Origin of the sequence: Rhizobium atlanticum (genome assembly GCF_030182485.1) — a bacterium.
Taxonomy (GTDB): Bacteria; Pseudomonadota; Alphaproteobacteria; order Rhizobiales; family Rhizobiaceae; genus Rhizobium.
The window spans coordinates 1-57,671 of sequence record NZ_JAQJCJ010000025.1 but is presented as its reverse complement, the minus strand read 5'-3'; the positions used below and the strand labels follow the sequence as shown (position 1 = coordinate 57,671).

Here is a 57,671-nt window from a genome sequence, read left to right as displayed (position 1 = left end):
TTGATGTTAGCTATTATTTGTCGTCGAAGCCGGAGATCACTCATCGCTACGAGACTATCTACGACAAGGTAGTAGCTTACGAGGGATTGATCGGCGGTGCCGCGAGATCTTTGGACCGAACGGCTAACGCCAGGACGCATGCCCGCGGGTTGATCTCAAATGACGACAGTCCATTCGCAATTCCTGACTCTGCCTCGGCCCGATACCGTATAGGCGCGGTAAACCGAAAGCTTATGGGACGGGTCGCCATCATAGGCCTTGGCGGGACCGGGTCCTACCTGCTCGACCTTCTTGCCAAGACATGGGTCACGGAGATCCACCTGTATGACGGGGATCAGCTTCTTAATCACAATTTGTTCCGGTCGCCTGGCTCGCCTGAAAGGGAATTGCTCAAGGAGTTCCCTTTCAAGGTGAACTACTACACGCAGGTTTACGCGCGTATTCACAAGGGCATCGTTTCCCACCCGGTCCGCGTTACATATGGCAATGTTGACGAGCTCTCGGGCTTCGACTTCGTCTTTGTCTGCATCGATAAGGGCTCGTCGCGGCGCGAAATCGCTGAGGGACTGGTCCGGTTGGCGATCCCGTTTATCGACACCGGGATCGGCGTTGGCCTGGAGGATGGCAGGCTGGACGGATGCGCGAGGGCGACGTTCATCCGCCCAGGCACCGACTGGAGCGAGGTCGAGAGGCTGCTTCCCTTCGGCGATGACGTAGAAGATGACGATGTCTACCGAACGGATATCCAGATCGCGGCCATCAACTCGCTAAACGCAATCATGGCCATCATGCGCTGGCAGCGGTGGGCGGACTATTTTCGTGATGAGCGTAATGAGATGAATTCGGTTTACATGATCGAGGGGAACAATATCTCGAACAGGGCTGCGATATGACGCGGATTAAAAGGCTGAGAACAGTCTTCACAGCGGAGATACCTGAAACTCTCGACGACGGGGTTTTGTATGTTTCGCGGGAGTGTCGCGTCGCACTCCACAATTGCGCGTGCGGGTGCGGTGAGGAAGTATCGACGCCTCTGGTCGCGACCGAATACAAGTTAACTATGCACGGCGACAACGCATCGCTCTGGCCATCGATCGGCAATCACGACTTTGCCTGTGCTTCGCACTACGTCATCGATCAAGGGATGATAGTTTGGGCCAACAAGATGTCACGGGCTGCAATCGAGGCCGGCCGAGAGAAGGATCGGCTTCTTAAGCGACCGCCCGCGCCTTCCCCTATTGCAGAAACGATGGGACCAACAGCCGGAGGTCTATTTGGCTGGTTCAAGTCCATCTTCCGAAAGTTCTTCAACTGACAGGCGGCGGACGCAGGCGAACAAAGACCTGCGTCCTTCTGACATTTAGTGGCTTGCGGTGACGGGAAGGCGGAAAGTTCTCGCTCGGGCTACCCAATCGGTCCACCGTCGGGCTCCAGTGATAATGACTCGCGTCGAGAGCCGGCATAGTGCAATCTGGGGTAGGGGGAATCAGGGGTAGGACATGCATCTCATCTTCGGCTTGGCAGCAGATGGTCGAGTTTATCCCGACGCGCACGACGCATCCGGAAGTTTGGATGAGGATGTCGTTGGACCCTTGGGTCTGGTTCAGACGCTTGAAACCCAGCTAGGAATGCTTGCACCGAGCGTTTCGAAGGCGGTGCGCATTTCGACTTATCTCGCAAAGCTCCGTGCTTGCGGTGGCGATCGTTTCTGGGCCTCGTCATTTTCGAGGGATCCCTGGTCTACGGCCGCCACCCTCCTTGAGTGGCGCGATACGCTGGTGGGCGGTGGCTGGCACGGTACCGCGACCGGTAGCAATCGCCTAGACGATCTCGCTGCCGCAGAGGCAGTCGAGCCAACATTGCCGGCGGGCTTGGAAGATCGCGCCATAGCTTTGCTCGACGTCCTTAAGACAAGGCCTGGCCTAAGAATTCACCAACTCGGTTTGGCAGACCGGCGGGATCTTTTGCCGCCACTGTGGGCACGCATTGTTAAGGCTCTCGAATCCGTCGGGGTCACGATCTTCCAACACGAGCAGCCCGACCTGGCGGCAGAGGGCTCTGACCTGCGCATAGTGCAGAGGGTTCTATCAGGGGAGCCCGTCCAGCCACTGGCAGGCGACGGCACTCTTACAATGGTGGAAGCCGATACGGAGCTCATGGCTGCTGAAACGATCGCCGACTGGTTAGCAGCCTTGCCGTCGGAGGACCTGCGCGGAAGCGTCATTCTCGCTTCCGACGGCGATACGGCGCTCCTGGACCATGCTTTGCGGGCGAGGGGCATTCCAGCCCTCGGGCTCTCCGCCTCATCACCCTGGCGTGGAGCACTGCAGGTTCTTCCTCTGGCTTTCGCCGCCGCGTGGCAGCCGTTCGATCCCCGCGCGCTATTAAACCTCTTTCTCCTTCCCAGGCCACCTGTTGCGGCCTGGGCCGCGCGTCGGCTCGCACGCGCGCTCAGCGAAGAGCCGGGGGTCGGTGGCCGCGTCTGGCGCGAAGCATGGGTCCAAATCGAGGATCGCCTGCTCGAAATCAATACGCGATCCGACGCGGATACAGCGCGCCGTAAAACCGACACGACGCTTGCGGAATGGCGCGCATGGACGGAGGTCGGGCGCTTTGCGAGAGGCGAGGGGATGCCACTGTCGGAGGCGTTGGCGATCTGCGGGAGAGTGGCCGCTTGGGCGATGCGTTCGGACGGTGGCGATGGCGACCGCTTGCTGATGGCAGTTTCGAATGCTGCGGCTGCTGTGTCTGACGCCCTGAGCCGCCTGGAGCTTTCGGTCATTCCCGCCCTCCTTCTCGAGCGGGTTGTCTTGCAAGTCCTGTCGGAGGGCGTTCCCAATCCGGACCATTTTGCGGAAGCTGGTGCTGTTCGTGCCATCAAGGCGCCAGGAGCATTGTGGTCCTCGGCCCTGCGTGTCATCTGGTGGAACTTTGTCGGTCCTGGCGAAAAGATTGCCATCACACCATGGGACAATGCCGAGCGTGAAGCGCTCATTGCCAATGGAGTGGAGATCGATGCTTCACCAGCGATTGCGCGTCGGATCGAGGCCGCCCATAGCAGTGTCATCCGGCGTTGCCACGGAAACCTCATTCTCGTGCGCCCAGCGCTTGCGCGCGACGCGCAGACGACCCTTCATCCAATGGCGCATCGTTTGCGGCCTCTGCTGAAAGAAAGCGGGGCGGCGATCACCTTCAAGGCGGAACGGCTGCTGCGTGAACCCGATGCCATGCTCGCCGGCAGGATACTTCCTCGCCAGCTTGTTGGACGGCAAGTGCAGCCGCCAGCAGGGGTTCCAGTCTGGACAATACCGCCGGGAACGACACGCCTTACCGACACCCGTCGTGAGAGCGCGACTTCGCTGACACGGATGTTGAACTGTCAATTGAGCTGGTTCGCCCAGGATATTCTCAATCTTCGGCCGGGTCGTTTTGCAGAAATCCCAGGCACCGACCAGCTCTTCGGAAATCTCGCCCACGAGATCGCCCGCCGGCTGCTCCTTCCGGGCGCACCACCGGCCGAAGCCGGTATCAGGACGGAAGCAATCAGGCATTTCGAAAGCCTGCTTCCCGAGATCGCAGCTCCGCTCCTCCAGCCCGAACATGCCGGAGAACTCGCGGCCGCTCGCGAAATGGTGCCACGTGCCTTGGAGGCGCTTGTTCGCCTGCTCCATGCTCAAGGTCTGGAGATCGTCGGGTCGGAGCTCGATCGGGAAGGTATCCAGGGGCAGCTCCTGCTTCAGGGCAGACTCGACCTCCTGGTTCGTCGCGGCGACCGGATCGCAGTTCTGGACCTCAAATGGACCCGCTCCGAACGGCGATATAGGGAGGAAGTCGCGTCCGGGCGTGCCATCCAGCTAGCCATCTATCGCGGGCTTTCGGCCAGCGACGGGACGGGTGCTCCGGGAGGCTATTTTCTGCTGCGCCAGCGACGCATAGTAGCGGGTCCGGGCTCCATTCTGACCGGCAATCCTATTGAAGCGGATATAGATGACCTCGCTACGCTTGGCCATGTGAAAAACGATTGGCGTCTCTGGCACGATCTCACCACGAAGGGGACTCTGATTGCGGCCGGCTTCCCCGATACAGGTGATCTGCGACCTGCTGGGCTTGCGATTGATGCAGCGAAAGAACCCTGCCGCTTCTGCAATTTGCGCGGCCTCTGTCGCGTCTACGAGGAGCTTGTTTGATGTCGCGACTGACGACCATTACCGCCGCCGCTGGCGCCGGAAAGACGACGAGGATCGTCAATGACATCGCCGACGAGGTTCTGGTGCGTACGCCCGAACAGATCCTTGCGACGACGTTCACCATCAAGGCGGCGGATGAACTTGTCGAACGCGCCCGTGCCAAACTATTTGAGCAAGGCAAGGCGGACGCAGCTGCCCAGTTGCTCGGTGCGCGCTTCGGCACTGTCAACGCCGTTTGCAGCCAAATCGTCAGCGAATTTGTCATCGACCTGGGGCGCTCGCCGTCGACCGCTGTCATCGGTGAATCCAACATGTCGCTGGTGTTCAGCGTGGCCGCGGACGGTGCAATCGCCGCACGTGCCGAGGTCCTGAACGAACTCGCGGACCACTTCGGCTACAATGATCCTCGTGCGCCGGGGACGGGAGAACCGCCTGACTGGCGCCGGACTGTGCGCAGTATCGCGACCCTCGCGCGGGCAAATGGAATTGAGGCTGACCAGTTAGCCTCGTCGGCGCAGCGATCAATTGAGGCCTTTCTGGCATGCTTTCCACCTCCCGCGGCAGACGCCGCGGACCTCGACGCAGCACTGGCCAACGCGTTGAAGGATGCCTTCGAAATGCGCCCGGCCATCGTGAGCAGCACGGGAGCGGATTCGGTCGAGACGATCAGGGCGGCGCATGAACGCATTTTACGCGGCGAAACGCTCAGTTGGTCGACTTGGGCGCGTTTGACCAAGGTGAAATGCGCGCCCACCAAGGACGGACAGCCTTATAATCAGGCGTTGATCCATCTTATCGCCGCGGCGGGGCGGCACAGCGAGCATCCGCGGCTCCGGTTCGAATGCGAGCAGTTCATCACGGAGACGTTTCATTGCGCCGCCGAGGCGTTGACCGCTTACCAGGATTAGAAGGCCGAGCGTGGGCTATTGGATTTTACGGATCAGGAAGCTCTCGCGCTAGAGATCCTCAAAACACCTCACCTGGCCGCAAGGCTCAAGGAACGTGTCAGCCGTGTCTTCGTCGATGAGTTCCAGGATTCGAGTCCCTTGCAGCTTGCCGTGTTCACACTTCTTGGGGAGCTGGTCGACGAGAGCACCTGGGTTGGTGATCCGAAGCAGGCCATCTACGGCTTTCGCGGCGCCGACACCGAGCTGACCCAGGCTGCGTTTCTCGGCGCTGGGGGGAAGCCCGAGGACAATCCGGTCCTGTCCAAATCATGGCGAAGCCGCAAAAGCCTGGTCGATCTCTTCAATGCCATGTTTACGCCGGTCTTCGAACGGATGGGACTGCCGGCGGCGAAGCACGCGTTTTCGGATGCGGCGCGATCCGACGCTGGCTTTGACAAGCCTTCAGCAGGATGGTGGTGGCTGATGGGCAAAGTCGACGAGCAGGCACAAGCCCTCGCGGAGGGAATCCGGCAATGTCTGGCCGAAGCCGACAACTGGCTTGTCGAAGACGACAAGCACGATCACAGGCCAATCACGCCAGGTGACATCGCCATTCTCTGCCGTTCCAATACCGATGTCGGACGTTTTGCCCTCGCCCTTAGCCGTGCTGGACTTCCGGTGGCAGTTGAACGATCGGGACTTGCGCGTACACCCCATGTGGAATTCGTGCTCGCCGCTTGTCGGCGCGTGGCTGACGCGACGGATCGCCTTGCCCTCGCGGAGCTCGCCCGCTTCTTCGCTGATGATGCCGGTTCCAATGCATGGCTGCAGGCTGCTACCTCTGATGATGCCGACGCAGCGCTCCGGGCAGCCGTGCCGATATCGGATGCGCTTGATAGGCTCGCAGGTCAATTGCTCAATTTCACGCCGGCCGAACTGGTCGACGCCGTACTCGCGTTGCCAGCACTGTTGAGCCATATCGAGAGCTGGGGCGATACCGCGATGCGCTTCGACGACCTCGAGGCGTTGCGCGGTTTCTCACGCGCCTATGAGGAAGAGTGCGCTGCATCCGGCTCGCCTGCGACCCTGCAGGGGCTGCTGCTTGCGCTCGACGGAGCGGAGCCGAAGCGCCCCCCAAGCCTTGCCAGTGATGCGATCCAGGTCATGACCTATCACGGATCGAAAGGCCTTGAATGGCCAATGACGATCTTGACCGGACTTGCCTGGGAATCGAAGGCGCGGCTGTTCGAGCCGGTCGCCGAGACGACCGGCGAGCTTGATTGGCGCAACCCTCTGGCGGAGCGGTGGATTCGCTTCTGGCCGTGGCCGTATGGTCAGAGTGGAAAAGGCGGCACGATCGATGTTGAGGTAGCGAACTCAGAGACGGGGCGGCGTGCTTTGCAACGCGCTGTCGAGGAAGACACCAGGCTTCTCTATGTTGGCGCCACGCGAGCCCGCGACTATCTGATCTTTGCTCCGCCGGCGAAAGGCCCGCTCAATTGGCTGAGCCTGCTCAATGCGCCGGAGGCCGCAGCGCATGTCGTTCCTCCCCAGAACGACGATAACCAGCTTGGGGTTGGGAACCAGAATTTCACAGTCAATGTGAAGGCGCTTGCGACGAGTGGCGAATTGACGGAGCGTGGCAGGCTGCCCACCTACGTGCGAGCGCGAACGACCGAGCCGCAGGTCCGTCCGCCCTTGTTTCTGAAACCAAGCGAGGCGGTAGGTGGAAGCTGGAAGGTCGTCGAAAGGGTTGACCTTGGCGGAAGGCTCCCGATACACGGGATCGCCGACATTGCAGCGCTAGGCGAAGCGCTCCATTCCATCATCGGCTATGATGATCCAGACCGCGACCGAAGTCAGCGCCTTGCCGACGCGTCGTCTATCCTGACGCGTTGGAACGTGATTGGCTTCAAAGCAGATGATGCGCTTATCGCCAGTGACCGACTAGCAACCTGGCGCCGCGGCCGATGGCCGGTGACCAGGTGCATTGCTGAAGTGCCCGTCACGTCACCCGCAGCCGATCAGCTTCTCAAGGGCCGTATTGATATGCTGGTCGAAACCGGGATTGATTTCGCTATTATCGACCACAAGAGCTTTCCCGGCCGTTTCGAGCTTTGGGAAGAACGAGCCGTTGGCCACGCGCCGCAACTTGCTGCCTATGCAGGTGCGGTGGAATCAATCACCGGACGGCGTTGCTCTGAACTCTGGATCCATATGCCCGTAGTTGGCACAATGTTCCGATTGGCTCCAGTGACGCGCGATCCCTGAAACATAAGCCATGGCCGCCGGCGCAACGCCGGCCAATCTCCTCGAAAGTGTTGAGGTTAAGGTGCAGCAACTTAACGACGTTTTTTGTCAGGCTACGGCTTCCATCGGAGGCCTCTACTTTCATCTACCAGTCCATGGAAGCGATCCCAAATTTCGCGAACGCGTATATTGCTATGAATTATATCACCAACTTCGGCAGATCTGGCCGTCGGACACTGCGTTCGTGTTGAACGGTGAAGTAGACAAACAAGGACACGCTCTGATCAAGGCAACCGGCGCCCGTCTCGCGTCGCCGGATCTGCTTGTTCACATCCCCGGATCGATGGACAACAATCATGCCATCATTGAGGTGAAACCTGGTTCTGCGCGGCTTGGCGGCATATGTAAGGATATTCTAACGCTATCTGAATACTGTCGCCTCGTAGGCTACCATCGCGCTATTTACCTGTTCTATGGCGAACTTCCAGAACGTCTGATCACCCAAGCGATCGAGATTGTCACAAAAGTCAACGGGCCGATCACTCCCATAGAGTTGTGGTTCCACCCTCAACCCGGAACACCGGCCGAGCTAGTCGGCACATTGATTCACGGTGACTCTGCGTCCAAGGGCTTTTGAAATGCCTGGGCGCGCTAACGCGTAGGGGAGTTGACTAATCTTGTCCTGAAAGGGAACAAGCAGATTATCACACGGGGCTTTATGCATGAACAAACAGATCGATCCGCAAGACCGAAACATTAAATCTCTTTTCCAAGACTTTTACCGCGTTCCCGATTATCAGCGGGAGTACGTTTGGGGTGAGACGGACCCTCGCGGTGAGGGTGGCGAAGAGGTCGAACAATTTCTGAGCGACATCTACAGCGAGTACCAGAATGCCAGTAAGAACGACGCGCCTGAGTATTTCATCGGGACCGTTGTTGTTTGTCGCGAGGCCGGCGATGTTTTCGACCTCATCGACGGTCAGCAGCGAACTACAACCGCCTATCTCACATTATGCGCGCTCCGCGATAAGCTGGTCGCTTTAAAGGCAGATGTTCCAGAGGAACTTCCCGGACAGATAATTTACAGCTCCACCAACTGGCAGGGCGAGACAACGCAAAGTCTAAGGCTCGACCTTCAATACGAAGATGCGGGCGACGTCCTAAGAAGGTATGCGGAAGGTGCAGGCACCGACGCCCCCAGCGATGGAACGAGGTCAATCCGAAATCTCTACAATGCATATCTGACAATCAAGGAATTTATTGAGACCACGCTTAAAAACGATCCAGCCGAAGTACGCCGTTTCTACGGCTACTTCACCAACAAGGTGAAGATCATCCGGATCGAAACTCCGACCGTAGCCGTGGCGTTGAAAATATTTGAGACGATCAATGATCGTGGCGTCGGCCTCGACGCCATGGACTTGCTCAAGAACCTCCTTTTCATGAACGCAAAAGGTGAGGAGTTTAGCAAGCTGAAAGCTGTGTGGAAACAGCTCACCGATGCTATCTATCAGGCGAACGAAAAGCCGCTACGGTTCTTGAGGTACTATCTGCTTGCGGCGCATGACGTAGACGGAAGGCTTCGTGAAGACGCGATCTACGATTGGTTTCGGAAGAACGCGGAGCAAACCAATCACGAAAAAAAACCGCTCGCTTTTGCCGGAAAGCTGCTTGACGCTGCCAAGGCGTATGCTCACTTCGCGAAGGGACAGAACGTCGCTGGCGAAGAAGAGGCAGGAATCATCAACACCCGTCTGCTCGGAGGAAAGTCCATAAAGCAGCACTTTATTCTCCTGCTTGCTGGTCGCTCCCTGTCCCCTGCGAATTTCAGCAAACTTGCCGACGATCTGGAGAAAACCATGTTCGTTTGGCTACTGACCGGCACGTCAGGTAAAGAGTATGAGAGACGTATTATCGAAGCTGCGCATCAGCTCAACAAAATCTCTGATGCGCAGCTTGAACTGTTTTTGGAGAAAACCTTGCGTGCCGAGCGTCAAACGCTGGCCCTTGAATTCCGGAGGACGTTGCTTGGTTTGAAGACCTGGCAGCTCCGCGGCTTCCGTCTCCGCTATCTACTGGCAAAGCTCACGCAGTATATCGACCTGCAGGCATACGGCTCGAGTGCATCGCGCGACCGCCTGTCCGACTACACGGCCGGCGGCAACGACATTGAGCACATCTTGGCATCGAATGCTTCTTTCGAGGCTATGGAAGAGTTTGGCGAGGGTGCCGCCGATATTCATATTCGCCAGTGTCTCGGCAACCTGTTACTCATCGAGAAAGCGATCAACAGGGCGCTTCAGAACGGCCGGTATTCCGGAAAAATCGTAGCGTATGAGCAGTCGAAATTTCTGCTAACGAAGTGTCAGGCGGATGCTGCAGCGCACGAGGTGGGCAAGGACGACAGGATTACGGCAACCGTGCGCAAGCTTGAAAGCTGGCAAACTTGGAATGCGGTAGCTGTCACAGAGCGTCAGGAGTTTCTGAGTAAACTGGCGGAGGTCGTCTGGGATATCCCAATGCCTTCAGCATCAAGCAACTGACAAGGAGTACCAGCGGCTGCACGAAGGGTTATGCGCGGACTACCTGACACGACTAAGGTGCTGAGCCAGCGCAGGTAACCACATGCGATAAAGCGCTTCGAGCCCCACCTGCAGTGCGGGCCGGCCCGTCAAAAACGTCCGGGTTGAATATCGCTCCGTGGGACTCTGTATGGAAATCGTTAGGGCTGCTTGATTACAGGCCGCATCTCTATCGAGATCTGCAGATCTCGACCGTCACGCCAAGACCGGTTGGTCCGTCTCCGGGCCCAAAGGGTGCCTGGTCTCCAATTCCAAGATCAGCCGTTCGTTTCAGTAATCTCTGTCTGTTTCTATAGGTTCATTACGCCCGTATGCTTCCGTCAGTGAATGGCAGTTTGTTCAGCCAGATGGAACCCTTGAGGTCCCGCCTAGTCATTGGTCTCCATTGCGCACTCATTCGAGTCACCCAGCGTGGATGTTGGTTTGATTCCTCGTCCCGAAATAGCGCCTGCTTAGGCTAAATCGATTGGATGCGCGGTAATCAAAATAGGTGGTAGGCCGTCTCCGTGATCATTCCAAACCGTCCTAATGCAATAACTGCGGCCATTCGGCATCCCGACAAAGCAGTCAACGACTAGCTTCATTCCGAAGGCATGTTTCTCTACTGAAGCGACAGGATTGCAAGCAGCGTGCTCTCGCATCGTTTCCTTAAATGACTCAATGTCTTCACGTTTGTGGCCAACGCCTTCAAAAAATTTGGCCTTCGCTGCTCCTATTGAATGGTTGTTGTTGAGAAGGTAGTCAGCGACCTTATTGTCGGCAATGCGAAGGTCTTGGGGGTTCTCAATCCACGATTGCTCGCCCAATGGCTGCCAAGGCGGGGTGTCATGCATCGATCGGCTCCAGATCACTCCCGAAGACCGTTACTGTCAAAGCCGGGGCAAGCGAAACCTCAACCTCGTATGCATCTCGCGACGGATAGCTATCGACGATGACTCCTTCTGTGCCTGCGGGAATATCGATTCTCGCGGCCGTGAAAGCACGCCGCAGCCTGACTAGGGAATGTGCGGCAAACCGATGGCCCGCTGTCCTACGGATAATGTCCTCAATCTGATGGGGCGCGAACGCTACGTCCCAATCCCAGCGACCGAAGCCACCTGAAGCATTGATTGCCCCGATCCACTCGTCGAGCGCGAGCCTTTTTGCCTTGTCCTGAGGGCTGTCAGTGCCCTTGACTTCCAGCGCCAGCATCGTCCCACCTGTGAGGCGCACAAGGAAGTCCGGAACATAGCGTCGCCGCGAACCCGCCCACATGTAGTAGATCTGGAAGCCGAGATGATCGTTCTTGGCATAAGCGATGACGTCGTCGCGCTTCTCGAAGATGTTCGCTGCATGTCCCTCCCAGGATGAATCCCCAACCAGGTGGCTGATATGCGACTTGGTTGTCGGAAAGCACGGCTTGGTGGTGTACCAGGTCCGCATCTGGCCGGTGGCGCCGATCGGGTTTTCCTCGTCGAACACCGGCGTCAGACGTTCCGTGTTCTGCTCTGTCACGTTGCTCAGCACATGCTGAACGACGAGGTCGATGTTGAGTGCGATCAGAATCCGCCGCCGAAGCGGGTCGGAGTGGAACAGCGACGGGATGTCGAGGCGGTCGGAGTTGAGGAACGCCTCAACGATCTTGACCAGCTGCGCTGCGAGATACTCGTAGTTACCCGAAAAACCGTGGCTGAGTTCGGCGAAGGCCTTCCGTGCTGCCTGAAAGACGAGACGTTGCAGACGAAAGCCGTCAGGCAGTTTCTCGAGGTCGATGGCTGTCACCTTGCCCATGTCGGTCGCGCCGCCGAGCGCGGGGGCCAATTCCGCGCTGATTGGCGTGCTGGCAGGGTCGAGCACGAGCGGTGTTACCTTGCCCCAGTCCATGGCAAGTTGTGGTCTCACGACCGTTTCAACCCGCAGCACGTTCGGCCAGCGAAGTTCCAGGTGGGCCCGCTCGGGCAGGACTTCGATCTGAGTGGTCGGTTTCGGAGGCGGTGGAGCTTCCCCGCCTTCGCCTGTTTCCGAAATGGAAAGCGGCACACCGAAAACGTTGACGTATTCGGGCAGGAACAGGCCATTCTCGTCCGTGTCATAGGACACCCGACGCAATCCGCGCCCGACGACCTGTTCGCAGAGCAGCTGCGAGGTGAAGGCCCGGAGACCCATGATGTGCGTGACGTTCTTGGCGTCCCATCCCTCCGACAGCATCGCAACCGATATGACGTTCTGCAGATCCTGTCCGGCCCCATCCCGCTTTCCGACGTTGTCCACGATCTCACGCAGCAGTTCTTCCTTCTTCAGGGCGCGGAACTGCTGGCGGCGGGTCTCGGGGATGGTCGCAGCGTCGATGATTGCCTTCAGCCGCGCCTCGTAATCCTTGTCGGAGGTCGCGGTCTCGCCGATCTCAGCCTTCTCCAGCACCTTGGAATCGACCCGGAGCGTTCGGGTCGGTGCGTGCAATTCCGGCCAGTGCGCATCGCCCTTGTTGAAATAGGTCTCGATGCGGGCTGCGGTTTCGGTGCGGTTGCAGACCGTCAGCATGACCGGCGGGGAATGATGCCCGGCCTCCTGCCATTGCGCCCGAGTTTCCCGCCAGTCGGCGCCGAGCAGCGTATAGGCGTCCTGGACCAGCTTCGGCAGCGCTTCATGCGCTTCGGCCTTGCGGTTCAGATCTTCGGAAACGGTCGGGTCGCGGTAAATGTGGTAGAGTTTCGAGCGCAGCGTCTTAGCATCCGGAACCGCATCGTCCCTGACCACCACGCGCGGGGTCTTCACCAGCCCGGCCTCGATCGCGTCGTTTAGGCCGAAATCCGAGATGATCCAGTCGAACAGCGCAGTATCGGTGCTCTTCTTACCCGTCGGCGCGAAGGGCGTTGCCGACAGGTCGAAGCAGCGCTGGATGCGCCGGGTCTTGTGGATGCGGTCGAGCCCCTCGATCCAGCGCGTTGCCTCGTCGAGGTCGATGCCATGCTCCTCGGCATGCTTCTTGCTGATCTTCACCTCGGGCGGCTTGCGATAGGCGTGGTGTGCCTCGTCGTTGATGACGATGATGTCCTTGTGCGCCGCCAGCTTGCCCAGCACGCGCCGTGTGAAGGCTTCGTCGGATTCGCGCCCCTTCTTCACCACCGAGCGGTCCGCTTCCTTCAGCGGCATTAGCGTGTGCCAGTTCTCGATCATCACCTCCGCCTGGTTCAGTTTCTGGCGCAGGGCCTCGGACGGGCACAGGTTGAACTCGTCGTAATAGCTGCCCTCGCTGGGCAATAGCACCTGCAGCCGTTCCTTCACGGTTAGGCCGGGCGCCACGATGAACACCGCACGGCTGAAATCCTTGTTCCGCTTCGGATAGGTCAGCGCGTTCAGCACCTGCCAGGTGATGATCATCGCCATCACCGTGGTCTTTCCCGCGCCCGTCGCCATCTTGTTGCAGAGACGCTCCCATACTCCGCCATCGCCGGGGATCGCGATGCCCTGCTTGTAGCCTGCCGCACCCTCGACCCACCAGATCAGCGTCTCGATGGCCTCAAGCTGGCAGAAATAGAACGGATGCTGTCGCGCTTCGTGGTCGTGCCAGTGCTCCAACAGCTTGCGGGTGACGATGGTCACGCCGGGCCAGCCGTCTTCGCGCCACTGATCCACGCGGATGCGGATCGTGTTCACCAGATCCAGCACCTCTGTGCGTTTGGTGTTGTTGCGCGCGTCAAAGACCTCGTAGCTTGCCGGCCGCCGCTCGGGCTTGATCTCCAGCTTGCCGCCCTTGGCCTCGACCCAATGCTGCGCCGGGCAAACGAAGGGCGAATTGATGATGAGGGACATGGGCTTATCCCTCCAGCGACATGATCTTGAGCGACTCGATCCCGCGGTCGTCCACGATCTTGACCGCGATGCGTCGGTTCTCGCCCGCTTCGAAGGGCAGCGAGACGGTGCCGTGGAACTGCTCCAGCAGGTCTTCGTCCAGCTCTGCCCTCACGGTTTTGCGCAGGCGGTTCCAGCCGCCCTTCGCATCCGCTATCGGGAAGAACACCTGATGCGGCATCAAGGATCGGTTGTCGTAATCCACGTCAAGCGACCACATGGCGATCTGCTTGGTGCCGCCCGAGACCAGATCGCCCTTGCGCGGATCGAAATAGTCGAAACCGTTGACCTGAACCTCCCACAGCCCGTCCTTGCGCTTGCGCAGGTCCACATCGGGCTGGCCCATCAGCCAGAAGGACTGGTTGGAACTGCGGCCCTTCTTCAAGTCTTCGGTCAAAAGGTCGGTGTTCATCTGCGCCTTGAGCAGCGTTACGCCCGGCCAGTTCACCTCGGCGATGTCTTTCGCAGCCTCAGGGTCAAAGGTGAAGGCGCAGAATAGGATGAATTTCGGCGACGGGCGCAGGGTCTCGGCTTCGGTCAGCGCCAGTTCCACCTGCCGCTGCTCCAGCGCCGCGTGCTCGGGGCCGAAGCTGACGACGACGCGTTCGCCCGTCTCGGCCAGCAATCCGCTGGCGTGTATGTGTTTCAGCCCCGGCAGCGTCTCGAATTCGGCGAAGCGGAGCATGGCGCCGCCCTTGCCACGCACGCCGGTCTTCAGCAGTTCGTCGCGCCAGAGCGCTTGGCGCGACGTCTCGCCGGAGCGGGCGACGGTTTCGTCGGCCTCTTGTGGGGGCAAGCTGTCGTCCAGCGACAGGACGGTAGGCGCCGGCACCGCCTCGACTGAGAATGGCCCGCAGATGCGCAATTTGGATTTGTCGATGCGCGGCTTGTCGTAAAGCGTTTCCTGCTCGGCGTGGTCACTTATGCTCTGGTCCATGCGGCGCAGCATCGCCTGCCGGGCTTTGTGGAAGCTTTCGAAGGGCGCACGGGCTGTATCGGGCCATGCGTCGGGCCAGTCTAACGGCACTTCCCATTCGTGCAGGGTGTCACCTTTGGCGAAGTCTACTGGCTCACCCTTGCGCACGCCTTGGCTGGGCTTGAGTGGCTTTGGTGGAGTGGCGGCCAGCGCACTGATCAGATCGGCCAGCGCCGCGGCGATTTTGGGATGGTCTTCATCAAATATCTTGTCGATATCCGTATTGCTGCCAATCGACCCCAGGCTAATGCGCTTTGCAGTTTCATGATCAAATCCGCCCTTCAATCCTTCGTGCGGGTATTTTAGAATGTAGTAGTCAAAGCTGGCAGTCATCAGCCGCTGCTTTGCGAGCGTGATGGCAATACGTGAGGTATCGCAAGTGATCCAGCGGCGCCCCCATTTTTCAGCTGTAAACGCCGTAGTTCCGGAGCCGCAGGTAATATCTAACACTAGATCACCTGGATCTGTCGTCATCAATATGCAGCGCTCTACAATGCGGGTGTTGGTTTCGACGACGTATTGCATGTTGGATGCGCCACCAAACCCAAGCCAAACTGAGTGAAACACCTTGTATTCGAAATCAGTCGCAAATTTCTTCAAACGAAGCGACGTAGTTTTCGGAACTATCCGCCCAGCTTTAGCCGCGCGATCAAGTCCTTCGATCGGCACCTTCCAATGTTCATTCGCGCCGCACGGCCAGCTCTTTCCCATGAAATTGTATGGGCAGGTGGTCGTACTTCTGAAGCCATCCGATTTCAGCGGGTCTTCAGAATAGTCGCCATCCATATCCGGCTTTTTTTCATAGAGAGTTCGGTACTTCAGGCGATCTTTGTTCTTCGCGTAAAACAACAGGATGTCGCAAACCTTTCCGAGGTGGCTGCCAGTCACAGATCCTGTTTTCGAGAATGATATCTGCGAGACAAAATTTGTAACGCCGAATATTTCGTCAAGCACTCCCCTGACCAAATGTACATTCTCATCAGATATCTGCACGAAGACTGCTCCACTATCGTTCAGCAGCTCTCTTGCCAATATTAAGCGGTCACGCAAATAGGTGAGGTATGAATGGATGCCGAGTTCCCACGTGTCCCGAAAGGCCTTGATCATCTCGGGTTCTTGGTTGAGGTCCTCATCTTTATCCGAGTCTGACAGCTTTCTTTTGTTCGTGAAGGGCTGGAAGTTTGATCCGTATTTGATGCCATAGGGCGGATCGATGTAGATCATCTGCACCTTGCCGCGCATGCTCTCCTTGGCCAGAAGCGAGTTCATGACCAGAAGGCTGTCGCCCGCCACCAGCCGGTTCGACCAGCCCTTTTCATGGTGATAGAAATCCAGTGCTTGGCGCAGCGGCAGGTTCTCGAACGGTGCGGCGAACAGGTCCGGCTGCCGCCACTGGGTCGGCGCATCCTTGCCCTTCAGCCGCTTCGCCGCATTGGCGAGGATCGTCGCCGGGTCCACCCGTTCATGGACATGGAGCGAGACGGTATCGACCTCGAAGCTCAATCGCTCTGCCTTGCCAGTCCAGTTCAAATAGGGCGCCTGCAGCCGCTTCAGTTCCCGCAGCGCGTCCTCCATCCGCTCGGGATCTTCGCTGGCCAGCGCGTCGTCGATCAGCTTCTCGATTCCCGCGCGCGCAGAGTCAAAATTCAGCACCGGGTCGAGATGCGGGTCATAGGCCCAGACCGTCTTGTCGCCATCTGGATCTGTACCGGCATGGACCATCCCGACCTCGGGGTTGTTCACCCGCGTCTCGCCGTGGCGGTAGGACAGCACCTCCACGAGCCCGTCCGCCCTGCGCGCGACCTTCTTCCCGGCCTTGGCCCTTCGCTGACGCGAGGCGGCCTCTTCGGTGTGGATCAGTTCGAACTGGTCGTCCTCGTCACTCTCATCCTCGTCTAGGTCGTCTTTATCATCGTCCGGTTCATCCGTGACACGGAAGATCGACCCGCCACGTCCCTGGCCACTCCCCAGCACGCCCTCATCGATCAGCGCATCGCGCGCGGCGATGTAGTCGTCTTCGGCAAGGTCCGGCATGTGCTCGCGCAGCAGCGCAAGCATCGCCCCGTTGCCAATGGTGGAGCCATCTTCGGGTGTCAGGGACAGGATTAGATTGGAAATATCGGACATGGGGCCAGGAACTCATAAACGGTCTTGTTCTTCATTACCTATCGCGCCGGTTGTCCGTTTGCACCTAGGAATTCTATTTCCTGATGCCCGACTGAAGATCATAAAGCGAGCAAGTATGCGAATGGTCGCTTCGGCGAAGCTCTAGCGCAGCATCGAGGGTTGTCGCAAATGGCCCCTGAGGAGCGTGAGCGAGCCGCTCTCAACGCGGAACGTTTGCTTTACCCGCTGCACTCCAACAAACGGCCTGACAGGTTGCGGTCCCCTTCCGGACAGCCCATAGCAGACCAGATGCTTGATCTGGCTGATTTATTTACCGCCTTGCATCCGAAATTCTGGCGGGTCGTTGGTTCATATCCCTTCAAGGCGTCTATCTTGAACCTCATCCAATTCATTTCGTGGACATGGGTTTGGGTTTTGGTTGGTACAGGCGCCGTTTGACGAGCGCAAAGCGTTGCGGAGATCCTTGTCCACCACCGCAAGATCGAGCCATTCCGGATCGAAGTAGCCGCCGCACCACCGGATAGTTTCAGTATATTCCGGATCTTCCTTGTCGGCGATGATCTCCAGGAAGCGCTCATAGCCGGAAACGCCGCCAACATCTTCGGGTGGCCGCGCCCTTTCGCCAGCAATGCAGCTTCCCTGTTTTGGCGAAGGCGCGAGTGTCAGGAATTCCTCGACCGCAACGGTGTGCCGCCAGCCATCCCCGAAATCATAGTTATAGCTGAAGACAGAACCTTCTTCAAAGTCCAGCAAGCGAACCTCTGTCTGATCGAAGACGCGAGGATCGTCGTCGGTCGCGTCCTCTGTGAGGACCTCGATATCACCATAGCGTAGACCACCAATCCGAAACTCGTAGAGATGATAGTTCCACCAGTTGAAGGCAGCCTGAATTCCGAGATGCAGGTGCTGAAGATTCCAGTCGATGGGCAGGACTAACCGACGCCAGACTTGCGGCTGGATCTCGTCGATGGAAACTTTGATCTGCACGGCGTTTGCGGGCTTGAACATGACAGGAATGAACAAGGTCGCAAGGAGATCGTCAAGAAGGTCGCTCGACGATATGGCTGGGATCGGCACGCTCCTGGCAGCAACCTGCCGGCTTGTGCAGGCGTCGATGCTCACTATCTCTGGTATGGGCCTGAATTGGAGCATCGCCATGGATCAAAGCGCGGCCGATATGGTGTCGAAGGTGTGCATCGAAATTCTTCCGCCGGAACGGGAAGACACCTGCACTCCGGACGCAGCAATCTGTCCCTGCTGTCGAAAGTTGCGCCCGGCATCGAGCATGGATGACGATGGCTGTGGGATTTGTGACGAATGCCTGGCGCCCTGACCTCCAGCAAAGAAGCGTCTGCTGTTTCTGCCTCATTTGAAGCCGCGCTTGCCAGACTATCTGACGGCTATATTCACGGGAATTTCGGTGGTCGAGCATGGGGCGTGACCGTCAAGCGGTCGGAGGACGGAAAGCGGACTTGGCTCTATGGCGAGGAGCTTGGCGGAACAGATATCATCAGCTTCAACTTCTATCGATTGGCTGCATCAGGCTCGCTGCTGAAGCCGTGCGAAATGTCATCCACCAAGGTGATCGAGTTCGTTCTCGGCTTTGAGCCGAGTACGCAGAAAGCTGTGCCTTCATCATAGTGGCCGAAAAATAAGCAAAAGATTTATGTTGCAATGCAGCATACGCATGGCTGCATTGCGATCTGAATGCTGGCGATCAAAGAAGCCTCTGGTATCCTCAGGGCATCGAAGCAATGCACCTCCTCCCGCAGGGCTTCGTGTTTCAGGCGACCCACCCCTCCTCCCAAGGGACGTCTGACGGAACAGCGGCACTCCTCCTCCCAGCCGTTGTTCAATTCTTTCGAAAAGCCTGCCGCACCTCCTCCCGCTGCAGGCTTTTTCGTTTTACGACAGATTCGTGGTCTGAGATCAGGCGTCAAAGCAGACTACCCTGTTCCACCGGCTCTCCGGATTTCGACACGATCGTAGATCCGTATGGTTCGCGTGAAGAAATGATGAGCGCATCATTCTGTAGTGGTCGAGCGAGGTGCTTTGCCTCGTCCCAAGGCGCCCGCATCCAGATGTCGGTTTCTTCCTTTGTCAGCAACAGTACCGGCATGGCCTTCTCGTGGATGGGCTTGACGAGATCGTTGGGATCCGTGGTGAGAAACCCATAGAGGTCGTCAGTGGTCAGGCCGTCCCTGACCTTCCGCACGCTTTTCCACTGCGGCACATGAATGCCCGCAAAGAACATCAGCGATTTCGCCTCATCGCGGGCAAACCAGGTATTGGGTACCTTGCCGCCGGTTTCCTGGCTTGCCGGATCCGGTTCGGCAAAGCTTGTGACCGGGACCAGGCATCGATGCTCGATGCCAAACCATCGTGTCCAGTGGGGAAGGTTAAGCTTGCGGACATTGGTCACGCCCCGGTCCGGTTCCATGCGGATGAGCTCGTCCATTTCGACTGCCTGACCCTTGGCTCTCAGTTTCTCCGCCCGAGCTTCCGCAGCCTTCTTTTGCACGAAAATCGGCGATGGCAGGCCCCAGCGCGCATGCACGAGCTGCTTTCTTCCGTCAGCCGTGTTGCGGACGACCGGCCCCATCTGGTCGGGGTTCATCTGATAGGCCGGCATCAGATTGATCAGGCTTTCGGCATCCTGGGCCCACTTCGCGACCCAGTCCTTGTCTTCCATCCGGTAGAGATTGCACATCCAACGCCATCCACGTTCGCAAGGTCGTGGAAGACAATCTAACGGACGATACCGATTTCGCTAGTCGAGCGTGAAGACGTCGGCATTGTCCTGACGTTCCCGCAAGCCCTTGTAGGATGGATGCCGCAGTTTGCCGTCTCCGGTCCAGGCCCGAAACTCGATCTCGGCGATCAAGGTCGGCGCGACCCAGACGATGTCAGCTTTCCCGGCGAAGGACACAGGTGGCTGCTTTTGCTTCCAGCGCAGATTGTCGAGCGTCTTGCGCAGCCTATCCATCTCGGCTTGCTTGAAGCCCGTGCCGACGCTCCCAACATGAACAAGATCATGGTCGCGGTAGGCGGCAAGCACGAGAGACCCGAAGCCGCCAAGCGACGCCGTGGATGGCTCATAGCCGACGATCATGAAGGCTTCGCTCTCAACGCATTTGACCTTCACCCAGTCGCCGGTGCGGCCGGAGCGATAGGGCTGATCGAGGTTCTTGCCGACGATGCCTTCGAGACCAAGGCGGCAAACGTTCTCAAGCAGGACAGCGGGATCCGCGTCGAACGTCTCCGAAAGACGGATGGCGCCATCTTTCTCGGTGAGCGTATCCTCAAGAAGATGCCGGCGCGAGCGGTATTCGATCCCGCGCAGATCATGGCCGTCGAGATAAATTAGATCGAAGGCGTAGAGAATGGCGTCCGAGGCGCGGTTGCCAGCGGCCTTTCCAGAAGCGCCGAGCGATTGCTGCAGCAGCTCAAAATCCGGTCGCCCTTCTTGGTCAAGCACCACCGCCTCGCCATCGATGATCATCGTCGCCGGCCCGAGCGCCCGAGCGGCCTCTGCTATATCAGGAAAGCGATGCGTCCAATCATGGCCACCACGTGTAAGGATGCGCACACCTTGCGGCTCGATATGGACCGCCAGGCGATAGCCGTCCCATTTCAGCTCCCAGCTCCACTGATCACCTTTTGGCGGATGTGCCTTCAGCTCAGCCAGCGCTGGCTCAACCCGATCGGGCATGGGATCGAAAAGCAGCTGTGGCTGTGCCGGATTGCGTTTCCTGCGTGGCTTCGAGCGGATCGGAGCTTCGCCGTCACGAAGAAGCGGCTTTGTTCTAGGTGGGTTTGACCTGGGAGGCTTTGTCATGGCTGAAGTGCAGCACAAAAAGCTTAAGAACATTGCGACGAACTGACTTCTTTCCCCGCTATCCACCGGCAGGGCCCAAACGCCCGGAAACTGCGCCAAAAATTCTTTTCGGCCTTACGCGATTGATTCCGTTCGCAATCTTCAAGATCGCTAATGCTAGGCGAATATTCCTACGCTCAATGTGTCTTGACTCTTTGCTGGCACAAGAACAGATAGTGAACATATCGCCCGCCCGACATGATGTCGATCCCGCCAACGCGACCTTGAAGGGAGCCGTGAACGATGAATGCTGCCCGTGCCACGAGGGCCCCTGAGGAGGTTTCCGATGTGATCGCCAATCTGCGCGAGCGCATCGCATCAATGGAGGGTGCGCAGGCCAGACGTGCCGGCTGTCTGCCCTTCGGTCTGTCGGAGATCGATGCGGTCCTGCCGGGCGGTGGTCTCGCCCATGGAGCGCTGCATGAGTTCGCGGGCGGCGGTTCCGGTACTGTTGATGGCGCGGCGGCGGCACTCTGTGTGGCCGGCATTGCCGCGCGAACCAAAGGCCCCGTCGTTTGGTGTTTGACCCGACCGGATCTATTCTTTCCGGCGCTTGCCCAGGTGGGCCTCCATCCCGACCGGGTGATTTTTGTCGAGTCCGACAGGGAAGAGGATGTTCTGGCCAATATGGAGGAGGGACTGTCGTTCGGCGGTCTCGGAGCGGTCGTCGGCGAACTTGTCCGCCTGCCGATGGTCAGTTCCCGCCGATTGCAGCTAGCCGCCGAGCGAACCGGGACGATGGCTCTTGCCGTCCGGCGATGGCGACGGCAGACCGAGGCGAATGATTTTGGCCAGCCGACGGCGTCAACAACCAGATGGCGGGTCAGTGTGATGCCATCGGAAGAGCTGCCGGTACCGGGGGTGGGCAGGCCTCAATGGTTTCTTGAATTGATGCGCGTGAAAGCGGGTGAGTGTGCTGAGTTTCTCGTGAGGGCGTGTGATGACAAGGGTCGTCTCGATCTATCTTCCGGATCTGCCGACGGATCGTATTCGGCGGGCGGATCCCTCCATTTCGCCTGAACAGCCAATTGCCGTGATCGCAAGAAGCGGGTCGAAGCGATGGGTTTCGGCTGCCGACCCGGCTGCCCGGGTGGCAGGCGTGCATGTCGGCATGCCGGCGGCAAAGGCGCAGTCGCTGTTTCATGGCCTGATGATGGTCGACGCGGATATCGAAGCCGATCGGGTAGCCCTCGAACGCATCACACTGTGGGCACTAACAATCTATTCGCCGATCGTCGCGATTGACGGGATCGACGGCATCGTGATGGACACCGAAGGCGCCGACCACCTGCAGGGCGGCGAGCTGCCAATGGTGACAAAGATCGCCAACCAGTTTCTGGGCAGGAAGCTGACTGCCCGCGTGGCGGTCGCCGACAGCTGGGGTGCAGCCCATGCCTGCGCCCGCGCAATCAAGCGCGAGACGATTGTCATTCCGCCGGGTGAGACAGTGCGGGCCGTCGAAAAGCTGCCTATATCGCTCCTGCGCCTGCCGGCAACGATTGTCAGCGATCTCCGCATTCTCGGATTTCAGACGATCGGGGAGCTTGCCAATACCCCGCGCGCGCCGCTGACGTTGCGCTTTGGGCCGGAGGTTGGGCGCCGTCTCGACCAGATGCTCTGTCGCATCGCCGAGCCGATCAAGCCAATCCGGACGCCTGAGCTGGTCGAAGTCTCGAAAGCCTTCGCTGAACCAATTGGCGCTGCCGAAACGATCAACAAATATGTCGGCCGCCTCGTCGTCCAACTGGTCGATGAGCTTCAGAAGCGCGGCCTTGGGGTGCGCCGCGCCGACCTGATCGTCGAGAAGGTCGACGGCACCAGACAAGCCATTCGCGCAGGCACTGCCAAACCTGCCCGCGACGTTGCCTGGCTGACGAAACTGTTTCGGGACCGGACGGAAAAGATCGAGCCGGGTTTCGGGATCGAGAGGCTCACCCTTGTCGCCGTCATGGTAGAGCCATTGGAGGAGGCGCAGAAAGTCTCTGCTCTGGTCGAGGATGACATCACCGATGTGACACCGCTCATCGATATCTATGGAAATCGGGGCCAGCGGGTCTATCGCGTCGCGCCGGTTGCATCCGATGTGCCGGAACGTTCCGTCCGGCGGATCAGTCCCGTTGCTGAACCGATCCCTGTTGCCTGGGTGAGCCATTGGCGCCGTCCAGTCCGGCTTTTGCCACGACCCGAACTGATCGAGGCGATTGCGCTGATGCCGGACCGGCCGCCTGTTTCCATCGTCTGGCGCGGCAAGCGCCGTAAGGTCAAACGCGCCGACGGCCCGGAACGCATCTTCGGGGAGTGGTGGCAGCGTGACGCCGAGATGGAGGCGGTGCGGGACTACTTTCTCATCGAGGACGAGGCAGGCGAGCGCCTGTGGGTGTTCCGCTCCGGCGACGGAGTGGATCCCGAGACCGGGTCCCATCGCTGGTTCTGCCACGGGATCTTCGCATGAGCTACGCCGAGCTGCAGGTCACGACCCACTTTTCCTTTCTGCGCGGCGCCTCCTCTGCACAGGAATTGTTCGAGACGGCGAAACAGCTCGGCATCGAAGCACTCGGCGTCGTCGATCGCAATTCGCTGGCCGGGATCGTCCGCGCCCTGGAAGCATCTCGCGCCACGGGTCTGCGCCTGGTCGTCGGCTGTCGGCTCGATCTCGCGGATGGGATGTCTGTGCTGGTCTATCCGATGGACCGATCCGCCTATTCGCGCCTGACGCGCCTCATCACGCTGGGCAAATCGCGCGGCGGCAAGAACAACTGCATCCTGCACTGGGACGATATCGTCGCTTACTCCGAGGGGATGATCGGCATTTTGGTGCCGGATCTGCCGGATGATCTTTGCGCGATCCAGCTTCGAAAAATGGCTGAGCTGTTTGGTGATCGCGCTTACGTCTCTCTCTGTCTGCGTCGGCGACCGAACGACCAGTTGCGGCTGCATGAGATTTCCAACATGGCGGCTCGGTTCAAGGTCAGAACCGTCGTCACCAATGATGTGCTGTTTCATGAGCCGGGCCGGCGGCAATTGCAGGACATCGTTACCTGTATCCGGCACAACACCACGATCGACGATGTCGGTTTCGAGCGCGAACGCCACGCCGACCGCTACCTCAAGCCACCGGAGGAAATGGCACGCCTGTTTCCGCGCTACGCGCAAGCACTCGCGCGAACCCTGGAAATCGTGCATCGCTGCAAGTTCTCGCTTGAGGAGCTGACCTACCAGTACCCGGAGGAAGCCATCGTTCCGGGCAAGGACGCCCAGGCGTCTCTCGAGCATTATGTCTGGGAATGTGCGCCGGACCGGTACCCGGAAGGTCTGCCGCCGGACGTGTTGAAGACCGTACGCCACGAGCTCGATCTCATCCGCACCATGAAATACGCGCCGTACTTCCTGACGGTGTTTTCGATCGTGCGCTTTGCCAGAAGCCAGGGCATTCTCTGTCAGGGCAGGGGATCGGCGGCCAACAGCGCCGTCTGCTATATTCTCGGCATCACATCGATCGACCCCTCGACCAATGATCTCCTCTTCGAGCGTTTCGTCAGCCAGGAACGCGACGAGCCGCCGGATATCGATGTCGACTTCGAGCACGAACGGCGCGAGGAGGTCATCCAGTGGATCTACAAGACTTATACCAAGGAGAAGGCGGCACTTTGTGCGACCGTCACCCGATACCGGGCCAAGGGCGCAATCCGCGATGTCGGCAAGGCGCTTGGCCTGCCTGAAGATGTCATCAAGGCGCTGTCGTCAGGCATGTGGTCCTGGTCGGAAGAAATTCCCGACCGAAACATCAGGGAACTCAATCTCAACCCGGACGACCGGCGCTTAGCGCTCACCCTGAAACTGGCACAGCAGCTGATGGGCGCGCCGCGTCATCTCGGCCAGCACCCCGGCGGCTTTGTCCTCACCCATGACCGGCTGGACGATCTTGTACCGATCGAGCCGGCGACGATGAAAGACCGGCAGATCATCGAATGGGACAAGGACGATGTCGAGGCTCTGAAGTTCATGAAGGTGGATGTCTTGGCGCTCGGGATGCTCACCTGCATGGCCAAGGCTTTTGATCTCATCCGCGAGCACAAAGGGCAGGATCTTGATCTCTCGAAAATCAGCCAAGAGGATGCGGCGACCTATGCAATGATCCGCAAGGCTGACACGCTCGGCACCTTCCAGATCGAAAGCCGTGCGCAGATGGCGATGCTGCCGCGGTTAAAACCGCGCACGTTCTACGATCTCGTTGTTCAGGTGGCGATCGTGCGGCCGGGCCCAATCCAGGGCGACATGGTGCATCCCTATCTCCGTCGTCGCGAAGGCAAGGAGCCCGTCGAGTATCCGACACCCGAGTTGGAGGCGGTGCTCGGCAAGACACTTGGCGTGCCGCTGTTTCAAGAGTCAGCGATGCGCGTCGCCATGGTCTGTGCCGGCTTTACCGGTGGTGAGGCCGACCAGCTGCGCAAATCCATGGCGACCTTCAAGTTCACCGGCGGCGTCTCGCGCTTCAAGGACAAGCTGGTGTCAGGCATGGTCAAGAACGGATATTCGGCCGAGTTCGCCGAAAAGACCTTTTCGCAGTTGGAGGGCTTTGGCTCATACGGCTTTCCGGAAAGTCATGCGGCCTCCTTTGCGTTGATTGCCTACGCTTCGAACTACATCAAGTGCCATTGCCCCGACGTCTTTTGTGCAGCCCTTCTCAACAGCCAGCCAATGGGATTTTATGCTCCGGCCCAGATCGTCGGGGACGCGATCAAGCATGGCGTCGAGGTGCGGCCGGTCTGCGTCAACCGCTCGCGATGGGACTGCACGCTGGAAAGGATTGGAGGCAGCGATCGTCATGCTGTGCGCCTCGGGTTTCGGCAGGTGAAAGGGCTGGCTGTCGCGGACGCCGCACGGATCGTTGCAGCGCGCATGAACAACCCGTTCGCCTCAGTCGATGACATGTGGCGCCGGTCTAGCGTGCCGACCGAAGCGCTTGTTCAACTCGCGGAGGCCGACGCCTTTCTGCCATCGCTGAAACTCGAACGACGCGATGCGCTTTGGGCGATCAAGGCGCTGCGCGACGAGCCGTTACCCCTGTTTGCCGCCGCCGCCGAACGTGAGGCAACAGCAATTGCCGAGCAACAGGAGCCGGAGGTGGCACTTCGGCAGATGAACGACGGCCACAACGTGATCGAGGACTACAGCCACATCGGGCTGACTTTGCGCCAGCATCCGGTCGCCTTTCTGCGCAAGGGCCTGTCGGTACGCAATATCATCACCTGTGCCGAGGCGATGAATGCTCGGGATGGCCGATGGGTTTACACCGCTGGACTCGTGCTGGTGCGGCAGAAGCCGGGATCGGCCAAGGGTGTGATGTTCATCACCATCGAGGACGAGACGGGTCCGGCCAACGTCGTTGTGTGGCCGTCGCTATTCGAGAAGCGTCGGCGTATCGTACTGGGATCCTCAATGATGGCGATCAACGGGCGGATCCAGCGAGAAGGGGAGGTGGTCCATCTCGTCGCCCAGCAACTCTTCGATCTCTCAGCCGATCTGGTTGGCCTTGCCGATCGAGATACGGAGTTCAGGCTGCCGACCGGGAGAGGCGACGAGTTTGCCCATGGGGGTGGGCCGGATTCACGTGATCGGCTAAAGCCGGTCGTTCCGCGGGACATGTTCACACCCGATCTTCATATCGATACGCTGAAGGTGAAGAGCCGGAATTTTCATTGAGCGATCTGGGTAAATGTCTGGTCGGAGGCGCTATTGGTTCAAAGCGATGTTACTTCTCAGTGGCCACTTCGCTGAAAATCTAGATGTTGACCGAGGCGTCGGGGAATTTCGCGGTGATCTCGAACGTGCCGCCCAAAGCCTCCATATAGCGTCGCAGGCTGCTGACATAGATATCGCCACGCTGCTCCAGCTTTGCGACAGCCGGCTGCTTCACATAGAGTGCGCGTGCCAGATCCTGCTGAGTTTTTTCGGGCCACGCGCAGCTCGTGTAGCGCCAAGTCTTCGAGAATTGTCTTTGTCGCTTCATCTTGCGGGCACGGCCTTCTGGGCCATTCTGTTGTGCAAGGTGTCGGATGAGAAGGGGAGGGAAAGGAAGTTGCTGCCGTTTGGCTTCTAGAAGCCCCGACTGCCCTTACAATATCGTCCTGAACGGCCTCGATCAGCGTCGTGTACCACTCACCAAACTCGTCGTTTATTGGGGGAACAAGAGGCGTGCGAAGCATACGCTAAGGGCGAACGGAATGAGAATTTAGGCTCCCGCAATGCGACGCTCTCGCTGAGAACGTCGCGCAGTGTTCAGGCACTGTGATGATTAGTCCGGACCTGCGAGCGAAGCTCGTCTCGTCGCCCAAGAACCTAGAGAATTAGTAACGTAAGGTTGTTACTTAGGTGTATTGGCGGTGGCGAATGTATGGCGACCGGGCAAATGAATAGACGCTCAATGCAGAAACAGAGAATATGACCGTACACACTTTCAAATCCTCTTCCAGCTCTCCCGAAATAATTAAGATCAACAAAGGCTTAATCCGCGAGAATTACCGGAACCGAAGGCAGACAAATGTGATGGTGGACACCAACATCCTGCTGACGATTGAAATCGCGTATAACGGATCGCAGCGGCATAAGGACTTGAAAGACGCAGGCATTGTCGATCTGGCAAGGTTGATCGAGACGACGTCAAAATACGGCGTTTTCATATCGCCTGCTGCTGCCTACCAGGAGCTTCCGCCGGGGCGACGGGCTCCGGTCGAGGCTGCGTTCGAAAGGTTTTGCAGAGACTACCTGCCCAAGTTCCGGGATGACCCTAACTCAGTGAAGGTTCCTTTCGCCGGCGAAAGTTTTGAGCCCGAGGCCTTCAGTGCACTATCACCGGAGCGTCAGACGACCATCGCCTGCTCTTATGCGTCACTGCTGGCCTTAAACATTATTTATCGCCTGGAAGCGTTGGACGGGTTTGAAAAATTCACGCTCTACATCGACTACTGCGAGGAAGTCCTTAACCTCATCAGCCTGAAGGAATTGTCGATCGCGCGATACGTATTCGCTCCTGAAAAGGGTATGACTGACGTTGTGAGGACGCGGAAGTCGGCCACTGTGAACAATTTCACGAAACTGAAGAAGGGCGGCGCCAAAGGCTTGACCCGGGTCCAAGAGCTACACCGTATCGCGCTGAACGGTGCTAATGACCTAAAACTGATCTCCGCCGCTGATATCGTGAATAATTCACGAGAGCAGTTCATGTTTGGAGTGATCGAGCACGATGTGTGGATCGCGACTCGTGACGAAAAACTCTACGAGTTCTGCCGCGCATGTCCAGGTTTCGTTGGCTGGGGGGCCGGGGGACCCCTTGCCCGCTTCGTTGACACACACGCAGATATAAAAGGCACCCGCTATTGGAAGGACACCATAGACCTGCAACAGCAAAGGCTCGAAGCGCGTTACGCAACGGTTGATCGAGCCAAGGAAATGGACGACATCGTGGCGGCGGCTTTCAATATTGAAGCTGACCTCTTGGACGATAGGGCAATCGGGTACTTTTCAAAGAGATCATGGAGATCTCAAGGGTGACGAGCATTTGCGTCTAAAAACCTCGACAGAGCTATGGTCGGCACTGAGCAGGTAAAAAACCGTGCCACTAAGAGTCCGTGCCGAAACTGGTCATGATTGGCGTGCGATGCGTCTGACGAGGATCATGACGGCTGCCGCGTAGAGGAAAGCGGTGGCGGATTCGATGGTCGCCTCGGCGTCCTTCCATAGCCTGCGGTTACGGCTGATCCAGGCGAAGAAGCGCTCGACCACCCATCGCCTCGGCTGCACGGCGAAGCCGATCTGATCGGGCTTTCGCCTGACAATTTCGACTGCAATGGACGTGGCTTCGGCCACGCGCGGGCCTTGGTAGCCTGCATCGGCGAAGACCTTGCCGACAAATGGAAATGGCCGCCGCGAGGCTTGCTGCACCGGGCCCGCTCCGTCGCGGTCCTGGATATTGGCCGGATGCGGGAACAGCACCAGCGCCCGACCGTCGGTGTCGACCAGTGCATGGCGCTTGCGGCCCTTGATCTTCTTGCCCGCATCATAGCCGCGCGGCCCGCCGCTCTCGCAGGTCTTGACCGTCTGGCTGTCGATGACCGAGGCCGTGGGCGAGGCCTCGCGTCCGCATCGCTGCCGATCCTGCATCAGAAGCTGGTGATTGATCTTCTCGAACAGGCAGTCGTCGCGGAACCGGCAGAACCACCGGAACACCGTGCTTCTCGGCGGAAAGTCGGACGGCAGAAGCCGCCAGCCGATGCCGCCGCGCATGACATAGAAGATTGCATTCATGATCTCGCGCAGCGGCCATCCGCGCGGACGTCCCGTCTTCGCCGCAGCCGGCATCATCGGCGCAATCAAATTCCACTCGCGATCCGTCAGATCGGTTTCATAACGCAGGCTTTCTCGGTTATGCTGGCGACGGGTAGCTGGCGTCCACATCAGGTCTCTCCGATTAGGCTTCGACACCCAATTCGGAATCACGACCGCGCCAGCTACTCAACCCTTTCGAGACGGGCTCTTAGGTATGCTTCCGGATCACCGAGCATGTTTTGTATCGGAGACGTCACCGGGAATATGCCGTGGATCTATCAACCGATACAAATATACGTCTATTTCGCTCTCTTCGGGTGGTGCAGTTACATCGGCGTTCAGACAAAGAGAACTTGGTCGAAGTTTCGCGGAACTGATAGTGTCACCAATGCCAATTCCCAGGGTTAAGATCGGAACGCTCAAGATCATCCTTTGCTTTCTGAGCGGCATCGGCGATCCCCTTCGCGAGATCGGCGGCAGCCTTCGCGGCGGCATCTGCTGCAGCTTTGGCGTTGTCGACTGCGCCCTGAACGCCTTTCGTCCCCTCCCGCCAGGCGTTGTCAGGAAGATCTTTGAGGGAGTCGAAAGGCCGCTCGTAGAGCTTGGTCAATTCTTTTTTCGTTTCCTCCGCCACATGCTGCCCCGCCCGAACGGCGTCCATGATTGCTTTGGCAAGCAAGTTCTTATCTAGTAGCGTGACATTCCAAGACTTAAGAATGAAGTTGTCATCGGGCTCGCAGGCAATAGCGGGAACGGCTTCGTTAAGGGCTGTCTTGAAAGCGTCAAACTGTTCCTTCGAAACCGGACCCGCATCACCCGTTTTTGGAACTATCGAGTAACCTGCGGAGAGCTCAAGATAATCCGCCCCCACCACGACGTCCTTCGGATCCCATGCGACCTCAACACCTCTGCGACCGAAGTTCGTATACTCGCGTTCGTCGGGCCTTGGCTCCTCGTTTTTGCCGAAGGGGTAGAATGTCGGGAGGCTGGAGATCAAAATTGAAGGCGCTTGTTTCCCGCCGCCGATGTTGCGCTCAACGTCAATCCTCAACTGATGAATGGTAAGCCACGCATTCGCCGCGATGTCGCTAGGCGCGCTCGGGGTAACGCCAATGGTTATACGTCGGCAGGCAAGCTCGGGTATCAGAACAATCGCCGAGCCGGCGGCGACCGTTTGCTTCGCCACTTTTATCGAGACTGGAAGATCGAGTGACGTTTTGGCGTGAAGATCGATATCATTGCCAAAACCTCCTCCAACAAAGGCGGCATTCGTGTGGGTGTGCAGTTCCACTTTCAGGCTTGCATCTACTCGAAGTGCGGTTTGAAGGCCAACCCCAGGCACCCACTTGATGTCTGGTGGCTGAACGTCGAACAATCCGGAGAGAAATGACGGCCCACGTGGCGTGACGACAAGGCTGACCTCACCTAAGAGGTCGTCCTTCAGCAAGGCTGGGTGAGCGATCTCTCCGCTCGCATTGGAACTGCTGATCGAGCCCGTCGTTGCCTGACGGAGCTCTGAAGCCATCTCTAAAATCGGAGTATTGTGGATTCGGACATAGACGAGATCGCGATCGTCGCGGAAAGGGCGCAGACGGTCGGAAACCGATTTCCTGCGGCGCTCAAGCGCTTCAGAAGTCGTTTCTTTTGTTTCGGCCAAGTGCGAGAAGACCTCGTCGATAGTTTTTCCGCCGAGCATCCAAATGCCGTTTGTCGTCGATACGGGGATTTCGGCTGCAATGCTTCTATGAAGCTTGTCGCGATTGATCTTAATCGCAAGATCATACCCGCCGCTCACTTCGAACTTGTTGTGACTGGAATTCGCTTTGCCAATGTCCAGTTCTAAGTCACTCACAATGCTTGGCCCCGGAATAACGAGTTCCTTGCCCCAACCCGTAAAAGCTCCGTCGGCGATTAGTTCGGCTAAGAGGTCCCCCGAACTTAATGATAAATTTCCCCAATTGAATTTAGGCTTAACTGCGTACGGGACGAGATGAAGGCGGATTGCGTTCCGGCCTTTGTCGTCCTTGTCGGGCAGCGGAAGGAGCATGGTATCGAGTTCAGCAAATGCTGTCGTTCCTGCCCACCAAGACGTCTTTTTATCGGCTTGATAATGAGCGGAAAGCGATAATTTGGCATGAAATGAGCCATCGTTCGTGCTCAGCACCGCTTCTTCGACCCGCACTATGACTGCGCCATCATAGTGTCCTTCGGGATCCTTATCGCCGAGGCGAACGACGCGTTCGATCCCATTGAGCCCGCTTACAAGTCCTCTCAGCGCGCGCTCGGGTAGAAAGATGCGGTTGCTCCAGTCGTCTGGCTTGGCCCCGGTTTGTAGAATGGCTTCGGTGAGGGCCAGCGAGCGCTCTTGCAACGCAAGTGTCTCTTCGAGTCTCCGCTCTTCAAACAGATGATAAAGATATGTCCCAGCTACACCGCAGACCAACACGACGATGGCGGCAAGTCCAATTAAAAGTTTCCTCATGTCGTTCCCCCAGGTTGCCACAATGGTGCACATTATTATTGTATTTTTCACCATAAATCTTGCACCGGCTGGCGAACTCAAGCGTCCCTAAGATCGACCCGGACATATCCGGGCGATCATACATGAGTGTACGGCCGGCTCACTGAGCCGGAGCCGCTTCGGCATAGCCGATCTCGTCGAAGACGGTGAAGGTGATCTCGCTCGGGCCGGCAAGCTCCTTCATGCGGCGAGCGATATGGAACGCGATGACAACAATGCACCCGGAAGCGCTGCTTCGACACAACTTACTATTGACGCGCCCGGCTGCGATTGGACGACCCCATGAGTTTAACTGCGTGCTATCCCTTGACCCAGGATAATAGAATTCGATCGCATTGAGAACGACCGTTGCGCGGTCGCTCGATGGTAATATCTAAAAGATCATGCCGCCCGCGACGTCGATCGTGCTTCCCGTTATCCAATCCGCGTCGCTAGATACCGCGAAGGAGACTGCTGCGGCGATGTCAGTAGGCTCGCCTATTCGACCTAGCGGCGTTTTACCGATCAAGTAGCCATCGGACGCAACGTCTCGGATATCGGCGTTGCCTTCCGTGGCGGTGAAACCGGGGGCGATCCCTACTACCCGAATCTTGCGAGATCCCAGCTCAAGCGCGAGAGACCGCGTGAGCGTGTTGACCGCTCCCTTCGTTGAGCAGTAAGCGTGCACAGTAGGATAAGGACTTTGCGCCATTCCGGAGCTGATATTAACGATCACGCCTCCTTCACCCAATTCGCGAGCCGCGGCCTGCGTCATAAGAAGAAGGCCGCGCACGTTAAGAGCAAAGTGCTCGTCGATGCTCGCAGCGGTTAGGCTTTCAAGGCTGTCCATTTTATAGACAGCCGCATTGTTGATGAGAATGTCCAACTTTCCGAACTTCTCGATGGTAGCGCGAACGAGGGACGAAATTTCGGCCGGGTTGGAGATGTCGGCTTTGATTGCGAATGCGGAGCCGCCAGCCGCCGTAATTCTATCGACGACGGCCTGCGCCATGTCCGACGATCGGGCGTAGTTCACGATTACAGAGGCGCCATCCGCAGCCAAGCGCTCAGCAATGCCAGCGCCAATGCCCTTCGACGACCCGGTCACGATCGCGACTTTCCCAGTAAGCTTTTGCATATCTTAATTTCCTATCAATCACTAGGAAACACATTTATGGGACTTGAACACAGCCGTCAAGAGTTTAATAATGATCACTATGATTGACGACCTTTATCATGCGCCTAGGAAGGGTGGACGGCCCCTGTCCTTTGACCGGGATGCTGCTCTCCAAAAGGCGATGGTGCTGTTCTGGCGGTACGGCTATGAAGGGACATCTCTCGCCACATTGACCGCCGCGCTCGGGGTCAAACCGTCGAGCATCTACACCGCCTTCGGAGACAAGAAGCGGTTGTTTCTGGAGGCTGTCGAACTCTATCTCGCGAGCGGGCCGGCAGTTGAGGACGTGGTCAGCGACGGAAAGTCGCTCACGGAGGTCGTCCACGAGTTGCTTGTCAATGCGGCTACCAAGTTTACCGGAGAGGAAACCCCTCGGGGCTGCTTGCTGGCAACGTCGGTCATAAGCTGTTCACAAGACTCGATGGATCTGCAGGAGATGCTTGCCGGCATCAGGCGCCATCTTGAGGCACAGCTACTGATTCGAATTTCCTACGCCATAGATAAAGGCGAAATAGGCCCAGACGTAAATCCGGTAGCGCTTGCGGGGCTCATCATGGCTGTTGCGCAGGGCATGTCGACCCTCGCACGCGATGGCGCATCGCGATCCCATCTTATGTCGATCGTCGATATCACGTTAGCGTCATTACCTTTTCGAACATAAGTCTTAGGTGCCGTTGCTCTTGAATATCAAATAAAGCGGCGGGCCTCGCGCGACGTGCACTAATGGCGCAGGCTCATCGCGCCGTACGAATCGTTCGCGCTCAGCATCCTGGTTCCACGTGTGTAACAACGCCTGATCCCGCACTATATGGAGTCCCCGCCATTCCGCCGTATCCGCTTATACGCTTCTAACTGAGCGGCGAGATGTGCTTCACAGAGTATCAGGAATATCTGTGCCAGTGATGACGCTAAAGGCGGAATGGTGACCTTCGATGCTGATTTTGAATTGGTCATGGCGCGGCTACGGCCGCTAACGACTCCACAACACAGGTGCACTTCTGGCTTCGATACTGCAGTTCCCATAAATAGACTTTGGCAATATGTTATAACGCCACAGTGCAATCATCGGCACAGGCCGGCCTGCAGCCGGACGACGTTATCGTCGCTCTCGACCAGCAGCCGGTGACGGACGTCGGGCAACTCCTCTCAATACTCGTGAAGGAGCATGCCCGTGCTCTCATCACCGTCGTGAGGAACGGCCACCGCCTCTTCGTGGCCGCTGACGTGCAGACCCAGTAGCAGCCCGCAGACCGTGTTCTGTCCGCTGAAATTCCAAGGTCGCTCTCGTGCTTGATGAAGATCAACGACGAAAATCTGCGGCGCTGTCACGATCGGCACGTCGCAAACCTGAAGGAGGTTGTCATGAACGACATTCAACTCAGACAGAACATTCTCGACGAAATGGAATTCGAGCCCAGCATCGACGCGGCTGATATCGGCGTCGCGGTCGATAGCGGGATCGTCACACTGACTGGTCACGTGCGCACCTACGCGGAGAAAGAAGCCGCAGAGCGCGTGGTTAGTCGCGTCAAGGGCGTGCGCGGAATAGCTGCCGATATCGAGGTCCGGATTTTCGGGCCGAAGGAAACAGACGACGACTACATCGCCCGGCGCGCTGTCAAAATGCTCGACTGGAACGTTTCCGTGCCAAAGGATTCGGTGCAGGTGCGGGTCCTCAAAGGGTGGATCACCTTGCGGGGAGAGGTCGAGTGGCAATATCAAAAGAACGCGGCCTACGACGCCGTGCGGGATCTCGCCGGCGTAGTAGGTGTGTCCAACCTAGTGGAGCTGAAGCCGCATATTACGGCGGTGGATGTCAAGAAACGCATCGAGGATGCTTTCCAGCGCGACGCCGCTCTTGAGGCCGATGCAATCAGAATCGACGTCCAAGGCAGAAAGGTAATCCTCTCCGGCAAGGTGAAGACCTGGTCGGAACGGCAGGCGGCGGAGCGCGCTGCATGGTCCGCTCCAGGGATCAGCACTCTCGACGACCGACTGACGGTCGGGTGATCGAATATCGGGATTGGCTAGACATTACTGCTCTGCCCACACTCAGCAGCAAGGGCGCCGCTGAGCGCCCTTCGCATAGAGCCCAATTTCCTTGATCGACTTGCGCGCAGATCTCGTCTTCGGAACGAAATTCCGCACCACCCGTTGCAGAGCCTCCGTCGCGAGCACAAGGCGACCATTGATGTTCTTGGAGAGCGACCTTGGGTGGCGACGTAGGCTGGGATCTTCCGCGAAGAAAGATATGAGTCCCCGCAACGGCAGCGCGATTGAGGTTCGGGTTTGATTTTTCTAAATTGAAATCCTGCTGTCGAGCAGAATCGCTATTAGGCCTCGCGGCGAGCAGCAGCCTGAGACGGGTCGACATCTCCGATGCAGTGTACGGCTTCTTCAGCCAGCCGGCGCCCGCTTCGATCTCCTTGTCCGCGGCATGGGGTTCAGAAAAGCCCGACGTCAGGAGAATTTTCACCCTCGGCCAGCGCTCCCGGACATTCCGGGCCAGTTCGTCGTCGTTCATTCCCGGCATGGCCACATCACTGAACAGGAGCGCTACGTCATGCCCCGCCTCCAGCTCCTTCAACGCGTCGATCCCGTTCGTAGCTTCGATCACGAAGTAGGCAAGCGTCTGCAGGCGGCTGACCGTCACTCGGCGAACTCTCGCGTCGTCCTCGACCACCAGGATAGTTTCCGTGCCCCGAGGCGGGGCTTCCTCAGCCCGCTGCTCGTTCGGATGAGAATCCTTTCCGGCGTCGGCGCGTGGAAGAAAGAGGCGCACCGTCGTCCCTTCGCCAAGTTCGCTGTAGAGCTGCAGGTGCCCTGCGGATTGCTTTGCGAAACCGTAGACCATGCTCAGCCCAAGCCCCGTTCCCGAGCCCGTCGGTTTCGCGGTGAAGAACGGTCGAAAGCCCTCTCCATCACATCGGACGTCATTCCGGTGCCGGTGTCGGTCACGGAAATGAGGACGTAGCTGCCGGGGCGGATCGCCGGGTACATCAGGACATAGTCGGAGTCGATCTTGCAACAGAGCCCTTGCAGGCGGGCACCTCAAAGCAGACAGGAGCTGCGATGGAGGACAAGGCTTCGCAGGTTCTATCGAGCACGAAATACAGCACTGCTACCAAGCAGTTGGCAGGATCCGTGCTCTCACAATCCAACAAAAAGCGCTGATGAACGAACAAGAACTTTCGAACCAGTTTCTGTTGTTTTTCCCGGGCTTCTCGTCAACCAGTCTTATTCCGTTTCCTGCCACCTTAACTCATCATCTTCCGGAAAAGCGGCAGTTGGTTGCGAACATCCAGTGCCTCGGTCGGTGGACTCCGCTGAAGCGCCTATTTGAAGTCACTCTGCCCCACGCTTCAATGCAGCTAGGAATGGGAAGCGATGAGCAAAGTGCGTAGGAGATCAAAGTTTCCCACTCCTTGTGGCCTGCCGAGGTCGGCGATCGATGACAGGCGTAATCGAGAGACACTGGCCCCGAGACATCAATGCCGCTTGGGGGAGACGTATCTGACAACGTTGGTTGTAAATCCGCTTTTGTTTGCCGATGCACATTCAGTGCCATGGCTGGATCGCATGGTTCAGATACACGCAGATAGACATCGCGACCGATCGCGCGCGTGCCCGGCCTCGCCGAAAAGGTGCCAGATGTGACGGCAGCCTTGCATGCAAAGCTCGACGAGCACCGGGCGTTCGTACGGGAGCGTGGAGAAGACTTGCCGGAAATCCAGAATTGGCGCTGGGCACGCTCCTCCTAGTGCGACAGAGGACCGGATTGGGTAGCGACTACCACCAGCCATACTGCCGCAGCTACGCCGGCACGCAGGAGAAAGGATTCGAGTGCGAGGTGGCAACCTCGCCTTCGACTTGGGGTGTCCCACGGCAATCGCAGCCTTTGCAGCGTCAGCTATCTGTTTCGAGTCCTGTTCGTTCTGCAAACGATGCGATCTTAATACGTCCTGGAGAATGATCGCCGGGTCATGCTGCAGCCGTCAACGAGAGGCAGCTAAGGGTGAAGCCCGGTCCCATCGCCGTCAGGACAGTTCTCCTGGGTAGTCCTTGCGCAAGAAGCTTCTCGAGTACGAACAGCGCGGTTGGCGAGGACATGTTCCCATAGTCCGAGAGAACCTCACGTTCCTGGTCGAGGGTTCCCTGGCTTAGTTTAAGCGCCGATTCCAAGGCGGTGATAACCTTTGATCCACCGGGGTGGCACGCAAACCGGTCAACGTCGGCAGGAGCAAGATCTGATCGGGCGAGTATGGACGTTACGCCCTTCAGCACATGAGTTTCGGCGAACGGTGGTATCGCACGATCGAAGATCACGCCCAGACCCTCCGGATCGACGCTCCATCCCATGATGTCTAGCGTGTCGGGCCACGTATGCTGGCCTGCAAGTTCGACCTCGGCCAGACCGGTCTCACTAGCACGCACCACGCAGGCGGCGGCCCCGTCGCCGAAGAGGGCGGTCGCCACGATGTTCGCCTTCGTAAGCTTGTCCATGCGAAATGCCAACGTGCAGGTCTCGACGGCGACCACCAGCACGACTGAGCCTGGCCGGGATGCCGCCAGCCGTGACCCGATTGAAAGCCCAGAGACTCCGCCGGCACAGCCGAGGCCAAACACGGGAACCCGTTCGACATCGTCCCGGAAGCCCAGTTCTCGGCTTACCCTCGCTTCCAGACTAGGTGTCGCAATACCAGTCGAGGAGACGGTTACGATCGTGTCGACATCGCCTGCTGCAATGCCCGCCGACACGAGAGCTTTGCTGGCGGCGGCGACGAACATTGCACCCGCGCCCTCGATATGAGCGAGGTTTCGTTCGGGCCATCCCGACGTCTCGAGATACCACTCGATCGGCCGGACGGCATAGCGGCGCCGAATTCCCGAGGTTTCGAACACCCTTGCCAGCTTTTCGAAATCGTCAAATCGCGATGAGAACGCGGTGTGCGAGGCTCGCGCCGCGTCACGCTGGTCGATGACATGTGGCGGAACGGCGGTGCCGACGGATACCAGCTTGACGGGTTGCTGCATAAGACTCCTTGCGACGGCGCGGGAAGAATTTGGTACGCCGCGCGAGGACGAGACCGAACCGTAACGCCTCGATCCTCAATAAGTTGCAATGCGGGCGAGCCTGACGCCGCACTTCGTCGGAAGGCTTCAGAGACGACGACGCGTGAAGAATGCCTCCCGCGGCTTCGTGTCTGCCTTGATCCACGTCAATGCGCTCAACAAGTTGGCTCCGTAATTGTCCGATCGAAAAGGAGACAGCGCGATGCTTGCTAGAGACATCATGACGACCCCGTGACGACGCTCGACGAGGGACACAACGTCAGGGAAGCCGTCGAGATCGTCAACGCCAGCAAGATCGGCGCGGTGCCCGTCATCGATGGCGAAGGGCGGCTCACCGGCATCGTCACCGGGGAGACCTGCTGCGCCGGGTGGCGTCATCCTGGGCGAGACGGGCGGTACCGCATACGCGCGACCGCGAAGATGCACTGGCGGACTATGTGAAGGCCCGAAGCTGGCGCGTCAAGGACGTGATGTCGACGCCCGTCGTCAGCGCCGCCCCGAGCGCAACCGCGAGCCAGCTCGCAGAACTCCTGCAGGCCCACGACATCAAACACCGAACGGCAGACTCGCCGGCATAATCAGCCGTCACGACTTGATGCGAGCGCTTCTCGATGTTCGACGGCAGTGTACTGCTTCCGGCGACGAGGCCCTAGGGACGGCCGTTCGTGGCCGCCTGGAAACCGAGTTCGAAATAAGGTTCCCCATCGTCAATGCGACCGTCTCCAACGGGGCAGTCACCCTGAGGGGAGAGGTCGAGACGGAGCTGGAATGCTCGGCGGCCAGGGTGGCGGCGGAAAGCATCCGCGGCGTCGGCGGCGTGGTAAACAACATCACCCTGGCTACCGCATGGTGAGCTCTCTCAAACTATGAAATCGTCCCTGGAGTTTCCGTCATGTTTGTCAGGGTCATCGCAGACGCCGTCGTGTCGAGGCTTCTCCTCATCATCCTGATCCTCATGGTGGGGACGGTCGTGAGCGTCCTACTGGTGAGGCCATCCCACGACTCCCGAACCGGGCGCGTCGAGCGCTCTCTCTGACCCGTGAGTGCGCGATGAACATCTGGCCCTCCAGGATTTAATTGTCCGGCCGCGTCCCGCAAAAGACCGGAGGCGCGACGGATTCGATGCTCTCCGAACTATTCGGCTTCATCTGGCTGATGGGAAGGCGTCATCAGGCGTTGGTCGCAGGGCTGTCCCTGGCTCTTTTCGTTATCGGCGCGGCGCCTCTCGAACTCCAGCGCCGGATCGTCAATGAGGCGACCGAGCAAGCGTCATACCGGTCTCTTCTCTTTCTCGTATCCCTCTATCTCGCGGTCGCAGTGTTGAAGGGCGCGATAAAATTCACCTCCAACCTCTAAAGAAGCTGGGTGGGCGAAAAAAGCACGCTTTGGCTCGGGGCGCGCGTTCTGCATCGGGCCGAGACGCCGCCATCGGAATCCACGCTCGAGGGGGTTGAGCTGTCGATCATCTTTGCGGAAGCGGAACCGGTGGGCAGTTTCGTTGGGACCAGCATCTCCGAGCCGCTACTCCAGATCGGCATCCTTGTCACCGTGGGCGGTTATCTGATCTATCTCCAGCCGCTGATGAGGATGGCCGCCCGCAAAGCCGATCACCCGCTACAGCGCAATGAAACGCGCGGGCGCTCGGCTTTACTCCCTACCGTCACCTACGCCACGTACTGGGACACGATCCAGTAGAACGGCCACCTTTTCCCGCGTGCAAGTGGCCATATGGGGGTGGCGTAATAACCAGGCATACGCGAGGTCGGTATGGCAGGTTTGATCTCTCCTTCCAGGTCGCTCGCGTCATAGATCGCGACGACGCCGGGCACCGAGAACGCATCGCCGACATCGATGTTCAGGATTCGGGCATGTGGCTGGTCGGAGCGTCGCAATGCGATATGCAACATACCGCGGCGCCATGTATCGACATACTGACCAACACCCGTCAGCAGACGTGGATCTTCGGTGCGCTTGTCCCGCTTGCCGACAAGTTTGGGCCGCAGCTCGACGGAATGGTCCTGCTGGCTCATTCGTAGAACTCCACACCCTTTCGCAACTCTTGCCATTGCGCGTCGTCGTGGCCGAAAATGATAGAAGCTCCCCGCTCCCGAAGAGCTTTCAGGCGAGCGAGTGCCTCTGCGGCGAGTTCGATGTTCCAAGTATTTCTCGGAGCGATACCGGTGTCGACGCTCGCCTGGAGCGGGGCAGCATCTGAAGCGAGTATAAATGAACCATCTTTTTCCAGCTCGACACGGGCGACGGTCATTCCGGGGGTATGACCCGGCATGGGCAGCAAGACGATGCGCCCGTCGCCAAAGACGTCATGCTCGGCATTGAAGGTCTGGAAACCCTGGGGCTGGTCCCATTCTCCTCGAAGATAGCCTTGATTTTCTGCACCGCTTGCCGTGGCGGCCTGCGCCTCCGCTTCGTGGCAGAGGATCGTTGCGCGCCGAAAGTACGCGTTGCAGCCGCAATGATCGGGATGCAGATGTGAACAGATCACAACATCTATGTCCTCGGGATCGAGAGCAAGAGTCTTCAACTGATGAACGACCGTCCGCTCTGGCGAAAAGATCGGGGTCATAACCTTGCTTAACCCACCCCATCGCGCGCCTGGATCGATGGCGGCCTCTGGATTGCATCCGCTATCGAACAGCGCGTTGCCTTGGGGATGGCGCATCAGGGTGGCGTGAACCGGCAATTCAATCGCTTCTTCCTTCAGCGCCCCAGGGACGTAAATGGACCGGCGCATACGAAGCCGGCCGGCCTCGAGAAAATGCATCTTCATCTTAAAGGTCCTCTCTTGCTAGCCAGTTCGCGGACGGCGTTGACGATGTTTTCATAGCCCGTACAACGACAGATGTTTCCTGAGAGCGCTTCCCTGATCTTATCATCGGTTTCCAGCGGATGGTGGCGAAGAAGGTCGATGATCGCCAACGATGAAACTGGGCCTACAAATTCGCATTGCAGGCCATGATGCTGGCGGAACGCTTCTTGGATTCGTCCGAGTATCGACGCTTCCCTGGCCATGGTTTCGATTTCGCTCCCGTCTGCCTGCACTGCAAGCATCAGACAGGAGCGTGCGCTCCTTCCATCGAGAATGACGGTGCAGGCACCGCAAACGCCATGTTCGCACCCGACATGGGTTCCGGTCAGGCAAAGGATCCTGGCGCAGGAAGTGGCTCAGCAGCGTTCGTGCTTCGATCGTGCGCGTCATATACGCTTCGTTGACGCTGACGGTGATCGTCTTCTCACTCATCTTGCTTGAAGCCTTTCGTGGTTCGCGCGGCTCCAGGCGGCGCGAAGGGCCCGTTTGGCAAGGACGCCTGAGAGATGCCTGCGGTAATCTGCAGAGGCATGGATATCCGTGTTGGGCGTGAGGATTCCAGCCAGGCGATCCGCCACCGTATCGAGAACCGGCTCGGAAACATCCGTCCCCTCGATGATGCCCTCGATCTCTTCAAGCCGCAGCGGGGTTTCACCAACGCCCATCATGCCAACGCGAACGTCAGACGCCCTGCCATCTACACAATGCAGCGTCGTCGCAAAGCAAGCGAGTGCGAAGTCCCCGTGGCGTTTTGCAAACTCCTCAAATCCCCATCCGGCATCCGGTCTCATCGCGTCGAGCTCGACGCGAATTACAAACTCGTCCGGTTCCAACGAGTTGACCAGCGATCCGACAAAAAAATCGGCTGCAGGTATTTCGCGTCTGCCGCGCTGAGAGGAGGCGATGACCGTCCCACCGAGGAACCGTGTCATCATCGGCATCTCGGTCGCTGGATCCGCATGCGCGACGCTGCCGCCGAAGGTGCCGCGGTTGCGCACGGTCATATGGGTGACGTGATGCATCGCCTCATGCACGATCGGCAAGTGTTGGCGGATGATCGGGTCTGTCGCGGTCATGTGATGGCGTACCGTCGGCGCCGATTCTCACCCGATCTCCGTGCAGTTCGATCCGATCTCCATGAACCGAAGTTACTACGCGCGGCGCCCAAAATCCCGCGGCCCTGCTCGGATGGATACGATCTCTCTGAGCAGTTCGAGGTTCTCGCCGGTCATGGTGGCCACGTCTTCGATCGTGCAGATATGCATCGAACGAGCCATCAGGCGGCCTTTTGCGCAGTGGAGACCGTCGGAAGCATATTCCACGGCAACAGGTCTTCAAGCCTATCTACCGGTTAATCTTTGATCTGGGTTAGGACGTCCGTGAGGTAGCTCTCGGGGTTGCGGCCATGCAGTTTGTCCGTTCCAATGATGGTCAAGATATTAGCGTTGCGCTATCCCGTTCGTAATTTGCATCGTGTAAGTCTTCACTCCTGATGCTCGTTCTCGGGCCGCGCCACGCAACGCGCGGCCCGTCTTTCGGTTTTCTCAACCCGGGAAATTGCTACTCGGATTGATTGATTATTACGAGTTTATATGCAACCTTCGGTACGATCGCCGACGGTCGGCGCACATCAGGAGGAAAAACCATGATCCGTACTAATGCAGTTGCAGCACTTGTGTTTGCTGTAGCAACCTCAGCTCTTGCTTTCGATGCAAGCAACTTCAAGGATTTTTCAAGCATCGCATCGGCTTCCAGCAGTTGGCAGAACCAGTCCGGCTCGACGATGATCATTCAAGTCGACTCGTTCGGAAACGTCTCCGGCCAATATGTAAACAGAGCCCAGGGCACCGGATGCCAGAACTCGCCCTATCCGCTAACAGGAAGGGTAAACGGGACGTTCATCGCATTTTCGGTCGGCTGGAACAATTCGACGGAGAACTGCAATTCCGCAACCGGATGGACCGGCTACGCACAGGTCAACGGCAACAACACTGAGATAGTCACGAGCTGGAACCTCGCTTACGAAGGCGGCTCCGGTCCGGCCATTGAGCAAGGACAAGACACTTTCCAGTACGTGCCGACGACTGAGAACAAAAGCCTCTTGAAGGATTAATCTCCTCTGCCCTGCCGGCGCTGGCCCGTCAGAGATTGTGGAGCAAGAATTCATCGAATATGGCCAAAGGCTTAGACGAAGCTGCTTTCCCTGCCGAATAAAAGCGCCGCGTGCTCGTCCGCGCGGCGCAAATCCTTATTTGATGAGTTCAATGCGGCCAAAACGGCAAGCTTTCCGGACAAAAGTAAGCATCCGAGGATGCGCCGCCTTGGGGCAAACGCGGCGATCTGATCAAGGTCGTTTGGCACGATGGCCAGGGGGCCTGCCTGTTCACGAAAAAATTGGAGCGAGGAAGGTTTATCTAGCGTGACGGCCAGGGCGCTTGTCTGTTCACGAAGAAGCTGGAGCGCGGCCGCTTCATCTGGCCGTCAGCCGCTGACGGCACGGTGGTGATCACACCGGCGCAGCTCGGTTATCTGCTCGAAGGTCTACAGAAATATCCCTGCTTGTGAGTCTGACGAATCATCACCGGACAAGATCGAGGTGCTGGATCCGAGCCATCCGTTATTTGGACGCTCCTTTAATGTGATCCGTGAGGTGGGACGTAGAGGCGGCAACTTCGCGCCGTCGTATGAGGTTGAACATCGTGGTGGATCGACCTTGCTGATACCCGTGTCTGCGACACAGGGATATGTCGAAGCCTGAAATACTGACGCGCAAAGGACACCATTCGCCCAATTGTGAGGAGAAGGTTTTGCCAATCACTGTGCAACGCCTCCGCCTTGCAGCGGGCATCTAGGTAAAGGCACAGCGCAACAGATGGACACACGAACCTAGTTTGCTCAGCGCCGTACAACTTGCCGCCAGGCTCGATATTCCCGTCAATTGGATTTACGTTCAAATCAGGCGGAAGCGCCTGCTCATCGACCAGCAATCAACCGGAGCATATTTGTTCCAAAATTCCCCGGCGGTCGTCAACGCGGTTCGCGACCTTCGCAACCGTACCATTCATCAACTCGATCTGAGAATCATTCAGCCTCACCAGGAGGGGCATCAACATCCGTTGTCGCTGGAGGGAATTGACTGGCGCGCACGGCAGGAAACCTGGCGCCCCAGCCGGGTTTGACTGAATTTTTACATTGAGATTGTTGAGAAATCTGATTCAATGTCGTTATGACATTGCCGCCGCTTACCCTGCCATCGGACCTTGCCAGCGCTCATCCGGCGCTGCTGGCCGAACCTGCTGCGCGGCTGCAAGCTGAGGCGGAAGCGGCCAACGCGAAGGCGCGGCTGTCGAACATTGAGGCGCTCAACGTGCATTTGCAGTTGCTGATCGGCAAGCTGGAGCGCGAGAAGCACGGGCCGCGCCGCGAGCGCACGCAGCGGCTGATCGATCAGTTGGAATTTGCAGCTCGAAGAGCTCGTGGCGTAGGCCGCCGAGGACGAACTGAGCGTCCAAGAGGCCGCGGCCAGAACGCAGTCCGTGCGCGCCTTCGCCCGCAAGCGTCCAGTGCGCAAGGCGTGGCCCAAAGACGTCGAGCGCGCACGCATCGTCATCGAAGCGCCGACGGCATGTGCCTGCTGTGGCGGCTCGCGGCTGTCGAAGCTGGGCGAGGACGTGACGGAAACGCTGGAGGATATCCCGCGCCGATTCAAGGTGATCGAGACGGTGCGCGAGAAATTTACCTGCCGCGATTGCGAGGCGATCAGTCAGGCTCCCGCACCGTTCCATGCGACGCCCGCGCGGCTTCATCGGCCCTCAGTTGCTGGCGACGATCGTGTTCGACAAGTTCGGGCAGCACATCCCGCTGAACCGCCAGAGCACGCGGTTCAAATGTGAGGCATCGGTCCGTCGACCCAGACCCTGGCCGGTGAATGTTGATCCGAATGTCTTCGAGCTGCGGCAAATGCTGGAGCATCACTGTCGCACGGCATACCAGGAGGCAACGTAGCCGGCTGCGGCGACCCCATGCGAATGCGGGACGTCGCGGACGATGCTACCGACAATGGCGTCCCTTTGATCGACGCCATTCGGCCAGTTCGGCACGATGTAGCCGCGATAGCTGTAGATCCAGGTCTCGCCGGCCACATCGCCCTTTCCAGTGAATTGCAGCTCGACAGGGTCTCCCGGACGCACCGTACCGGTCAATTCCAGCGACCACCCGGGCCCACCAATGGTTCCGCCGACCTTGCGCCGAGCCAACTCGGTCAGCACCAGCGTTCCCTGGCCAAATTCCAGTGCATTGAAATCAACCGATAAATCGGGATTGTTGATCAGGCTGCGATAACTCCAAGTGCCAGTGAAGCTCATAGTTCCTCCCAATGGCGATCGACGCCCTAATGATGGCCGGAAACGGTGCCACCCTGGCCGTCCGGCAGGGTGATCCTGATGTTCTGCATCATGCCCTGGTCCTCATGATCGAGGATGTGGCAATGCAGAACGAACTCGCCGATATAGCGCTGGTAGTGCGTCCGCACGGTGATCGTGTAGCGCGCCGACGGATCGGTGCCGGGATTCTTGATCCACAGCGTGTCCTTCCAGACATTTTTCAAGCCTGGATATTGCGGATCGCCGTCGTCATCGGCGCCAAGCGCGCTGACATCGTTGCCGGCCGCATCGACAATTTTGATGATCTGAAACGGATTGACATGGATATGGAATGGGTGGCTGACGAAATCCGAGCGGAGCGTCCATTCGTCGACTCCGCTCAGCGGCAACGTCCGGTCGATGCGGTTGGGATCATAAGGTTTGCCGTCAACCTCGAAGAAGGTGGCACCCGGCTGTTTCACATCGATGTTAAACACCAGTTGCTGCTCGCCGGTGACCTCGCCCGCGTCGATGTCCGGATGGGGAATAAAGCTTGAGAGCGACATCTCGTTCTTGAGGTCATCGATAACCTTGCCGGCGACATTCTGTGACATCGTGCGCTCAGCCGCCGAAATCAGCCAATCCTGCAGATAGGTGCCGATCTCGCCATTGACGGCATGGCCGCCTACTGCAGTGACTATGCCGAGAAGCCGTCGGCTTGGAGCCTCCTGGTTGACGCTGGCCGCTGCCGGTGCGGCGCCATCGATGATGCAGTAGTCACCCGCTCCTGGCAACACCACCAGCGCGTCAACGCGGTAGCCCGGTTGCAGGATCGCTTGCTGCCGCATCTGCACCTGCGCCATTGTCAGCCCGTCCTGGGCCACCACCCCATACGGAATAGTATCCTTGCCGCAATTCTGATCGATCCATCTGTCGGTGTCCGCTGCCGCAAGCGTGCGGAACGCGGTCGTCCCGGTCTTGCGCCGGATTTCGAAATTGATGGTGTCGCGAACCCCGGCGTGTATCATCCGCCACCGCTCGACCGAGCCAGCCTCCGCTAATGCCAACTGACCAAGCACCTGGCCGTTGACGCTGGTGAAGCGGCCCGAAGCCGGCCAACTGCCAGGTCCGAACTGATCGTAGCTTTCGATGCCGCCCACCTGTCCTGGCTGGCAATCATAAGTGATGTCGCCATTGTTATCGGTGCAAGCATATTGAATCTGCTGTAGCACCAAAACCCGTTCGGCGATATCGGAGCCGCCCGGCTGCTTCAATAGGCGGTCGATATCGCCAGTCTCGGTCGGTGTCGGCATGCGATCGCCACGGATGATCAACGCCCCGGACATGCCACTCGACACCTGCAATGCGGTTGATCCGTGTAGGTGTGGGTGATACCAGAAGGTGCCGGCGGGATGCTCAACGGCGATGTTGTATTCATATTGGAACGAAACGCCGGGACGGATTGAGATCAGCACATTATCGCCATTGCCAGACGGATTTACCCAGAGACCGTGCGAATGCAGGTTGGTACCGTTGAAGCAATGGGGGGTATTGGCACTGCCACCGCCGATGCCGCAGGTGGAATCCTGAGGGAACAGGTTGTGAAGCGTTACCCGCACCGTCTGACCGGGCCGTAGATCGATGGTCGGTCCAACCAATGGCGTGTCGGCACCGGATAAGCCGGTCTGGCGGGCGTCTTGATAGCCGCGCAGTTTAACGTGGTCGTAGCGCGCCGTGGCCGGATTGTAGATCTGTCGGTCGAGATAGGTAGCGTTCATATCGAGCAGAACCTCGCCCGGAAATGTCTCCCGGCTTTGTTCGAAGGTTTTCAGCATCCCCTGGGATTTTGTGATAGGTTGCAGCATATAGGCCAGGGGGTTAGTCACGGCCCTGGCCTCTTGAGCGACTGCGAATAGCGCATGGGTGACCGAAAAAACGCTCGCCATACCGAAGATCGCAATTTTGTCAGACACAGACAAACAACCCTCCCAAACCTCTGCCCGGAGTTTTGTTCTCCCCGGGTCGAACCGCATCCACAAAGTTCTACTGCGTCACCATGCGTTCACCTGCAATTCGACTTTGACTCGCGCGCTTTCTCGGGAGAAGACAGCTGCCGCCGCGCGACGAGAAAGTTTCAAGACTCATGCCACTCTGGCCGGATCGAGCCTCAGAAGGAATCTTGTGCCTATGCTTCAAGGACTTCCACGAGAGCGCGGTAGGAAGTCGGGCGGAACAGCACCATGGCGCGCACCTGACAAACCTGACAGCAGGTGTAGTAGGCCCGACATTTTTGTGGGGAGCATCGTTACGTGCGGCAATACGCGTCTCACCTTGTTTGTTTGTCGAGCTGCACTCGAGCAACGCCTTGACGCTCATATCGCGGTCACCGCCGCGGGCATTAATGTCGGCGTCACATACCGTTCATCACACCGCCTAATCGGAGAGACACCACGGGCAGACTACGCCAGTTCTTCCGGCTCTCTGCGCTGCGCGATGATCTCGAAACAAGGTTGCTTGCTCAGGAGTATCGCGCCCTGCTCCTCGACGATCATTTCGACGACGGCAGGAGGGAGCCCTTCCACAATCTTCTCCTACGGACGTCTCTTATGGACGTCCAACGCGATATCTCAGATGCACGGAGCCGAGGCCAGCGGCTTCGGCGCTGATAAACGTGAGCCTCGCCCTGCCGGCAAGCCCATCCTCGCCGCCCTCGAATATGGCCGGTGTATTCGACTTGCCTCCGATCGCAGGGAAGATGACCAGGCTGACCTCGTCAACAAGACCCGCCTTCAAGAAATGGCCATTGGTTTGCGCCCCGCCTTCCAGCATCAAGCGCTTCACACCGAACTCGGTTCCAAGAAGGTCAAGCGCGTTTTTCAGATCGACGCCATCTTTCTCCGAGACGATATAGGAAACGCCAGCCTGGGTGAGGCCCGCCAGGTAAGCATCATCCACGTCAGATCCTGTCAGGACCACAAGGTGAGCTCCCTCAATGTCGCTCTTGTCCCAGCGTAGCCGACCGTCCTTATCCACGATGACAGCGAACTCGCCGGCGTCCGGGTTGGCGATATGGATCGGTCGCGCGGCTGTGCCGGTTGCTTGATAGGGGCGGTCGACGGCGTCCGCGAACTCTTCTCCCGTCGCTCTTCCCGAAAGCCAGGCGTCGGCACCGATCTTCTCATGCAGGCCGTCATAGATCTTCACGAGCTCATCGACCGAATGGCCGGTTGCCTCGGCCCAATCATTGACGATCAATCGGCCATCCAGCGGCGACATCATGTGACAGATTACATAGGGTCTGGGCATTGGATTACTCTCCTCTACAAACATTCCACCGTCAGTGGCCTGCCTTCAACCAGGCTGCGAATTTATCCATCCAGTCGGGGTGCCAACGTGAAAGCGCGGGTCGGTTCAGAATCATGTCATCGGCCGCCCAGCGGATCCGTCTGGCATCTATCGCAGACGTAACCGCGTTATCCGGACAGATGATGTAAAAATTCTCGTCGAGCAGACGGACCAGGAAGTATTCCACCAGTTGCTCTGCGGTCCATGCCTCATCGGGTTTCGCAATGCCCTGCGGCTTGAGTGCGATGTTCATGGGTGTCCACGTGTAGCCAGGGACGAGGAGATGAGCCGAAACACGACCTCCCGTCTCCTTCAGAAGCTCGTGCGACAGCTGTTCGGTCAGGACTTTGACAGCTGCCTTTGCCACCGAATATGCGGCGTTACCTGGAGGAGTCGTAATACCTTCCTTGGAGCCGAGGTTGACAACGGCCGACTGGCGACCGGCTTCGATCATGTAGGGCACGAAGACGTGTTGCGCGGCCAGAACACCTCCGAAGTTTACATCGATCTGGCGTCGCCACTTTGCAGGATTGTCCCAAGGGCCGGCTCCTTGCGTTATGCCCGCGTTGTTTACTAGGACGGCCACGTCGCCAAACCGCGAAATCGTTTCGTCCCGCAACCTGGTCAGTGCCGACAAATCTGATACGTCGCCGCTCACGATCAGGATGTCCGTGTCGAGTGTCGAAGTAACATCCTCAAGTGCGTCGGCGTCGAGATCCAGCAGCGCGAGCTTCATGCCGCGGGCCGCGAGAGCCCTCGCGATTGCCAAGCCGATGCCCTTCGCAGCTCCCGTGATGACCGCAACGCGGCCAGGAGCAACGACGCTGTTCATTCTCTCGCTCATTTTTTGTCTTTCCCGTCATTGGACCGTCACCGCTGGAAGGTGTGCCGGACAAGCCGTCGCCGTGGAATTTTTCTCCGAGAAGCGTGCCGGCCGATGGCACCAGCGCAGAGAAGTCCATCAACGCTACTCGGGCGCTTGGGTCGTCGGATCATATCCGCGGGCTGCGAACGACCGTTCGATCGCACTATAAGAATAGGGTAGCGCGACGGCTACTTGAAGTGAGCGGGATCGCACGCACCGATGAGCCGTGTTCACTCAAGGGCCTTCGTGACGTAGGGAATGCCTGGCCAGTTCGACCGCGGACGGGACCAAAAAGGTAACGCACTCCTGGTCCCTGCCAGATCGGTGGATGATTTTCACTCGCCGCCCCGATCAATTTTGCTCATGTAACCAATCGGCTCCACGGGCATTTGGTCACCAGCGCCTCGAGACGATCGTGGTGCTGACCAAACCAAAGGAGTGAAATCATGACAGGGAATAAACCACTCGCAATGATCACGGGCGGCTCATCTGGAATAGGCTTCGAGCTTGCCAAACAATTCGCCAAGAATGGATTCGATGTCGCCATTTCAGGCTCAAGCGACAAGGTGAACGAGGCCGCCGATGCGCTACGAAGCCTTGATGCCGAAGCATATCCGTTCAAAGCGGATGCCTCGACGTACGATGGCGTCGAGAGGTTCTGGACCTTTACGCAGGGGCTGGGGCGCCCCTTGGAAGCCGCGGCTCTGAACGTCGGTATCGGTATTGGCGGCGCCTTTGTCGATAACGATCTCGAGGATGAGCTTCGCCTGCTTGCGATCAATGTAACCGGGACCGTCCATATGGCCAAACGCGTCGTCCAACATATGGTCAAGAACGGCCGCGGCAGGATTCTCATCACCTCCTCGGTTTCGGCGACCCTGCCCACGCCATACGAAACCGTTTACGGCCCGTCGAAGGCATTCGGTTACATGGTCGCGGAATCTCTGCGCGAGGAGTTGCGCTCGACCGGGGTCACGGTGACGGCACTCCTTCCGGGCGCCACCAACAGCGACTTCCACGCGAACGCTGGAATGGGCGGTACGAAGCTCGGTGGCCAACAAAAAAACGACAAGACGCTCGTCGCCAAGCAGGGCTTCGAGGCCCTCATGAACGGCATCGACCATATCGTCGGCGGAGATCAGAAAACCAAGCGGCAGGTGTTGGAAAACCGGACGACCCCCGAGCCCGTCAAAGCCGCGCGGCAAGCCGAATTGACCCAACCGCAGTGAAGGAGCACGTCATGTCACATCTGAAAAACAAGGTCGCCATCGTCACAGGGGCTTCCTCGGGCATTGGAGCGGCGACCGCCAGAGGATTGGCGGAAAAAGGTGCGCGCGTCGTCCTTGCCGGCCGCAATGAGGAACGCCTCAGTCAGATCGTCGAAGACATCACCGGTTCGGGAGGTATTGCCAGCTACAAGGTTGCTGATGCCACGGATTTTGAGAGTACCAAGGCCCTCGTCGCGTTCGCCACAACGACGTACGGCCCGGTCGATATATTGGTCAACAATGCCGGCCTCATGCTCTTTTCCTATTGGAAGGATGCCGCCGTCGGCGATTGGAACAAGATGATCGATACCAACCTGCGTGGCTATCTGCATGCGATCGCCGCGGTGCTGCCGTCGATGTTGGAGCGCCGGTCCGGCCGCATCCTGAATATGAGCTCTATCGCCGGCGTTCATGTCGGCGAGGCGGCAGGGGTTTACGGAGCCACGAAGTTCTTCATACGCGGTATTACCGAAAGCCTCAGGAAGGAGGTGGGCGTGGGTAGCGGGATCCAAGTGTCTATGATCAGCCCTGGCGTGATCGATACCGGCTGGGCCGACAAGGTTCATGACGAGACGGGCAGAAAGATCGCCGGAGAGCTCAACAAGCAGGGTATTCCGCCGTCGTCGGTGGCTGAAGCCGTGGTCTATGCACTAGACCAGCCCCCGGAGATCACGATCAACGACATTTCGTCCATCCAACCCGGCAGGACTGGTAGCCCGCGTTTTCGAGAGCTCAGAACTAGAACCTCCGGGACTGTTAGACCGCCTCGCGGAACCAACCGGTGCCGTCTCTCGTGGCTGTGGACACGAAGATCTTCATTGCATGACGATCTAATCCCGGACGTTTTCGTTTTTCAGCGACCGGGCCATCTCCGCCGTCCTTCGCAGGATCCAACATGGATCACTAGGTCAAATTTTTGACTGCTTCCTCGGCCATCACATACCAAATACAGGGCCAGTTAAATAAGGATTGAAGGTGCCGGCCGGCCTGAAGCAAGGTCGGCGCCGGCAAGGGCGATCTTTTTCAGTACAAGTGCGAGTATCCATAACTCATGGTATCAACGCGGGCCGATCTGGCCGACCTTGAAACTTTCGTCGCGATCGCGCGTGCGGGGGGGTTCCGAAAGGCCGCCGCGCTTCGCGGCGTTTCCGGGTCTGCCCTCAGCCACTCGATCAGGGGTTTGGAGGCCCGTCTGGGCGTCCGTCTGTTTCATCGGACAAGCAGGAGCATCAGTCTCACCGCCGCCGGCGAAGTGCTGCTTGCCGAACTGGAGCCCCGTTTCCTCGGCATTCAAGCTGCGATGGATCTCCTAGACAGTTTCAGGAGCGGGCCTACGGGCAGAGTGAGAGTGACCACCCTGCGTGACGCCGCCGAGCTGCTGATCGCTCCTCGACTGCACAGTTTTCGCAAGAGCTACCCAGATGTCGAGGTCGAAGTCAGCGTCGAGGATCGCTTCATCGATATGGTCGCCGAAGGTTTTGACGCGGGCATCCGTTATGGGGGAACGGTTCCCGAGGGGATGATCGCGTCGCGTCTGACATCCGAACTCGAATGGATCGTAGTCGGTTCTCCGGCCTATCTCAACGAACGAGGGCGGCCCGCGCGGCCGGAAGATCTCTTGACGCACGAGTGCATCCGGATCCGAACCGGTACGGATCACCTCTGCAAATGGGAACTTGGCGACGGCGATCGCATGGTTTCTCTCGACGTTCCGGGACTTCTCACGCTCGGAGATTCGGAACTATCTATCCGCATGGCGGAGGAGGGAGGCGGTCTCTTTTATTGCCTGCAGGCCCGGGTCGAGGACAAACTTGCGGCCGGTTCACTCGAAGTCGTGCTGCCGGACTGGACCTCTACCGGGCCGGGTTTTCATGCATACTACGTTTCGCATCGACAGGTGCCGTCCGCTCTCCGGACGTTTCTCGACTACCTTAAGGCGCCGGTTGCGGGCGATTGAAGTGACGGCCAGACGAGACAGCTTCACCAGGCAGGAGAATCGCATATGGATGGTAAGGAGTTGTTTTGCTGAGGCAAATCGACTCAAGAACTCTCCGATAATTTGGAGGTACGGATGAATCGATTTGCCACCTGTTTTAAAGATCTGCCCGACCCTCGGGGCGCAACACACGTCATCCGCTGATGTCGATCCTGTTCATTGCCATTGCCGCGATCGTTTGCGGCGCCGAAAGCTGCGCCGACATGGCCGATTCGGCGTTTCCAAAAAGAAGTGGCTCAAGACGATCGTGCCGCTGCCCTATGGCATCGCCGGCCATGGCACCTTCTCCACCGTTTTCCGCTGCCTCAATCAGGTTGCCTTCGAAGCCGCTTTACCGAAGCCTTTGCAAAGGGCATGGAAGGCGTGGTGGCGGTCGACGGCAAGGCGGTACGAGGCGACGCCGCTGCCCCTCGTCAAGGTCTGGGCTGCCGGTTGCGGCCTGGTCATCGGCCAACAGACCGCGCCGGGCCGCAACGAGGTCCAAGGGGCGCTCGATGCGCTTGCGCTTTTGTCGCTGGAAGGTGCCATCGTCACCGCCGATGCCCTGCATTGCCGCGCCGATACCGCTCATGCCATCCTTTCCGCCGGCGGCGACTATGCCCTGGCGTTGAAGGCCAATCAGCCCGGCCTCCTGGCACAGACGATTGCTCGTCTGGACGACGTCGAGCCACTCGGCGTCCAGACCGCCGCCGAGAATGACCATGACCGCTGCGAAAGACGCCGTGCCTGCATCGTCGCCGTCAATGACATCGACTTCCCCGGCCTGCAGGCCATCGGCTCCGTCGAGGCCACAAGCCGTCATGCCGATGGCCGTCTGACCAGCCATGTCCGCTACTTCCTGCTCTCCACCGTCATGTCGGCTGCCGCCCTGATCGAGGTAACCAGAACTCATTGGCAGATCGAAAACAAACTGCACTGGGTGCTCGACGTCCAGTTCCGCGAGGATGCCGCCAGAAACCGTAAGGATCACGGACCGGCAAACATTGCTCTGTTACGAAAGATTGCCCTCAACCTCATCCGGGCCCATCCAGATAAGGCCTCCATTCGTCGAAAGATCAAGAAGGCAGGGTGGGACGATCAGTTCCTCATCTCTATCATCGCTCATATGCGATAGCCCTGCTTCACCAGGGGAATTTGAGTGCCGGCAGAAAGCGGTCGCTCGCAGCCAGAAAAATAATTGGCAGCAAGATCGCCTGGCATCCTTTAACATGCCGAAAGCGGAAAAAAATACGTGACAGCCTCCGATCCCTCTCTGAGCCGAGGCCATCCATGATGGTAGAGAATCCGCAAGTCTTCGGCTGTCTGACACGACCAGCCGGTACGAATGCGGTACTGCCACGGCTCTCCTCCAGGCGCCCGTTTTTGATCTCTCGATATCTAAATTTGTGCAGACGAGCAGGCAAAGCTATAACGGCAGGATCAACGAATACTGGTAGCTCTCAGACAATCTGGATCGATATCAACCGGGAATGCCTGCATATGTAGGGAGGATTCAAGCACGGCGTGAGGGCGATGCAGACGGACGAGGCGGAGACGTCACGGAAACCCGAGAGCACCTGCATCACCTCGCTCGAGGTTTCCAGGCGGCCTTGTAGGAGACCCGCGGCGTAGTGCCCCGAAAACCCCACCGCGCAAATGCTGATTATGAAAGACAGTACGAAAATGATTACTCTGTAGCCGGAAACGGGACAACAGCCTGTCCATTGTGGTCGATCCTTGTCCATAGGCGGTGAAGAAACTTCATCAATCGGGATCCGCCTCCGAGGGAAGCATCGAATCATCAATGACGACACGAAAGCTGCGCGACCGAGGTTGTCTGTCAACAGATTGTCTGATAAAGCTTGCTAATGTTCGAACTGTCTCACAAACTTGCGGAGGAATAACTCCGTAACAGAACCGGCGCTGCCGCAGCCGGCACAACTTTCACTGCTGAAATCGATTGCCGCGATGTTCCTTGTTTTCAATGGAAAGCGGTGACCGCATCTCGGCTATGTGAAGGCTTCGAACATGTCGTCGTCCTCGCGACGGCGGGACGCGACGCCTTGATGAACAAACGGGCGTCCTTTTTATGGATGGACGGCTCCATGGCGCCGAGATCACCAGCTTCCCCGATATGCATCTTGAGATGTTGATCTGGGACAGGTAAGTATTGAGATTCAAGAAGCAGAGAAGATGATTGATAAGAAAGCATTGCTCGATAATATGACCTTGGCGGAGCAGGTCTCGCTACTTTCCGGCGATACGTTCTGGTCTTTACCGCCCATCGACCGCCTAGGGATAGGGAGATTGCGCTTGACCGACGGCCCCAACGGCGCCCGCGGGGCGGGGTCTTTTGTCGGAGGTGTGACTGCAGCGGCTTTCCCGGTGGGCATCGCCATCGGAGCGAGTTGGAACCCGGATCTAGCCAAGGAAATCGGCAGTGCCCTAGGTGACGAGGTTCTTTCAAAAGGTGCCCACGTCTCGTTAGCCCCCACCGTTAACATCCAGCGTAGCGTCACAAACGGCCGCAACTTTGAGTGCTTCTCTGAGGATCCGATCCTGACGGCGGAACTTGCAGTCGGCTATATCGAAGGTCTGCAGTCCACGAAAGTCGGTGCCACGATAAAACATTTCGTCGGCAACGAGTCCGAGATTGAACGTACAACCATCTCTTCAGATATCGATGAACGCACGCTGCGCGAAGTCTACCTGATACCCTTTGAGACGGCGGTGAAGCGGGCAAAGGTCTGGGCCGTGATGTCTTCGTATAACAAGCTAAACGGTACTTACACGGCGGAAAGCCATTGGCTGTTGAACGAGGTTCTGCGCGGTGACTGGGGTTTTAACGGCGTGGTGATGTCGGACTGGTTCGGCTCGCGTTCGACCGCACCCACCGTGAATGCCGGGCTGGATCTGGAGATGCCGGGCCCGACTCGCGATCGCGGCTCCAAGCTACTGGCTGCGGTCGAAGGCGGCGAGGTTAGTGTCGAGACGATCCGCGCCTGTGTGCGCAATATCCTGACTTTGATGGAACGCACCGGCGCTATCAACGATCATCGCGAGTTTAAGGAGTACGCCATTGATCAACCGAAACATAGGGCATTGATCAGGCGCGCGGGAGCGGAAAGCGCAGTTCTGCTACAGAATGACGGGATCCTGCCATTGGCTCAGCAAGGTATGGTCGCCATCATTGGACCCAATGCCAAGGTCGCGCAGGTGATGGGAGGCGGCTCGGCGCAGTTGAACCCTCACTATGTCATCAGTCCGTGGCAGGGGCTGGTGGACGCGCTGGGTGAGGAGAATCTGTGCTACGCTCAGGGCTGCAACAATTATCGGTTTCAGCCGCTAATCGAAAACCCCACAACCTTCGAGTTTTTCCAAGGAAGGGAGCTAGCTGGCGAACCGGTGAAGGTCGTCGAGGAACCGTCGAGCCTTGGTGTATGGTTGCCCCCCGTGGCCGAGGGCTTTGTCGATCCCCTTCGCTTTTCGGCTAGAATGCGCACCATCTTCACAGCCTCGGAAGCCGGCGTCTATCGCGTCGGACTAACCTCGGCCGGGCTTGGCCGGGTCTATGTGGACGGCAGACTTGTGGTGGACGCTTGGGCTTCCTGGATACGTGGTACCACATTCTTTGAAGAAGGCTGCGAAGAGGTCGTGGGTGAAATCACGCTCGAAGCCGGCCGTACATACGAGGTCGTCGCCGAGTACGCCCGGCACGACCACGTCAACCTCTATATCGCCGCAATTCGGGTAGGAATAGGCAGATTTTCGGCCGAAGCGGAGATTGCCGAGGCAGCAGCCGTCGCGGCAAAGGCTGATCATGCGGTAGTCTTCGTGGGCAGAACGGGCGACTGGGATACCGAGGGCTCCGATCTTCGCGGTATTGCACTTCCCGGTCTGCAGAACCAGCTTGTTGAGGCGGTAATTGCGGCCAATCCGAACACGATCGTCGTACTACAAACCGGTGGACCGGTGGAAATGCCCTGGCTTTCCGGTGCTCGTGCAGTACTGCAATGCTGGTATCCCGGACAGGAGGCTGGCAACGCGATCGCCGATGTGCTCCTCGGCAAGGCCGAGCCCTCGGGCCGACTGGCACAGACCTTCCCCGTGCGCTGGGCTGACAACCCCACACATACTGAGGATGACGCGGTCTATCCAGGTAAGGACGGCCATGTGCGATATGACGAAGGTGTGTTCGTCGGTTATCGGCACTACGACCGCCACGGCATTAAGCCGCTGTTCCCGTTCGGTCATGGTCTCGGTTATTCAAGCTTTGCGATGTCGGACCTGACGGTAGGGCTACCAGACGCTGCCGGCGCGGTGACAGTGACACTGGAATTGACCAACATCAGCGAGCGGCCAGGTTCGGCAGTGGTGCAAATCTATGTCGGCGATGTTGAAGCATCTATACCCAGACCGGTTAAAGAGCTGAAAGCCTTCTCGAAAATTGCCCTGGAACCCGGTGAGAAACGAAGGTTGCGTTTCATACTTGACGCCCGAACATTTGCCTTCTTCGACACGACCGAGCGGCGTTGGCGGATAGAGGCGGGGGAATTTGCAGTGATGGCTGGGTTCTCGGCCACCGACATCCGTTTGAGTTTAACTGTCACGCAAAAGGGCGCTGTCTTGGCGCTCTGAATGGGCCGCAAATCAATGACCACATTGGGCAGTGGTCGAGTTCCAACGTATGCAGTTTTGGCGGTGAAGCTGGGTGAGTTGAGTGAGAGAATGCCTCAAAACCGGTACTTGGTTAATGGCATGGCGAAACACCGCCTGCGCCTCCAAAAACAGGCAATGTTTTCTGAACGATCGTAAGCGCGATTTTCCCCGCACCTTCTGCAATTGAGTGAGCTTTGGCATGAGGTGTCCACCAAAATAGGTGGACACCAAGGGATGGAAGAAGTGACCTGCCACTGAATTTTCATCCGGCGGCGACTAGATGTGGAGCCTCAACAGGTTGTCCTGGGTAAGAGCGAGCCTAGTGATTGGTGGTTTTGAGTTTAGACTTCCGTGAGGCCTGTGCCAATTGTAGCGATGAAGCCATCGTGGCAGTTCGGCGGCGCGCATGTCCGAGTTGGGATAGGCGACGGCGTAGGCCCACTCTCTGAGGGCGGTCTGGATGAAGCGTTCGGCCTTTCCGTTGGTTTTAGGCGTATATGGTCTGGTGCGGACGTGCTTGAGGCCGTTGTCGCGACAAGCTTGGCCGAATGGCTTTGATGTGTAGCAGGGACCATTGTC

The 57,671-nt window shown here is 58.4% G+C and carries 52 protein-coding genes and 5 pseudogenes (1 of these 57 running past the window's edge); 32 read left to right on the top strand and 25 right to left on the bottom strand.

What is annotated here, in order from left to right; genetic code table 11:
• From PH551_RS28265 to PH551_RS28235, 8 genes and pseudogenes are all read left to right on the top strand, one after another.
• Positions 1-893, top strand: partial view of a ThiF family adenylyltransferase gene (locus tag PH551_RS28265; protein WP_004680483.1) — the 3' portion only. It extends 298 nt beyond the left edge of the window; only the last 893 of its 1,191 coding nucleotides appear in the window; its start codon lies beyond the left edge, outside the window; it ends in the stop codon at positions 891-893.
• Positions 890-1,315: a ubiquitination-like system serine protease family protein gene (locus PH551_RS28260; RefSeq protein WP_010034424.1), complete on the top strand. Its 426-nt coding sequence runs from the start codon at positions 890-892 to the stop codon at positions 1,313-1,315. Before PH551_RS28265 ends, PH551_RS28260 begins: the two co-directional genes overlap by 4 nt.
• A gap of 841 nt (positions 1,316-2,156) precedes the next feature.
• The gene (locus tag PH551_RS28255; protein ID WP_245268306.1) at positions 2,157-4,187 is read left to right on the top strand and encodes a PD-(D/E)XK nuclease family protein; all 2,031 of its coding nucleotides are present in this window, start codon (positions 2,157-2,159) and stop codon (positions 4,185-4,187) included.
• Positions 4,187-5,095 carry a UvrD-helicase domain-containing protein gene (locus PH551_RS28250; protein ID WP_285195925.1) on the top strand — a complete coding sequence of 303 codons (909 nt, stop codon included), beginning with the start codon at positions 4,187-4,189 and terminating at the stop codon, positions 5,093-5,095. The genes PH551_RS28255 and PH551_RS28250 overlap by 1 nt, the downstream gene beginning before the upstream one ends.
• A 15-nt stretch (positions 5,096-5,110) precedes the next feature.
• Positions 5,111-5,332 (top strand): annotated as a pseudogene (locus tag PH551_RS32945) (UvrD-helicase domain-containing protein); the annotation flags it as partial.
• Positions 5,333-5,443: 111 nt separating this feature from the next.
• Complete coding sequence (locus PH551_RS28245; RefSeq protein ID WP_350223866.1) at positions 5,444-7,345, top strand: 3'-5' exonuclease; 1,902 nt, start codon at positions 5,444-5,446, stop codon at positions 7,343-7,345.
• A gap of 10 nt (positions 7,346-7,355) precedes the next feature.
• On the top strand, positions 7,356-7,961 hold the full coding sequence (locus PH551_RS28240; protein WP_004680479.1) for a hypothetical protein: 606 nt from the start codon (positions 7,356-7,358) through the stop codon (positions 7,959-7,961).
• 85 nt (positions 7,962-8,046) lie between these two features.
• Positions 8,047-9,867, top strand: coding sequence for a DUF262 domain-containing protein (locus tag PH551_RS28235; RefSeq protein WP_004680478.1), 1,821 nt, complete (start codon positions 8,047-8,049; stop codon positions 9,865-9,867).
• A gap of 491 nt (positions 9,868-10,358) precedes the next feature.
• Here PH551_RS28235 and PH551_RS28230 read toward each other — a convergent pair whose 3' ends face one another.
• From PH551_RS28230 to PH551_RS28215, 4 genes are all read right to left on the bottom strand, one after another.
• Positions 10,359-10,739, bottom strand: coding sequence for a DUF6883 domain-containing protein (locus PH551_RS28230; RefSeq protein WP_004680477.1), 381 nt, complete (start codon positions 10,737-10,739; stop codon positions 10,359-10,361).
• A complete protein-coding gene (locus PH551_RS28225; protein ID WP_004680476.1) occupies positions 10,732-13,698 on the bottom strand; it encodes a BPTD_3080 family restriction endonuclease in 2,967 nt (988 codons plus the stop codon). Before PH551_RS28225 ends, PH551_RS28230 begins: the two co-directional genes overlap by 8 nt.
• Before the next feature lie 4 nt (positions 13,699-13,702).
• Positions 13,703-16,840 (bottom strand): site-specific DNA-methyltransferase, encoded by a 3,138-nt coding sequence (locus tag PH551_RS28220; protein WP_004680475.1) that lies wholly within the window; start codon positions 16,838-16,840, stop codon positions 13,703-13,705.
• Positions 16,841-17,188: 348 nt separating this feature from the next.
• A complete protein-coding gene (locus PH551_RS28215) occupies positions 17,189-17,962 on the bottom strand; it encodes a plasmid pRiA4b ORF-3 family protein (protein ID WP_244414447.1) in 774 nt (257 codons plus the stop codon).
• 195 nt (positions 17,963-18,157) lie between these two features.
• On the opposite strand from PH551_RS28215, the gene PH551_RS28210 reads away from it, so the two are divergent.
• Positions 18,158-18,481, top strand: a complete 324-nt coding sequence (locus PH551_RS28210) for a hypothetical protein (RefSeq protein WP_004680472.1) — start codon at positions 18,158-18,160, stop codon at positions 18,479-18,481.
• A gap of 295 nt (positions 18,482-18,776) precedes the next feature.
• On the opposite strand, the gene PH551_RS28205 is transcribed toward PH551_RS28210, so the two are convergent.
• Positions 18,777-19,550 (bottom strand): SOS response-associated peptidase family protein, encoded by a 774-nt coding sequence (locus PH551_RS28205; protein WP_010031308.1) that lies wholly within the window; start codon positions 19,548-19,550, stop codon positions 18,777-18,779.
• 60 nt (positions 19,551-19,610) lie between these two features.
• Positions 19,611-20,678, bottom strand: a complete 1,068-nt coding sequence (ligD, locus tag PH551_RS28200) for a non-homologous end-joining DNA ligase (RefSeq protein WP_018247130.1) — start codon at positions 20,676-20,678, stop codon at positions 19,611-19,613.
• A gap of 282 nt (positions 20,679-20,960) precedes the next feature.
• Between ligD and PH551_RS28195 the strand changes: the two genes are divergently transcribed.
• The 3 genes from PH551_RS28195 to PH551_RS28185 are packed head-to-tail and all read left to right on the top strand — an operon-like array spanning position 20,961 to position 26,420.
• On the top strand, positions 20,961-21,737 hold the full coding sequence (locus PH551_RS28195) for an ImuA family protein (protein WP_004680469.1): 777 nt from the start codon (positions 20,961-20,963) through the stop codon (positions 21,735-21,737).
• Positions 21,658-23,169, top strand: a complete 1,512-nt coding sequence (locus PH551_RS28190; RefSeq protein WP_004680468.1) for a Y-family DNA polymerase — start codon at positions 21,658-21,660, stop codon at positions 23,167-23,169. The genes PH551_RS28195 and PH551_RS28190 overlap by 80 nt, the downstream gene beginning before the upstream one ends.
• The gene (locus PH551_RS28185) at positions 23,166-26,420 is read left to right on the top strand and encodes an error-prone DNA polymerase (protein ID WP_004680467.1); all 3,255 of its coding nucleotides are present in this window, start codon (positions 23,166-23,168) and stop codon (positions 26,418-26,420) included. Before PH551_RS28190 ends, PH551_RS28185 begins: the two co-directional genes overlap by 4 nt.
• A gap of 79 nt (positions 26,421-26,499) precedes the next feature.
• Here PH551_RS28185 and PH551_RS28180 read toward each other — a convergent pair whose 3' ends face one another.
• On the bottom strand, positions 26,500-26,727 hold the full coding sequence (locus PH551_RS28180; protein ID WP_004680466.1) for a helix-turn-helix domain-containing protein: 228 nt from the start codon (positions 26,725-26,727) through the stop codon (positions 26,500-26,502).
• Positions 26,728-27,158: 431 nt separating this feature from the next.
• Here PH551_RS28180 and PH551_RS28175 point away from each other — a divergent pair, with 431 nt between their 5' ends.
• Positions 27,159-28,268, top strand: a complete 1,110-nt coding sequence (locus PH551_RS28175; RefSeq protein WP_018247131.1) for a hypothetical protein — start codon at positions 27,159-27,161, stop codon at positions 28,266-28,268.
• Positions 28,269-28,358: 90 nt separating this feature from the next.
• Here PH551_RS28175 and PH551_RS28170 read toward each other — a convergent pair whose 3' ends face one another.
• The 4 genes from PH551_RS28170 to PH551_RS28155 form a co-directional block, all read right to left on the bottom strand.
• Positions 28,359-29,171, bottom strand: coding sequence for an IS5 family transposase (locus tag PH551_RS28170; protein WP_004680464.1), 813 nt, complete (start codon positions 29,169-29,171; stop codon positions 28,359-28,361).
• Between the two features lie 253 nt (positions 29,172-29,424).
• Entirely contained in the window at positions 29,425-31,524 is a 2,100-nt protein-coding gene (locus PH551_RS28165) for a hypothetical protein (protein WP_225881307.1), read from the bottom strand.
• A gap of 139 nt (positions 31,525-31,663) precedes the next feature.
• On the bottom strand, positions 31,664-31,807 hold the full coding sequence (locus PH551_RS28160; RefSeq protein ID WP_155774532.1) for a hypothetical protein: 144 nt from the start codon (positions 31,805-31,807) through the stop codon (positions 31,664-31,666).
• A 129-nt stretch (positions 31,808-31,936) separates the two neighbouring features.
• A complete protein-coding gene (locus tag PH551_RS28155; RefSeq protein ID WP_018247133.1) occupies positions 31,937-32,680 on the bottom strand; it encodes an SDR family NAD(P)-dependent oxidoreductase in 744 nt (247 codons plus the stop codon).
• A 70-nt stretch (positions 32,681-32,750) separates the two neighbouring features.
• Here PH551_RS28155 and PH551_RS28150 point away from each other — a divergent pair, with 70 nt between their 5' ends.
• From PH551_RS28150 to PH551_RS28140, 3 genes are all read left to right on the top strand, one after another.
• Positions 32,751-33,380 (top strand): TetR/AcrR family transcriptional regulator, encoded by a 630-nt coding sequence (locus PH551_RS28150; RefSeq protein WP_010030804.1) that lies wholly within the window; start codon positions 32,751-32,753, stop codon positions 33,378-33,380.
• Between the two features lie 395 nt (positions 33,381-33,775).
• Positions 33,776-33,958 (top strand): PDZ domain-containing protein, encoded by a 183-nt coding sequence (locus PH551_RS28145; RefSeq protein WP_010030806.1) that lies wholly within the window; start codon positions 33,776-33,778, stop codon positions 33,956-33,958.
• 123 nt (positions 33,959-34,081) lie between these two features.
• Positions 34,082-34,729 carry a BON domain-containing protein gene (locus PH551_RS28140; RefSeq protein ID WP_004674356.1) on the top strand — a complete coding sequence of 216 codons (648 nt, stop codon included), beginning with the start codon at positions 34,082-34,084 and terminating at the stop codon, positions 34,727-34,729.
• On the opposite strand, the gene PH551_RS28135 is transcribed toward PH551_RS28140, so the two are convergent.
• Entirely contained in the window at positions 34,695-35,573 is an 879-nt protein-coding gene (locus tag PH551_RS28135) for a response regulator (protein WP_004674359.1), read from the bottom strand. The genes PH551_RS28140 and PH551_RS28135 overlap by 35 nt on opposite strands.
• A gap of 319 nt (positions 35,574-35,892) precedes the next feature.
• On the opposite strand from PH551_RS28135, the gene PH551_RS28130 reads away from it, so the two are divergent.
• Together PH551_RS28130 and PH551_RS28125 are read left to right on the top strand one after the other, a co-directional pair.
• A complete protein-coding gene (locus tag PH551_RS28130; RefSeq protein WP_004674360.1) occupies positions 35,893-36,123 on the top strand; it encodes a hypothetical protein in 231 nt (76 codons plus the stop codon).
• Between the two features lie 219 nt (positions 36,124-36,342).
• Positions 36,343-36,480 (top strand): hypothetical protein, encoded by a 138-nt coding sequence (locus PH551_RS28125; protein ID WP_257784652.1) that lies wholly within the window; start codon positions 36,343-36,345, stop codon positions 36,478-36,480.
• A gap of 220 nt (positions 36,481-36,700) precedes the next feature.
• Here PH551_RS28125 and PH551_RS28120 read toward each other — a convergent pair whose 3' ends face one another.
• Positions 36,701-37,753 carry a type III polyketide synthase gene (locus PH551_RS28120; RefSeq protein WP_004674362.1) on the bottom strand — a complete coding sequence of 351 codons (1,053 nt, stop codon included), beginning with the start codon at positions 37,751-37,753 and terminating at the stop codon, positions 36,701-36,703.
• A 270-nt stretch (positions 37,754-38,023) separates the two neighbouring features.
• Between PH551_RS28120 and PH551_RS28115 the strand changes: the two genes are divergently transcribed.
• The 5 genes from PH551_RS28115 (at position 38,024) to PH551_RS28095 (ending at position 39,487) form a co-directional block, all read left to right on the top strand.
• Positions 38,024-38,233, top strand: a complete 210-nt coding sequence (locus tag PH551_RS28115; RefSeq protein WP_008534154.1) for a CBS domain-containing protein — start codon at positions 38,024-38,026, stop codon at positions 38,231-38,233.
• A 154-nt stretch (positions 38,234-38,387) separates the two neighbouring features.
• Complete coding sequence (locus PH551_RS28110) at positions 38,388-38,645, top strand: BON domain-containing protein (RefSeq protein ID WP_004674366.1); 258 nt, start codon at positions 38,388-38,390, stop codon at positions 38,643-38,645.
• Between the two features lie 39 nt (positions 38,646-38,684).
• Positions 38,685-38,828 carry a hypothetical protein gene (locus tag PH551_RS28105; RefSeq protein ID WP_010033181.1) on the top strand — a complete coding sequence of 48 codons (144 nt, stop codon included), beginning with the start codon at positions 38,685-38,687 and terminating at the stop codon, positions 38,826-38,828.
• 41 nt (positions 38,829-38,869) lie between these two features.
• Complete coding sequence (locus PH551_RS28100) at positions 38,870-39,148, top strand: hypothetical protein (RefSeq protein WP_010033182.1); 279 nt, start codon at positions 38,870-38,872, stop codon at positions 39,146-39,148.
• 9 nt (positions 39,149-39,157) lie between these two features.
• Positions 39,158-39,487: a hypothetical protein gene (locus tag PH551_RS28095; RefSeq protein ID WP_009992643.1), complete on the top strand. Its 330-nt coding sequence runs from the start codon at positions 39,158-39,160 to the stop codon at positions 39,485-39,487.
• On the opposite strand, the gene PH551_RS28090 is transcribed toward PH551_RS28095, so the two are convergent.
• The 5 genes and pseudogenes from PH551_RS28090 to PH551_RS33065 all read right to left on the bottom strand — a co-directional run.
• Positions 39,457-39,822 carry an aldehyde dehydrogenase large subunit gene (locus PH551_RS28090; RefSeq protein WP_004674370.1) on the bottom strand — a complete coding sequence of 122 codons (366 nt, stop codon included), beginning with the start codon at positions 39,820-39,822 and terminating at the stop codon, positions 39,457-39,459. The genes PH551_RS28095 and PH551_RS28090 overlap by 31 nt on opposite strands.
• Positions 39,819-40,580 (bottom strand): N-acyl homoserine lactonase family protein, encoded by a 762-nt coding sequence (locus PH551_RS28085; protein ID WP_004674371.1) that lies wholly within the window; start codon positions 40,578-40,580, stop codon positions 39,819-39,821. Before PH551_RS28085 ends, PH551_RS28090 begins: the two co-directional genes overlap by 4 nt.
• A complete protein-coding gene (locus PH551_RS32940; protein ID WP_004674373.1) occupies positions 40,577-40,861 on the bottom strand; it encodes a (2Fe-2S)-binding protein in 285 nt (94 codons plus the stop codon). The genes PH551_RS28085 and PH551_RS32940 overlap by 4 nt, the downstream gene beginning before the upstream one ends.
• Before the next feature lie 186 nt (positions 40,862-41,047).
• Positions 41,048-41,695, bottom strand: a complete 648-nt coding sequence (locus tag PH551_RS28075) for an FAD binding domain-containing protein (protein WP_004674374.1) — start codon at positions 41,693-41,695, stop codon at positions 41,048-41,050.
• A 200-nt stretch (positions 41,696-41,895) separates the two neighbouring features.
• A pseudogene (locus tag PH551_RS33065) lies at positions 41,896-42,069 on the bottom strand (transposase domain-containing protein); the annotation flags it as partial.
• Between the two features lie 195 nt (positions 42,070-42,264).
• Between PH551_RS33065 and PH551_RS28065 the strand changes: the two are divergent.
• The 4 genes and pseudogenes from PH551_RS28065 to PH551_RS28050 all read left to right on the top strand — a co-directional run.
• Positions 42,265-42,732, top strand: a complete 468-nt coding sequence (locus PH551_RS28065; protein ID WP_004674376.1) for an avidin/streptavidin family protein — start codon at positions 42,265-42,267, stop codon at positions 42,730-42,732.
• A 224-nt stretch (positions 42,733-42,956) separates the two neighbouring features.
• Positions 42,957-43,184: pseudogene (tnpB, locus tag PH551_RS32935) on the top strand (IS66 family insertion sequence element accessory protein TnpB); the annotation flags it as partial.
• A 326-nt stretch (positions 43,185-43,510) separates the two neighbouring features.
• Positions 43,511-43,798 (top strand): hypothetical protein, encoded by a 288-nt coding sequence (locus PH551_RS28055; RefSeq protein WP_010031604.1) that lies wholly within the window; start codon positions 43,511-43,513, stop codon positions 43,796-43,798.
• Positions 43,799-43,845: 47 nt separating this feature from the next.
• Positions 43,846-44,548 (top strand): annotated as a pseudogene (locus PH551_RS28050) (transposase domain-containing protein); the annotation flags it as partial.
• Between the two features lie 42 nt (positions 44,549-44,590).
• On the opposite strand, the gene PH551_RS28045 reads toward PH551_RS28050, so the two are convergent.
• From PH551_RS28045 to PH551_RS28025, 5 genes are all read right to left on the bottom strand, one after another.
• A complete protein-coding gene (locus tag PH551_RS28045) occupies positions 44,591-44,983 on the bottom strand; it encodes a hypothetical protein (RefSeq protein WP_004674379.1) in 393 nt (130 codons plus the stop codon).
• Positions 44,984-45,009: 26 nt separating this feature from the next.
• Complete coding sequence (locus tag PH551_RS28040) at positions 45,010-46,959, bottom strand: multicopper oxidase family protein (protein WP_018446454.1); 1,950 nt, start codon at positions 46,957-46,959, stop codon at positions 45,010-45,012.
• A gap of 480 nt (positions 46,960-47,439) precedes the next feature.
• A complete protein-coding gene (locus tag PH551_RS28035) occupies positions 47,440-47,562 on the bottom strand; it encodes a hypothetical protein (RefSeq protein ID WP_009982859.1) in 123 nt (40 codons plus the stop codon).
• A 22-nt stretch (positions 47,563-47,584) separates the two neighbouring features.
• Entirely contained in the window at positions 47,585-48,286 is a 702-nt protein-coding gene (locus tag PH551_RS28030) for a RibD family protein (protein ID WP_004674381.1), read from the bottom strand.
• A 31-nt stretch (positions 48,287-48,317) separates the two neighbouring features.
• Positions 48,318-49,169, bottom strand: coding sequence for an SDR family NAD(P)-dependent oxidoreductase (locus PH551_RS28025; RefSeq protein WP_004674382.1), 852 nt, complete (start codon positions 49,167-49,169; stop codon positions 48,318-48,320).
• Between the two features lie 467 nt (positions 49,170-49,636).
• Here PH551_RS28025 and PH551_RS28020 point away from each other — a divergent pair, with 467 nt between their 5' ends.
• From PH551_RS28020 to PH551_RS28005, 4 genes are all read left to right on the top strand, one after another.
• Entirely contained in the window at positions 49,637-50,419 is a 783-nt protein-coding gene (locus PH551_RS28020) for an SDR family NAD(P)-dependent oxidoreductase (protein WP_004674384.1), read from the top strand.
• Between the two features lie 11 nt (positions 50,420-50,430).
• The gene (locus PH551_RS28015) at positions 50,431-51,378 is read left to right on the top strand and encodes an SDR family oxidoreductase (protein WP_004674385.1); all 948 of its coding nucleotides are present in this window, start codon (positions 50,431-50,433) and stop codon (positions 51,376-51,378) included.
• Between the two features lie 131 nt (positions 51,379-51,509).
• The gene (locus PH551_RS28010) at positions 51,510-52,415 is read left to right on the top strand and encodes a LysR family transcriptional regulator (protein WP_004674388.1); all 906 of its coding nucleotides are present in this window, start codon (positions 51,510-51,512) and stop codon (positions 52,413-52,415) included.
• Positions 52,416-52,701: 286 nt separating this feature from the next.
• Complete coding sequence (locus PH551_RS28005; protein ID WP_237353332.1) at positions 52,702-53,568, top strand: ISAs1 family transposase; 867 nt, start codon at positions 52,702-52,704, stop codon at positions 53,566-53,568.
• Between the two features lie 409 nt (positions 53,569-53,977).
• Here PH551_RS28005 and PH551_RS28000 read toward each other — a convergent pair.
• A pseudogene (locus tag PH551_RS28000) lies at positions 53,978-54,158 on the bottom strand (hypothetical protein); the annotation flags it as partial.
• 468 nt (positions 54,159-54,626) lie between these two features.
• Between PH551_RS28000 and PH551_RS27995 the strand changes: the two are divergent.
• A complete protein-coding gene (locus tag PH551_RS27995) occupies positions 54,627-57,071 on the top strand; it encodes a beta-glucosidase (protein WP_004674391.1) in 2,445 nt (814 codons plus the stop codon).
• 297 nt (positions 57,072-57,368) lie between these two features.
• Here the strand turns inward: PH551_RS27995 and PH551_RS27990 are convergent.
• Positions 57,369-57,671 (bottom strand): integrase core domain-containing protein (locus PH551_RS27990; protein WP_285195916.1); only part of this gene is annotated, 303 nt, incomplete at its 5' end.

Excerpts from the sequence above, each read along its gene's own strand:
- ligD (WP_018247130.1), bottom strand. The coding sequence starts at position 20,678 with ATGACAAAGCCTCCCAGGTCAAACCCACCTAGAACAAAGCCGCTTCTT.
- PH551_RS28155 (WP_018247133.1), bottom strand. The coding sequence starts at position 32,680 with ATGCAAAAGCTTACTGGGAAAGTCGCGATCGTGACCGGGTCGTCGAAG.
- PH551_RS28245 (WP_350223866.1), top strand. The coding sequence starts at position 5,444 with ATGTTTACGCCGGTCTTCGAACGGATGGGACTGCCGGCGGCGAAGCAC.
- PH551_RS28230 (WP_004680477.1), bottom strand. The coding sequence starts at position 10,739 with ATGCATGACACCCCGCCTTGGCAGCCATTGGGCGAGCAATCGTGGATT.
- PH551_RS28025 (WP_004674382.1), bottom strand. The coding sequence starts at position 49,169 with ATGAGCGAGAGAATGAACAGCGTCGTTGCTCCTGGCCGCGTTGCGGTC.
- PH551_RS28255 (WP_245268306.1), top strand. The coding sequence starts at position 2,157 with ATGGCTGCTGAAACGATCGCCGACTGGTTAGCAGCCTTGCCGTCGGAG.
- PH551_RS28120 (WP_004674362.1), bottom strand. The coding sequence starts at position 37,753 with ATGCAGCAACCCGTCAAGCTGGTATCCGTCGGCACCGCCGTTCCGCCA.
- PH551_RS28135 (WP_004674359.1), bottom strand. The coding sequence starts at position 35,573 with ATGGTCTACGGTTTCGCAAAGCAATCCGCAGGGCACCTGCAGCTCTAC.
- PH551_RS27995 (WP_004674391.1), top strand. The coding sequence starts at position 54,627 with ATGATTGATAAGAAAGCATTGCTCGATAATATGACCTTGGCGGAGCAG.
- PH551_RS28020 (WP_004674384.1), top strand. The coding sequence starts at position 49,637 with ATGACAGGGAATAAACCACTCGCAATGATCACGGGCGGCTCATCTGGA.
- PH551_RS28090 (WP_004674370.1), bottom strand. The coding sequence starts at position 39,822 with ATGAGCCAGCAGGACCATTCCGTCGAGCTGCGGCCCAAACTTGTCGGC.
- PH551_RS28105 (WP_010033181.1), top strand. The coding sequence starts at position 38,685 with ATGTTTGTCAGGGTCATCGCAGACGCCGTCGTGTCGAGGCTTCTCCTC.
- PH551_RS28110 (WP_004674366.1), top strand. The coding sequence starts at position 38,388 with ATGCGAGCGCTTCTCGATGTTCGACGGCAGTGTACTGCTTCCGGCGAC.
- PH551_RS28180 (WP_004680466.1), bottom strand. The coding sequence starts at position 26,727 with ATGAAGCGACAAAGACAATTCTCGAAGACTTGGCGCTACACGAGCTGC.
- PH551_RS28085 (WP_004674371.1), bottom strand. The coding sequence starts at position 40,580 with ATGAAGATGCATTTTCTCGAGGCCGGCCGGCTTCGTATGCGCCGGTCC.
- PH551_RS28075 (WP_004674374.1), bottom strand. The coding sequence starts at position 41,695 with ATGACCGCGACAGACCCGATCATCCGCCAACACTTGCCGATCGTGCAT.
- PH551_RS28030 (WP_004674381.1), bottom strand. The coding sequence starts at position 48,286 with ATGCCCAGACCCTATGTAATCTGTCACATGATGTCGCCGCTGGATGGC.
- PH551_RS28260 (WP_010034424.1), top strand. The coding sequence starts at position 890 with ATGACGCGGATTAAAAGGCTGAGAACAGTCTTCACAGCGGAGATACCT.
- PH551_RS28235 (WP_004680478.1), top strand. The coding sequence starts at position 8,047 with ATGAACAAACAGATCGATCCGCAAGACCGAAACATTAAATCTCTTTTC.
- PH551_RS28225 (WP_004680476.1), bottom strand. The coding sequence starts at position 13,698 with ATGTCCCTCATCATCAATTCGCCCTTCGTTTGCCCGGCGCAGCATTGG.
- PH551_RS28240 (WP_004680479.1), top strand. The coding sequence starts at position 7,356 with ATGGCCGCCGGCGCAACGCCGGCCAATCTCCTCGAAAGTGTTGAGGTT.
- PH551_RS28210 (WP_004680472.1), top strand. The coding sequence starts at position 18,158 with ATGCCTGGCGCCCTGACCTCCAGCAAAGAAGCGTCTGCTGTTTCTGCC.
- PH551_RS28065 (WP_004674376.1), top strand. The coding sequence starts at position 42,265 with ATGATCCGTACTAATGCAGTTGCAGCACTTGTGTTTGCTGTAGCAACC.
- PH551_RS28190 (WP_004680468.1), top strand. The coding sequence starts at position 21,658 with ATGACAAGGGTCGTCTCGATCTATCTTCCGGATCTGCCGACGGATCGT.
- PH551_RS28045 (WP_004674379.1), bottom strand. The coding sequence starts at position 44,983 with ATGAGCTTCACTGGCACTTGGAGTTATCGCAGCCTGATCAACAATCCC.
- PH551_RS28250 (WP_285195925.1), top strand. The coding sequence starts at position 4,187 with ATGTCGCGACTGACGACCATTACCGCCGCCGCTGGCGCCGGAAAGACG.
- PH551_RS28140 (WP_004674356.1), top strand. The coding sequence starts at position 34,082 with ATGAACGACATTCAACTCAGACAGAACATTCTCGACGAAATGGAATTC.
- PH551_RS28150 (WP_010030804.1), top strand. The coding sequence starts at position 32,751 with ATGATCACTATGATTGACGACCTTTATCATGCGCCTAGGAAGGGTGGA.
- PH551_RS28165 (WP_225881307.1), bottom strand. The coding sequence starts at position 31,524 with ATGAGGAAACTTTTAATTGGACTTGCCGCCATCGTCGTGTTGGTCTGC.
- PH551_RS28170 (WP_004680464.1), bottom strand. The coding sequence starts at position 29,171 with ATGTGGACGCCAGCTACCCGTCGCCAGCATAACCGAGAAAGCCTGCGT.
- PH551_RS28205 (WP_010031308.1), bottom strand. The coding sequence starts at position 19,550 with ATGTGCAATCTCTACCGGATGGAAGACAAGGACTGGGTCGCGAAGTGG.
- PH551_RS28175 (WP_018247131.1), top strand. The coding sequence starts at position 27,159 with ATGACCGTACACACTTTCAAATCCTCTTCCAGCTCTCCCGAAATAATT.
- PH551_RS28130 (WP_004674360.1), top strand. The coding sequence starts at position 35,893 with ATGAACGAACAAGAACTTTCGAACCAGTTTCTGTTGTTTTTCCCGGGC.
- PH551_RS28015 (WP_004674385.1), top strand. The coding sequence starts at position 50,431 with ATGTCACATCTGAAAAACAAGGTCGCCATCGTCACAGGGGCTTCCTCG.
- PH551_RS28185 (WP_004680467.1), top strand. The coding sequence starts at position 23,166 with ATGAGCTACGCCGAGCTGCAGGTCACGACCCACTTTTCCTTTCTGCGC.
- PH551_RS28195 (WP_004680469.1), top strand. The coding sequence starts at position 20,961 with ATGAATGCTGCCCGTGCCACGAGGGCCCCTGAGGAGGTTTCCGATGTG.
- PH551_RS28220 (WP_004680475.1), bottom strand. The coding sequence starts at position 16,840 with ATGTCCGATATTTCCAATCTAATCCTGTCCCTGACACCCGAAGATGGC.
- PH551_RS28010 (WP_004674388.1), top strand. The coding sequence starts at position 51,510 with ATGGTATCAACGCGGGCCGATCTGGCCGACCTTGAAACTTTCGTCGCG.
- PH551_RS32940 (WP_004674373.1), bottom strand. The coding sequence starts at position 40,861 with ATGCTTGCAGTGCAGGCAGACGGGAGCGAAATCGAAACCATGGCCAGG.